The 57,671-nt window shown below is 42.1% G+C and carries 54 protein-coding genes and 2 pseudogenes (1 of these 56 running past the window's edge); 37 read left to right on the top strand and 19 right to left on the bottom strand.

The features are described from left to right. Window positions 1–672: pseudogene (locus MHO82_RS22405) on the bottom strand (IS110 family transposase); the annotation flags it as partial. A gap of 938 nt (window positions 673–1,610) precedes the next feature. Between MHO82_RS22405 and MHO82_RS22410 the strand changes: the two are divergent. From MHO82_RS22410 to secF, 3 genes are all read left to right on the top strand, one after another. Beyond that, entirely contained in the window at window positions 1,611–2,105 is a 495-nt protein-coding gene (locus MHO82_RS22410; RefSeq protein ID WP_239188113.1) for a hypothetical protein, read from the top strand. Window positions 2,106–2,195: 90 nt separating this feature from the next. After that, the gene (secD, locus tag MHO82_RS22415; protein ID WP_239188115.1) at window positions 2,196–4,034 is read left to right on the top strand and encodes a protein translocase subunit SecD; all 1,839 of its coding nucleotides are present in this window, start codon (window positions 2,196–2,198) and stop codon (window positions 4,032–4,034) included. Next, window positions 4,031–4,933: a protein translocase subunit SecF gene (gene secF, locus MHO82_RS22420; protein WP_239188227.1), complete on the top strand. Its 903-nt coding sequence runs from the start codon at window positions 4,031–4,033 to the stop codon at window positions 4,931–4,933. The genes secD and secF overlap by 4 nt, the downstream gene beginning before the upstream one ends. 131 nt (window positions 4,934–5,064) lie before the next feature. Here the strand turns inward: secF and MHO82_RS22425 are convergent, their stop codons facing one another. The 7 genes from MHO82_RS22425 to MHO82_RS22455 all read right to left on the bottom strand — a co-directional run bounded on the left by MHO82_RS22425 (window position 5,065) and on the right by MHO82_RS22455 (window position 12,956). Further along, window positions 5,065–6,018, bottom strand: coding sequence for a TerC family protein (locus MHO82_RS22425; protein ID WP_239188117.1), 954 nt, complete (start codon window positions 6,016–6,018; stop codon window positions 5,065–5,067). Window positions 6,019–6,447: 429 nt separating this feature from the next. Further along, window positions 6,448–7,206: a DNA/RNA non-specific endonuclease gene (locus MHO82_RS22430; protein ID WP_239188120.1), complete on the bottom strand. Its 759-nt coding sequence runs from the start codon at window positions 7,204–7,206 to the stop codon at window positions 6,448–6,450. Window positions 7,207–7,420: 214 nt separating this feature from the next. Further along, window positions 7,421–9,352, bottom strand: coding sequence for a S8 family serine peptidase (locus MHO82_RS22435; protein WP_239188122.1), 1,932 nt, complete (start codon window positions 9,350–9,352; stop codon window positions 7,421–7,423). Window positions 9,353–9,485: 133 nt separating this feature from the next. Then, the gene (locus MHO82_RS22440) at window positions 9,486–10,301 is read right to left on the bottom strand and encodes a substrate-binding domain-containing protein (protein WP_239188124.1); all 816 of its coding nucleotides are present in this window, start codon (window positions 10,299–10,301) and stop codon (window positions 9,486–9,488) included. A gap of 519 nt (window positions 10,302–10,820) precedes the next feature. Beyond that, window positions 10,821–11,144, bottom strand: coding sequence for a YceK/YidQ family lipoprotein (locus tag MHO82_RS22445; protein ID WP_239188127.1), 324 nt, complete (start codon window positions 11,142–11,144; stop codon window positions 10,821–10,823). Between the two features lie 314 nt (window positions 11,145–11,458). Continuing rightward, window positions 11,459–12,049, bottom strand: coding sequence for a hypothetical protein (locus tag MHO82_RS22450; RefSeq protein ID WP_239188129.1), 591 nt, complete (start codon window positions 12,047–12,049; stop codon window positions 11,459–11,461). Between the two features lie 316 nt (window positions 12,050–12,365). Continuing rightward, window positions 12,366–12,956 (bottom strand): hypothetical protein, encoded by a 591-nt coding sequence (locus tag MHO82_RS22455; RefSeq protein WP_239188131.1) that lies wholly within the window; start codon window positions 12,954–12,956, stop codon window positions 12,366–12,368. A 373-nt stretch (window positions 12,957–13,329) separates the two neighbouring features. On the opposite strand from MHO82_RS22455, the gene MHO82_RS22460 reads away from it, so the two are divergent. From MHO82_RS22460 to MHO82_RS22470, 3 genes are read left to right on the top strand one after another with little or no spacing between them, the layout of a single operon-like run. Next, window positions 13,330–14,091: a hypothetical protein gene (locus MHO82_RS22460; RefSeq protein ID WP_239188133.1), complete on the top strand. Its 762-nt coding sequence runs from the start codon at window positions 13,330–13,332 to the stop codon at window positions 14,089–14,091. Beyond that, window positions 14,061–14,447, top strand: a complete 387-nt coding sequence (locus MHO82_RS22465; protein WP_239188135.1) for a VOC family protein — start codon at window positions 14,061–14,063, stop codon at window positions 14,445–14,447. Before MHO82_RS22460 ends, MHO82_RS22465 begins: the two co-directional genes overlap by 31 nt. A gap of 3 nt (window positions 14,448–14,450) precedes the next feature. Next, entirely contained in the window at window positions 14,451–15,650 is a 1,200-nt protein-coding gene (locus MHO82_RS22470; protein WP_239188137.1) for an MFS transporter, read from the top strand. 169 nt (window positions 15,651–15,819) lie between these two features. Here the strand turns inward: MHO82_RS22470 and MHO82_RS22475 are convergent, their stop codons facing one another. Beyond that, window positions 15,820–16,101: a hypothetical protein gene (locus tag MHO82_RS22475; protein ID WP_239188139.1), complete on the bottom strand. Its 282-nt coding sequence runs from the start codon at window positions 16,099–16,101 to the stop codon at window positions 15,820–15,822. A gap of 415 nt (window positions 16,102–16,516) precedes the next feature. On the opposite strand from MHO82_RS22475, the gene MHO82_RS22480 reads away from it, so the two are divergent. Next, on the top strand, window positions 16,517–18,094 hold the full coding sequence (locus MHO82_RS22480) for a BCCT family transporter (RefSeq protein ID WP_239188141.1): 1,578 nt from the start codon (window positions 16,517–16,519) through the stop codon (window positions 18,092–18,094). Window positions 18,095–18,178: 84 nt separating this feature from the next. Here the strand turns inward: MHO82_RS22480 and MHO82_RS22485 are convergent, their stop codons facing one another. From MHO82_RS22485 to MHO82_RS22495, 3 genes are all read right to left on the bottom strand, one after another. Then, window positions 18,179–19,750, bottom strand: coding sequence for a BCCT family transporter (locus MHO82_RS22485; protein ID WP_239188143.1), 1,572 nt, complete (start codon window positions 19,748–19,750; stop codon window positions 18,179–18,181). A 309-nt stretch (window positions 19,751–20,059) separates the two neighbouring features. Further along, window positions 20,060–20,779: a 3'-5' exonuclease gene (locus MHO82_RS22490; protein WP_239188145.1), complete on the bottom strand. Its 720-nt coding sequence runs from the start codon at window positions 20,777–20,779 to the stop codon at window positions 20,060–20,062. An 8-nt stretch (window positions 20,780–20,787) separates the two neighbouring features. Next, on the bottom strand, window positions 20,788–22,680 hold the full coding sequence (locus MHO82_RS22495; RefSeq protein WP_239188147.1) for a DUF294 nucleotidyltransferase-like domain-containing protein: 1,893 nt from the start codon (window positions 22,678–22,680) through the stop codon (window positions 20,788–20,790). A gap of 445 nt (window positions 22,681–23,125) precedes the next feature. Between MHO82_RS22495 and MHO82_RS22500 the strand changes: the two genes are divergently transcribed. The 6 genes from MHO82_RS22500 to MHO82_RS22525 all read left to right on the top strand — a co-directional run bounded on the left by MHO82_RS22500 (window position 23,126) and on the right by MHO82_RS22525 (window position 28,387). Further along, entirely contained in the window at window positions 23,126–24,136 is a 1,011-nt protein-coding gene (locus tag MHO82_RS22500) for a polysaccharide deacetylase family protein (RefSeq protein WP_239188149.1), read from the top strand. Window positions 24,137–24,158: 22 nt separating this feature from the next. Beyond that, window positions 24,159–25,970 carry an HAD-IIIC family phosphatase gene (locus MHO82_RS22505; protein ID WP_239188151.1) on the top strand — a complete coding sequence of 604 codons (1,812 nt, stop codon included), beginning with the start codon at window positions 24,159–24,161 and terminating at the stop codon, window positions 25,968–25,970. 67 nt (window positions 25,971–26,037) lie between these two features. Further along, window positions 26,038–26,283 (top strand): acyl carrier protein, encoded by a 246-nt coding sequence (locus MHO82_RS22510; protein ID WP_239188153.1) that lies wholly within the window; start codon window positions 26,038–26,040, stop codon window positions 26,281–26,283. A 10-nt stretch (window positions 26,284–26,293) separates the two neighbouring features. After that, entirely contained in the window at window positions 26,294–26,713 is a 420-nt protein-coding gene (locus tag MHO82_RS22515) for a MaoC family dehydratase (RefSeq protein WP_239188155.1), read from the top strand. Window positions 26,714–26,735: 22 nt separating this feature from the next. Beyond that, the gene (locus MHO82_RS22520; protein ID WP_239188157.1) at window positions 26,736–27,470 is read left to right on the top strand and encodes an SDR family oxidoreductase; all 735 of its coding nucleotides are present in this window, start codon (window positions 26,736–26,738) and stop codon (window positions 27,468–27,470) included. Next, window positions 27,467–28,387 (top strand): hypothetical protein, encoded by a 921-nt coding sequence (locus MHO82_RS22525; RefSeq protein ID WP_239188159.1) that lies wholly within the window; start codon window positions 27,467–27,469, stop codon window positions 28,385–28,387. The genes MHO82_RS22520 and MHO82_RS22525 overlap by 4 nt, the downstream gene beginning before the upstream one ends. A 423-nt stretch (window positions 28,388–28,810) precedes the next feature. Here the strand turns inward: MHO82_RS22525 and MHO82_RS22530 are convergent, their stop codons facing one another. Then, complete coding sequence (locus MHO82_RS22530) at window positions 28,811–29,458, bottom strand: carbohydrate-binding protein (RefSeq protein WP_239188161.1); 648 nt, start codon at window positions 29,456–29,458, stop codon at window positions 28,811–28,813. 485 nt (window positions 29,459–29,943) lie between these two features. Here MHO82_RS22530 and MHO82_RS22535 point away from each other — a divergent pair, with 485 nt between their 5' ends. The 7 genes and pseudogenes from MHO82_RS22535 (at window position 29,944) to MHO82_RS22565 (ending at window position 33,937) form a co-directional block, all read left to right on the top strand. Continuing rightward, window positions 29,944–30,507, top strand: coding sequence for a hypothetical protein (locus tag MHO82_RS22535; protein ID WP_239188164.1), 564 nt, complete (start codon window positions 29,944–29,946; stop codon window positions 30,505–30,507). A 100-nt stretch (window positions 30,508–30,607) separates the two neighbouring features. Beyond that, complete coding sequence (locus MHO82_RS22540; RefSeq protein WP_239188167.1) at window positions 30,608–31,132, top strand: hypothetical protein; 525 nt, start codon at window positions 30,608–30,610, stop codon at window positions 31,130–31,132. Window positions 31,133–31,294: 162 nt separating this feature from the next. Next, window positions 31,295–31,774 carry an RDD family protein gene (locus MHO82_RS22545; protein ID WP_239188170.1) on the top strand — a complete coding sequence of 160 codons (480 nt, stop codon included), beginning with the start codon at window positions 31,295–31,297 and terminating at the stop codon, window positions 31,772–31,774. Between the two features lie 103 nt (window positions 31,775–31,877). After that, a pseudogene (locus MHO82_RS22550) lies at window positions 31,878–32,165 on the top strand (hypothetical protein); the annotation flags it as partial. A gap of 241 nt (window positions 32,166–32,406) precedes the next feature. Next, complete coding sequence (locus tag MHO82_RS22555) at window positions 32,407–32,796, top strand: DUF2784 domain-containing protein (protein ID WP_239188172.1); 390 nt, start codon at window positions 32,407–32,409, stop codon at window positions 32,794–32,796. A 185-nt stretch (window positions 32,797–32,981) separates the two neighbouring features. Beyond that, window positions 32,982–33,227 (top strand): Rho-binding antiterminator, encoded by a 246-nt coding sequence (locus tag MHO82_RS22560; protein WP_239188174.1) that lies wholly within the window; start codon window positions 32,982–32,984, stop codon window positions 33,225–33,227. Window positions 33,228–33,322: 95 nt separating this feature from the next. Then, the gene (locus MHO82_RS22565; RefSeq protein WP_239188176.1) at window positions 33,323–33,937 is read left to right on the top strand and encodes a LysE family translocator; all 615 of its coding nucleotides are present in this window, start codon (window positions 33,323–33,325) and stop codon (window positions 33,935–33,937) included. 74 nt (window positions 33,938–34,011) lie between these two features. On the opposite strand, the gene pcp is transcribed toward MHO82_RS22565, so the two are convergent. Beyond that, entirely contained in the window at window positions 34,012–34,656 is a 645-nt protein-coding gene (gene pcp, locus MHO82_RS22570; RefSeq protein WP_239188178.1) for a pyroglutamyl-peptidase I, read from the bottom strand. Window positions 34,657–34,799: 143 nt separating this feature from the next. Between pcp and MHO82_RS22575 the strand changes: the two genes are divergently transcribed. After that, complete coding sequence (locus MHO82_RS22575; protein WP_239188180.1) at window positions 34,800–35,252, top strand: phosphate-starvation-inducible PsiE family protein; 453 nt, start codon at window positions 34,800–34,802, stop codon at window positions 35,250–35,252. Window positions 35,253–35,291: 39 nt separating this feature from the next. Here the strand turns inward: MHO82_RS22575 and MHO82_RS22580 are convergent, their stop codons facing one another. Next, window positions 35,292–35,729 (bottom strand): bifunctional diaminohydroxyphosphoribosylaminopyrimidine deaminase/5-amino-6-(5-phosphoribosylamino)uracil reductase RibD, encoded by a 438-nt coding sequence (locus MHO82_RS22580; protein WP_239188182.1) that lies wholly within the window; start codon window positions 35,727–35,729, stop codon window positions 35,292–35,294. A 365-nt stretch (window positions 35,730–36,094) separates the two neighbouring features. Between MHO82_RS22580 and MHO82_RS22585 the strand changes: the two genes are divergently transcribed. Continuing rightward, window positions 36,095–37,342: an SGNH/GDSL hydrolase family protein gene (locus MHO82_RS22585; RefSeq protein WP_239188184.1), complete on the top strand. Its 1,248-nt coding sequence runs from the start codon at window positions 36,095–36,097 to the stop codon at window positions 37,340–37,342. A gap of 156 nt (window positions 37,343–37,498) precedes the next feature. Next, a complete protein-coding gene (locus MHO82_RS22590) occupies window positions 37,499–38,581 on the top strand; it encodes a PQQ-dependent sugar dehydrogenase (protein ID WP_239188186.1) in 1,083 nt (360 codons plus the stop codon). Window positions 38,582–38,637: 56 nt separating this feature from the next. Here MHO82_RS22590 and MHO82_RS22595 read toward each other — a convergent pair whose 3' ends face one another. Next, the gene (locus MHO82_RS22595; protein ID WP_239188188.1) at window positions 38,638–39,189 is read right to left on the bottom strand and encodes an adenylate kinase; all 552 of its coding nucleotides are present in this window, start codon (window positions 39,187–39,189) and stop codon (window positions 38,638–38,640) included. Between the two features lie 288 nt (window positions 39,190–39,477). On the opposite strand from MHO82_RS22595, the gene MHO82_RS22600 reads away from it, so the two are divergent. The 3 genes from MHO82_RS22600 (at window position 39,478) to MHO82_RS22610 (ending at window position 44,159) form a co-directional block, all read left to right on the top strand. Further along, entirely contained in the window at window positions 39,478–39,996 is a 519-nt protein-coding gene (locus tag MHO82_RS22600) for a sigma-70 family RNA polymerase sigma factor (protein ID WP_239188190.1), read from the top strand. A gap of 2 nt (window positions 39,997–39,998) precedes the next feature. Continuing rightward, window positions 39,999–40,940 (top strand): FecR domain-containing protein, encoded by a 942-nt coding sequence (locus tag MHO82_RS22605; protein ID WP_239188192.1) that lies wholly within the window; start codon window positions 39,999–40,001, stop codon window positions 40,938–40,940. 96 nt (window positions 40,941–41,036) lie between these two features. After that, complete coding sequence (locus MHO82_RS22610) at window positions 41,037–44,159, top strand: TonB-dependent receptor (RefSeq protein ID WP_239188194.1); 3,123 nt, start codon at window positions 41,037–41,039, stop codon at window positions 44,157–44,159. A 69-nt stretch (window positions 44,160–44,228) separates the two neighbouring features. Here the strand turns inward: MHO82_RS22610 and MHO82_RS22615 are convergent, their stop codons facing one another. After that, window positions 44,229–44,597 (bottom strand): VOC family protein, encoded by a 369-nt coding sequence (locus tag MHO82_RS22615; protein WP_239188196.1) that lies wholly within the window; start codon window positions 44,595–44,597, stop codon window positions 44,229–44,231. A gap of 403 nt (window positions 44,598–45,000) precedes the next feature. On the opposite strand from MHO82_RS22615, the gene MHO82_RS22620 reads away from it, so the two are divergent. From MHO82_RS22620 to MHO82_RS22650, 7 genes are all read left to right on the top strand, one after another. After that, window positions 45,001–46,341 carry a PKD domain-containing protein gene (locus MHO82_RS22620; RefSeq protein WP_239188198.1) on the top strand — a complete coding sequence of 447 codons (1,341 nt, stop codon included), beginning with the start codon at window positions 45,001–45,003 and terminating at the stop codon, window positions 46,339–46,341. 213 nt (window positions 46,342–46,554) lie between these two features. After that, entirely contained in the window at window positions 46,555–47,919 is a 1,365-nt protein-coding gene (locus tag MHO82_RS22625; RefSeq protein WP_239188200.1) for a PKD domain-containing protein, read from the top strand. A 260-nt stretch (window positions 47,920–48,179) separates the two neighbouring features. Next, the gene (locus MHO82_RS22630) at window positions 48,180–48,908 is read left to right on the top strand and encodes a Slam-dependent surface lipoprotein (protein ID WP_239188202.1); all 729 of its coding nucleotides are present in this window, start codon (window positions 48,180–48,182) and stop codon (window positions 48,906–48,908) included. Window positions 48,909–48,986: 78 nt separating this feature from the next. Beyond that, window positions 48,987–50,468: a surface lipoprotein assembly modifier gene (locus MHO82_RS22635; protein WP_239188204.1), complete on the top strand. Its 1,482-nt coding sequence runs from the start codon at window positions 48,987–48,989 to the stop codon at window positions 50,466–50,468. A gap of 342 nt (window positions 50,469–50,810) precedes the next feature. Further along, window positions 50,811–51,560: a tonB-system energizer ExbB gene (gene exbB, locus MHO82_RS22640; RefSeq protein WP_239188230.1), complete on the top strand. Its 750-nt coding sequence runs from the start codon at window positions 50,811–50,813 to the stop codon at window positions 51,558–51,560. A 2-nt stretch (window positions 51,561–51,562) separates the two neighbouring features. After that, window positions 51,563–52,009, top strand: coding sequence for a TonB system transport protein ExbD (gene exbD, locus MHO82_RS22645; protein ID WP_239188206.1), 447 nt, complete (start codon window positions 51,563–51,565; stop codon window positions 52,007–52,009). 20 nt (window positions 52,010–52,029) lie between these two features. Beyond that, window positions 52,030–52,881, top strand: coding sequence for an energy transducer TonB (locus tag MHO82_RS22650; RefSeq protein ID WP_239188208.1), 852 nt, complete (start codon window positions 52,030–52,032; stop codon window positions 52,879–52,881). Between the two features lie 53 nt (window positions 52,882–52,934). Here the strand turns inward: MHO82_RS22650 and pyrF are convergent, their stop codons facing one another. Then, a complete protein-coding gene (gene pyrF, locus MHO82_RS22655) occupies window positions 52,935–53,756 on the bottom strand; it encodes an orotidine-5'-phosphate decarboxylase (RefSeq protein WP_239188210.1) in 822 nt (273 codons plus the stop codon). A gap of 255 nt (window positions 53,757–54,011) precedes the next feature. On the opposite strand from pyrF, the gene MHO82_RS22660 reads away from it, so the two are divergent. Together MHO82_RS22660 and def are read left to right on the top strand one after the other, a co-directional pair. Then, entirely contained in the window at window positions 54,012–54,425 is a 414-nt protein-coding gene (locus tag MHO82_RS22660) for a GNAT family N-acetyltransferase (RefSeq protein ID WP_239188212.1), read from the top strand. A 167-nt stretch (window positions 54,426–54,592) separates the two neighbouring features. Further along, window positions 54,593–55,096: a peptide deformylase gene (gene def, locus MHO82_RS22665; RefSeq protein WP_239188214.1), complete on the top strand. Its 504-nt coding sequence runs from the start codon at window positions 54,593–54,595 to the stop codon at window positions 55,094–55,096. Here def and MHO82_RS22670 read toward each other — a convergent pair. Further along, window positions 55,093–55,554 carry a DUF3429 domain-containing protein gene (locus MHO82_RS22670; protein ID WP_239188216.1) on the bottom strand — a complete coding sequence of 154 codons (462 nt, stop codon included), beginning with the start codon at window positions 55,552–55,554 and terminating at the stop codon, window positions 55,093–55,095. The genes def and MHO82_RS22670 overlap by 4 nt on opposite strands. Before the next feature lie 229 nt (window positions 55,555–55,783). Here MHO82_RS22670 and MHO82_RS22675 point away from each other — a divergent pair, with 229 nt between their 5' ends. Then, a complete protein-coding gene (locus tag MHO82_RS22675; RefSeq protein WP_239188218.1) occupies window positions 55,784–56,404 on the top strand; it encodes a heme-binding beta-barrel domain-containing protein in 621 nt (206 codons plus the stop codon). 211 nt (window positions 56,405–56,615) lie between these two features. Continuing rightward, window positions 56,616–57,671: the 5' portion of an AlkA N-terminal domain-containing protein gene (locus MHO82_RS22680; protein ID WP_239188220.1), read on the top strand. 321 nt of this gene lie beyond the right edge of the window; only the first 1,056 of its 1,377 coding nucleotides appear in the window; it begins with the start codon at window positions 56,616–56,618; its stop codon lies off the right edge, out of view.

A 57,671-nucleotide genomic window follows, 5' to 3' on the forward strand; every position in this document is an offset into this window, starting at 1 on the left:
ATGAACCAAGAGTGAGCGGATATACGTATTGCCATTTTTGGTGATACCAAGAAGAAGCGTTTTATCACCCGTTGTTTCTTGTTTGGGAACAAGCCCCATTGCAGCGGAAGCATCTCTGCCAGTTTTGAACTGTTGCCCAGAGCCAAGCCATATTGCAACAGCTTGGCTGGTCAGTGGACCAAAGCCGGGAATAGACATGAGTCGCTTGGCATTATCAAATTGTTTAATGGTGTGATTGAGCTTGTCGTCGAACCACTTAATTTGTTCATCGATATATAGGTAGCGTTGATACTGATTAGCCAGTGGTTCTCTCAAGATTGATGAGAGTGGGTTGTCATTATCTTCGAGTATGTCAGGTATCGCTTTTGTGAAAGCTGCTTTGCCTTTAGGCATGATGATACCGTATTCTGAGATAAGTCCACGGACTTGATTGACGATACGAGCTCTTTCAGTGACAGGCAGTCGTCTCATGCGGATGAGGGATTGAATGTCTTGTTGTTCGACTGACTTATGAGGAACAGGATGAGGCCTCCAGAACAAAGCAACTTCGGCGATGGCTTCCGCATCTTTATCGTTATTTTTTTGTTTACGTCTTTGGCTTTTGACATGTTGAGGAGCATAAAGTAGGACTTGGTGTCCGAATTGAGAGAATTCCCGAGCACAATAATGGGCACCAGAGCATGCTTGGCTAGGTAGCTGAGTAGTTTACTTCGTTGAAGTTTTTTACGAGAAAGGTTCTTTCCTTTATGGTTGATTTCAAAAAGAAAATATTGTTGCTAAATCGATGCCGATGATTTTATGCTGAGTCATGGTCTTCTCCTTTCGCTTAAGGGCTTTAACATTCCAAGCATGGCTCATGGCCATGTGAAGTGGTGGGGGGGAGACCATCTTATCACCTGAATGCGGTGTGAGTTTGAATTTAAATTTTATGGGACAGGAAAACCAGATGACATCAGTTAGTCAATCCATTCGGGGGGATTTTTTGAACTTAATTTGAATACATTACTTTCATGGAAAGCGAAAGCAAAGTGGCACTATATTAGCAAGAGTGCATATGTTCGTGAAAAATTAATGTCAGAGTCAGATGTTGTAGAACAAGAAAATAAATTGTCTTTTTTTCCGATCAAGTTAAAAAAGCGCTGGTTGAATTGTGCGAGTGTAATATCAACAACGACATTACCTATCGGGCAAATACCTGCGCGATACCGCGACCAATTCCTTTACTGCCACCCGTGACGATGACGGTTTTCCCTGCGATTGAGCGAAACATGTTTTACCTCATATATACATTGTTCGAAGATATTGAAATGAATGGTGAGATACGACATGTTACCCACTTATGCTTTGTTGTTCATATTAATTTTCTGGGAAAGAGCACTAGAAATGTAAGAGAGTTTGTACCAATAACTGGATTTAATTTTCGACTGGAAAGGCATTGTTACACTGAATTGGAGGAGAAAAGAGGGCGGGAAATGACTGGCAGTGGGAATAACTCTGGCAGTAAGCCTGATCTAACTCATTGAGGAGACAGACATTAGCAACATTTAGGTTTTTTTAGTTGTTCATTCACATCAGCAAGCCTATGATGCAGCCTGGTAGTGAGGTTTTTTATGTTTGTTGGTCTAATACGATTTTTAGGGTTGATACTTCTTGTGATGGCGTTGCCGTTGCAAGCGTCGTCACACGTCAAAATTAGTACTGACTCACCATTCTCTACTACGTCATTACTTTCAACAACATCAGCGCTTGCAAAAAAAGCAATACAATGGGATACGAATTTCTCGTTTTCATCTCTTGCTGATGATGCTGAACTTCCTTTACACGCTCCCGTAAAACCTGTTACTCAAACCTTTGATAACACTCAAGCTCTGGGTATTCTTTCTTCATTACGGTGGAATCATTTTCAACGCCATCTTGATGAATACGAACCTTCTGAGCCATTTTCTACGCTAGAACAAATTTTAGCGCAGCACACCGCTTTGGCTCGTGTGTTGTCTTCTGGAGAGTTATACAGCTGGTTATGCTGTGACTGCACTGCAAAGTACCGCTTGTCTGGCTGGAAAGAGAGTAACGCCATGTACGTTGCGCTCAATGGTCATTATTAAACCTTCATATACACCTAGTGACATTGTCACTTAATGAGTTCCTTTTATTTCTAATTTTTACTTGGCTACGTGCTGAGGGTACTTGTATATATGAAGAAAATGACCGTAAATCGCGCTCAACAGCGGCGCATGAACCACTATCCTGCTTGGAAATACCTTGTTTTATTGGTGGCCGTAGTCTTATTGGGAGTGAGTGCGCTTCCTACTTGGTATGGCGATCAACCCGCCATACAAATAAAAACCTCATCAAAGTCTGAGGCATTACCCACTCTGACTGCAGTGAATGACTATTTGCAGCAGCATGATATTTCAGTGGAGAAAATCACTCAGCATGATCAGCAAACTGTGATTGTTTTATCTGATGAAACGGAGCAGAGCAAAGCGCGCAAGGCACTGAATGAGTTCATCGGCGATGATGACACTATCACGTACTCTTATGTTTCCATGGCCCCTGATTGGCTGACAGAACTTGGCTTTCAGCCGATGAAATTTGGTTTGGATTTACGTGGTGGGGTGCAGTTTTTATTGAATGTGGATGTGGACCAAGCGTTTGCAGAGCAACGGGAAGCCATGGTTGATAACATTCGTCAAACAGTCAGAGAAGAGCGTCTGCGTGGTGTTCGGATCAGCGAAACAGGTCAGTTTGGTGTTCAGGTAAAAGCGACGAAAGCAGAAAACTTAGCCCCTATTACTCAGTTCATTCAGCAAAGTTACCCTAACTGGAAAGTGACTCACCATTCTGATCGTATTGATATGCTGCCATCGGAGCAGGCAAAAGCCGATTTTCAGCGTCAAACCGTCCAACAAAACCTGAAAATAATGCGAGGTCGTATTGAAGAGTTGGGCATTACAGAAGCGTTAGTGCAAAGACAAGGGGAGCACGGTATCCGTATTGAGCTGCCTGGAGTACAAGATCCGTCTCAAGCCAAAAATGTGATTGGTGCAACAGCCAGTTTGGCGTTTTATGAGGTGAAAACAGGCTCAGGGCCAAGTGTTGGTCGCGATCTTACTTTGTTAGATGAGCAGGGCAAGCCTGTTGTGTTAGTGAATAAGCCTATTCTATCGGGTGAGCACATCACGAACGCCAGAGCAGAGCTGGGCGAAATGGGCCGGGCACAAGTGAGTATTTCACTGGATCTGGCTGCCGGGAAAATCATGAGTGACTTCTCTGGCAAACACATCGGCAAGCCAATGGCGACGGTTTACCGTGAATATCACGCCAATGAAGAGGGTAAAGCGCAGCGTAGTGAAAAAGTGATCAGCGTTGCGACCATTCAATCTCAACTAGGTACACAATTTCGAATTACCGGTGCTGGCACCATTGATGAAGCACAACAACTCGCACTATTACTGCGCGCAGGCTCGTTAACCGCCCCGGTCACCATTGTGGAAGAGCGTACTATTGGTGCTTCTCTAGGGGCTGAAAACATTCAAAATGGCTTTGCCGCGTTGGTATTGGGCATGGGGCTCACACTGACGTTCATGGCCATGTGGTATCGCCGTTTGGGCTGGGTCGCGAACGTGGCACTGCTGAGCAACATGATCTGTTTGTTAGGGGCGATGTCTTTGATCCCTGGGGCTGTGCTGACTTTGCCAGGTATAGCTGGGTTAGTGCTTACTGTTGGCATGGCCGTTGACACCAATGTGCTTATCTTCGAGCGCATTCGAGATAAGCTCGCAGAAGGGCGCAGTTTTGCTCAATCTATCGATCTGGGTTTTAACAGTGCGCTAAGCACCATTCTTGATGCCAATATCACCACAATGATCACCGCTGTTATTCTGTACTCCATCGGTAACGGACCCATTCAAGGCTTTGCATTAACACTTGGGCTCGGTCTGGTGACCAGCATGTTTACCGGTATTTTTATTTCAAGAGCCATTATTAATCTTATTTGGGGCCGAGATGCTCGCTGTGGTGTAAGAGTATAACAATGAACATAAAACAACATATTCGTACAATTCGTTATTTCACCAGTGGTCTGTCTGTGGCTCTGATGCTGGTTTCTGTTATTTTCCTCGGCTGGAAAGGTTTGAACTTTGGTTTGGATTTTACTGGTGGCATGGTTACCGAGGTGAAGGTCGATCAGAATTTAACAAGACCAGATTTAGCTCAAGTATTAAGCCAAGAGCTCGGTGATGAAATCAGCATCACCCAATCGAGTGAGCAGGGGCGCTGGGTAATACGTTATGCCTTGCCTGAACAAGGTGATTCTGTGGTGGATATTGCCACCCTTTTACATGGTGTTTCTGAGCAAGTGACTGTAGTGAGTAACAGCATGGTGGGAGCGCAAGTAGGCCAAGAATTGGTAGACCAAGGAGGATTGGCCCTTTTGATGTGTATGCTGACCATTCTGGGGTATTTGTGTTTTCGTTTTGAATGGCGTTTGGCGAGTGGCTCGCTGTTAGCGTTGATCCATGATGTTGTGCTGGTGCTGGGCTTTTTTGCCGCTACGCAGTTGGAATTTAATTTAACGGTGTTTGCCGCTATTTTGGCAATACTGGGCTATTCGCTAAATGATTCGATTATCATTGCTGATAGGATCCGTGAGTTGCTGGTGGCCAAACCGACGGCTTACATCAAAGACATTAACGATCAGGCCATTATGGCGACATTTTCTCGCACTATGGTGACATCTGGAACAACCTTGATCACGGTTGGTGCATTGTGGCTAATGGGCGGTGATGCCTTACTGGGCTTCTCCACGGCCATGTTTATTGGCATTTTATCGGGCACTTGGTCATCGATCTCGGTGGGAACCGTATTACCAGAGTGGCTGCAATTAGAGCCGAAGCATTATTTGCCAGTAGAAGTGGATAGTGCGCCTTGAGTTAAGTGTTGATTTTAAACATTAACTTTAAAAAGTACCGCCTAACCGTGAATGTCGTGGTTAGGCGGTATTATTTATAAGCTACTGTTTGTAAGCTAATTTTAATTAGAGATAGGTTAAGAAAATCAGCTTTATGCTGGTTGATTATTTTGTTGGCGGGTTTTCCACAGCGAAGCCACAATGGCACTGGTAATGGAAATCGCGATCACCAACAACGAAACCGAAGTCGGGATGGCCCACGGTGTTTCCATTATCAGCATTTTGATGCCGATAAAGCTTAATATGAATGCCAAGGCAATGCGTAGATAGCAAAAACGAGCCAGCATGCCTTCTAGCACAAAGTACAGTGATCGTAGCCCTAACAGAGCAAACACATTAGCGGTTAAGACTAAGAAGGGCTCTTGGGTTACGGCAAAAATCGCGGGGATCGAATCGAGAGCAAACATCACATCGGTGAGTGCTATGACCACCACGACCACCATGAGTGGAGTGACTAACCAGCCGATATTGTCTTTGATCAGCATTTTATGACCGTGATATTGATCGCTGACGCGAAAGTACCTTTTTACCAAACGAACAGGACGCATGTTCGAAAAGTCTTCATCTTCTTCATCCGCTTCCTTCCAAAGCTTATAACCCGTATAGAGTAAAAACAGAGCAAACAGATACAAAATCCAATGAAATTCAGCCAGTAGGGCAGCACCAAGCGCGATCATGATCCCGCGTAAAATCAAGGCTCCGACCACTCCTAGCATTAATACACGTGGGCGTATAGCTTGGGGAACGGAAAATTGGCTGAAAATCAGAGCGAACACAAACAGGTTATCGACACTGAGTGATTTTTCTAATAAATAGCCAGTGAGAAAGGCCGTAGCCGCTTGGCTGTTAGTGTAATCGCTGGCCGGAGCCATCAGTGGCCAGTAAAAATAAATAACCAAGTTAAAAAGCAATGCTAGCGCAACCCAGAATAGGCTCCAGACGGCGGCTTTTTTGATGGTAACGCTATTACCACGAGTTTGATAAAGATCCAGTGCCAACATGCACAGGGTGAGAATGGCAAAACCTTCATAACTGAAGAGACTCATAATGTATCCTTTCCGACGAACGCGGAAGGTGAGCATAGGGAATGTGAGTTGCTGACCTTCCGCGCATTAATAACAGCATGAAACATGCAATCGATAATGGCGTTGGTCTCGTCAAAGTCAGTTAATGAAAACGTGACTTACGGCTGCCGGAAACCTATGGTTTCGAGATGACGACAGGCGAACAAGGTGACTACTCCCCAAACAGTTTTATCTTATGCCTGTTTCAGCGAATATGCGAGCAGTTTTATTAAGGAAAATGAGTTTATGTTTATTAGGTTTTGTAAGCATCTCACTTGTTATTTTCAATCGGAGTAATGATAAATAATTTGGCTAGCAGGCACCGCTTTTGTGCCTGCTAATTGGGGCTTATTCACTTGTGTTTACTAAATACAGCTAATTGATAAAGCCTTGTGAATAAGTGGAAGAGTGTTACTGTGGATCAACTGGCCACATATCCCAAAGTTGCTTTTCCATATCGTCTTCCACGCTATCTCTGATGGTGGAGAAAAAGTCTAACCCGGTTTGTTGCTCTACATCGTCGACGGTTGTTACAAAGTTGCTGAGTTCGCTGCCACTGAGATCACGGTGGGGCACCACAAACGCAATGGCCTCATCGTAATTAGGATCAAGAATGACTTTGTAAAACGCACTTGGGATCACCACACCATCACCAATGCTCTCTTCGTTGCCGTTGTAAATCGGCCCTGTCACGACATAAAGATCGTGATAAGTATTGGCTAAGTCGCGCACGTGTTCTTCTAAGATGCGCCAACCTACACGGTTAAAACCAGGCAACTGTGGAGACATGTTGCTCAGTAAGAAGCTCTGTTGCATGGAATTCTGAGAAAAGTCCATGGCAGCGGAAGGGGCAAGGTGGCCACGATCATAACCAGATCCTTTGTAATCCGTTAAGGTGGATTGAGCGTATTCCGGTAATTCACTGTCAGCTTGAAATTTATCACTGCGTTTGTACTTTAGGTTCACGCTCTCTTTGGTGACATGATAAGCCACCCAATCGGCGTTTTTGGTTTGGTAGTTATAACCAACGGCATAGCCATCCCGGCACAGTTGTTGATCAGAGATGTTTGATGGTACCCCTTTTAATAAATGACCATTACATTCTGTAGTATTGGCGGTGGCTGTAAGCGAAAAGCAAAGTGTAAGAGAAAGTGCGATTATTTTTTTCATTAGTTTCCTCCTGGGTAAGAGCTTGAGGAATATAATGAAAACTATCACTAAGTATGTGATGTGCGTCGATATATAATGAGTATTGTAATTGGTAAGAATAATAAATGTGCGAAGTATGTGAAAAAGATATCAATTTCAACATGTTTGGTTTTTGAGCGATGGATTGTCGAAAGAGGAGCCTCTCCCCGGCAGAGTGGAGAGAGGCAAATTACCTTTATGGGTTAATTTGGCAAGAAGAAACTTGGGTTAATGCGTAGTTCGATGCCAAAGACACTTGCTGTGATAGAGCAAAGCCCGGAGTATCGATCGCCACCTCAATACAGGTTTCTTGTCCTTGATCGCTTTGCACTTGAAGCACATTGTGTAAGGTGGATTGGGAGCGGCTCATGTCCGTGTCCACTTGCTGACCATTCACATACATTGTCAGTATCATGGGAGTGAGTGAGGATACTTGATCAAATTGGGTGTGCTCCCAGACTAATGTTGCTTTGGCATTCTCAGCATTGTTTTGTACTTTAAACGCTTTTACATCATGAGTGGTTACGTTAAATTGCTGCGCATACGTATGCTCTTCGTAAGCCTGAGTGAGATCCATGTAACCCCAGCCGACAGAAGGACACCAATGGCCACTGCACAGTTCGGGTAAGTCTTCATTTAATGATGTGCTGCTATTATCAGCACTGTTAATTAGGATTGCTTTAATGAGCGGTGAATAACGAGTCTCGCTTGAAAGGTTTTGTTGCTCAAGTGTTTGTCGTACTAGAATAATGGCACCAGCCACATGCGGAGAAGCCAAACTGGTTCCTGTCGCTAAACGGGTAATTGAAGCGCCATCGTACTCTTTGTACTCGTCGGCATCGAATCTGTCTTTGTATGGACCATAATACTCATAGTTGTCAGGATCTGGCGCTGCAGTGCGGGTATTGTGGCCTGGTGCGGCAATATCTGGCTTACGACGTCCTGTTGTGGTTGGCCCACGGCTACTGGTACCTCGAATGGCATGATCAGCGCGATTCACCGTTTTTTCAATGGTGTTATTGACGGTGGTATCCACATTAGCCACCGTTAAGCCATTAAAGTTGTCGCCTGGTTTGGATAAGCTGTAAGGCTGAGGTGATGGCGCTGAAGAGCCATCTGGGTATTTTGAACCATCGTTCCCCGCCGATTTTGCGTAAAGAAAGTCTTGCTCATAGCTGACGGCATCAAAGTATCGAGCCCAGAAAGACCAGTCATCCCATTGATTATTTGCTTGCAGAGGACGAAGGATTCGACCGTTGCCATAGCTGTAGTTTAACGAAATAATGTCTGTTTCGGCCATGTAAGACAGCGTCGACATAGTCAGGTTTGCCGATTTTAGTTCACGAAATAGAGCGGCTAGCTCGGAATCACCAGCAGGGTAGAGGGTATCAGAGGCAGAGCCAGCGTAACCAGTGACGAGCGCGGCATCTTTTGCTATGCCGTTATGCGAGCTGGTGGTTGAGTTAGCGACAATAGCTCCGGCAACGGCGGTGCCATGTGCGCTTCTTAAATGTCGGCTTCCCGCTGTTTTTAGCCATTCTGTTTTCATCAGACGGTTGTAGTCCTCGGGATCTTCATCAGAGCTACCGAGCACGGTAACGTCTTTTTGAGAAAAGGCTGGGTGAAGTATATCCACGCCGCTGTCCATGATACCGCCTGAAAAGCCTGCCCCCGTAATACCATGCTCCCAGAAGCTGTTTATGTCAGCATCGCCGGGCTGAGTTTCAGAGTGCGACAGAAGTAAAGATTCGATATTGAGATCCAACTCTTCTTTGCCTGAGCTTAACGGTTCAAATAAGCTGATCTCATTAAATTGGTTTTTTAGTGAATATGATCGTGCGTTGCCAGTTGGAAAAGGACCGATAAGAAAAGTGTAACCTGCCGCATTATACCGGGTGTATAAGCTAACTCCTGACATAGAATTAATATATTCAGGCGAGTGTTTTAGTGTACTTATGTCTTTCTCTAGGGCTTGTTGAATGTGCTTTATTTTTTGCTCAGGTGTACCCGCTTTAAAGACAAAGCCAGTAACAGACCATGATTCTTTTTCTAAAGGTTGTATTTGTGCTGTTGCAGTGGTGCTGGTGATTGCCCCTAGTAAACTAAGAGAGAGAAGGGTTTTATTCATAAGCTAGTGTCCTTTGAGCGGTTAACTTATTACAGAAATTTATATTTGACAGGCAAGAAATAAGAAACGATAAATAACGGTGTAGATAATAGATTCACCCACCTTTTTTATTGGTAGGTGAATATGGTTGTTATTAGCTTTGAGTGACTAATAATGATGGAATATAAAAATTAGATTGTTCGTTTTTATGTCCAGACCAGTTATGTTCAATTTGGTTAATGACTTTTTCAATAATGCCATTAAAATTTTGCACCACTGTAGCATTAAGGCCAGAGCCATTTTCGATTTGCGCTAATGCTTTCTTAGTGCCATCAATACCAACCACTAAAATACCATCTCCAACCCTGTTGGCTTCTTTTATTGCTTCGACTGCCGCTAGAGCTGGTTGATCCCAAGCAGCCCAAATTGCCGATATTTCCCCTGGTTTAGTCTGTCTAAGTAGCTCACTAACTTGCTGCTTTGTTGAGATAAAAGCATTATTTCCGACATTGGGTGTAATGGTTCCAGCTAGCTGAATACCTGGTGCATTATCGAAAATGGCTTTGGCGATAACACCACGCTTTTGAACTGGTGGATAGAGGCCAAACTCAATAGTGACCACTCTGCCTTTGCCAGACAGTTGATCAACAAGGTATGTCGCACTTTCCGCGGCCATGGTATAAGAGTTACTCATGACATTGCTGACTAAGTGTGGAGAGGAAAGCGAATCCATACCAAATACAGGAATATTAAGTTTTTCTGTTAGGTCTAAGACTTCAGGGATCGTATTGGGGTCTAAATTGATGACAATGGCATCAGGCAGTGTTTTTGATTTTTCTTTGTTTTTTAGAATATTTAAAAAATCATGTTGTTCAGTAATGACTTCTGTTTTCCATCCTTTATTATCTGCTTTATTTTTAAATGTTTCTACCATAACTTGGGTGCCGGGCTCTACGATCCATGGAGCCATAATTAATACTTTAGGCGGTTCTGAAGCATTAGAAGTAAAACTGAATAAAGAGAATAGAATGGATAAAGAAATGAATATTAATTTACGAATAAACATGGTTAACCTTTATTAATTAGCATTTATTGGCTTTATGGTTACAAGCTGTAAAATGCTAACTTAGTTTCATATTGGTTTTCAATGTTTTATTTAAGTGTATTTTTGTTTTATGGAGTAAGGTAAATAAATAGAATATATTAACCTTCATAATCTGAATATTATTTCATTAACAGATATTTAAGATCAATTTTTGATTGTATTTTCATATCTGGATTTAAAACTATTAGCATCATTGTATTCGTCATTGTGTAGAATCAGACTTTGCTCTGGAAGTTGAAAAATCGCCAACTACTATGCTTCAGCATAGAGTCAAAAAAAAAGCTTAGCGTCGGATAATTGATATAACTGCATCGTGTTTTTTTATATAGGTGAAGATTAGAAGCCAAAGAAAAAGGGCTCTTTGGCTTACATACTTTTTCTAAATTAAGCGCCGAATGCGCATTGCTTTAATGGGTAATAATGGACATTACTATAAGCAGGACCAGCAGAGGACATCATAATTAAGTCCGCAGGAAGTAATATAATATCAGCGGCCAAAGAGATTGGTATATCAGCTAAAAATATAGGGTATGGCCAAAACCAAAAGATGGCTGAGTTAGCAAGACCACATGGTTGAAACAATACAGCTTGTGCTGTTCCTGAAAAGGGATGACCAAATTCTCCTCCATTGGTTCTCGCGACAATAGCTGAACAGCCAGTCATGCTTAGAATGAGTGCCACTAAAATGAGTTTCTTTATTTTTTTCATTGAATTGCATTTATCAATAACTTCGGTGAATGGCACTATCTTAACTATTACCTGTCAATAAAACAATGTTTTATTTTTATGGAGAAGTTACAATTAAAGAGGAATATCAGAGTGAGAGTAACTGAATCAATACATTAAAAAGTAACGGAGGCTTTTGATAAGGTTAGGTGTGTATTTCGCTTTAGCTTGAGTAATTGTTAGGTTTTGCTGAAATGTTTTTATGGTTAAAAATATATACAAAAGAGAGAGAAGAATGACTCTCCATTTTGAAGAGCCATTGAGTATTAATTGAGGGAATGCATTAAGCGGAGTTATTAGAAGAGAAATCCAAGGGTAACGCCAGCACCACCGCTATCTACAGTGGCACCTGTGGCTTTCACTGTATATTCAATGTTTGTATATTTTGCGCCTAAAACGACTTGTGTGTTGTTGCCAAAATCAAATGCGTATTCATATTGAAAGACGAGGCCAAAACTATCGTCGAAAGAAGCCGTTCCGTTACAAGAGCCTGGTATAACACACTCGAGTTCAACGGCAGTATGATATGTTCCGCCAATACCAAAACTATGTCGGCCTAGGTTATTAAAAATAACCAAATCAAAAGGAACTCGACTAAAGCTTACTTCTCCGTTTGATGCTGAAGTTGTTGTAAATTTGTAGCCCACTGTTCCGCGTGCTTTAAATGAACCACCGAAATACATGTCAGCCCCCCCATAGAGAGAGAGGCCTTCATGCGATTTTATATCTTGACTGTCACCGTTTGCATAGACGGCAGTAACTAACGTATCACCACCAAAGTCGTAACCAATGCCAATAACGCCTTCTACTGGACTAGAGCTGGCATAACCAGAAAATCCCATCAACATTAGGGCGGTAAGTGTTTTGATAGAGGGCTTTTTACGCATATTTATTCCATTACTAGTTATTCGTATTTATTTTTTGTACTGCGTACTTAGTGCACACAATCATCACTATTGGTTATAGTTCGACGGAAGCTATCATTGAATTCATATAATGAAAAGGATAATTATGTATTTTATATATTAAAGAAGAAGGGATTATTAACATTGATACATATAGCCTGAGTTATTTTTACTGGCTTGCTCGTGGGTTAATAATATTGCGTACTTTATACATTGGTATAGAAGAGTAAAATGCAACGGTAGTATGATGAAGCTACTACCGAGGAGTTTGGGCTATTTGGGCGGTATTTTATTGAGATCAAAAACGATAGTTGTAGTTCATGTACCAGTTACCATGTATGTCTGGGTAAATTAATAGGTTTTCACTGAAGTTAGGAAATACCATTTCAGTGGCTATTACAGATAACATAACCAAGTTCAAACCAATCATATTGTTTAAAAAAATGTCACTTTTAGGGGTTTCTTCTTCATCAAGAGATATATTATAAGTCCCTAACGCTGCGAGGGTGGCAAAGCTTGTAGCACCAACAGCTCGATTTTCTAAGTTGAGCATAAACACACTGGAACCAGTTAAAAACCATCCAGCTGCTTCAGGGTTTTCCGATGCCCAAAAGGAAACACCAGCGGCTGCTAGCTGCATAATGCCAAATACTTGGGCATCTTGGGCTGTAAACCAATTTGCATGTGGTAATTCAGGCTGTGGTATATGATGAATGTCATTGTCTGATGATATAAAAGAAAAAGCCGACTCCGGGTAATTTTTTGTATACAAATAATGGGTTTTATACGAGGTGTCTTTGTTATGACTGTGGGGTGAGTCATGTGGTTCAGCAATCAATGCATTTACTTTAAAGGAAGTGATTAATAGCAATAACAGCAATATTCTCAAAATATTATCCTTAAATTTGGTTCTTTAATATGACACATTCATTTCCTTGATGTTTGAATGATTGTACAGCTAAAAAAGTAAAGTGAAACGATTCTTTTTAATTGGTTATTTCTCCCTCATTAAAAAGTAGCGCTTAAGTAAGCACTCACTATGCTGCTCGTCACTTATATTGATAATTTCAATATTATAGAGTGACTTAGGTCAATTTATTGTGGTTTGCTGAAAAATTGAGCTTAAATGGGCTTAGCGATTCCATTTTTTATTTAAATTAAACCAGTTGCGTAAAATTATGTTCAATCAATTGCTCATATACGTTAGACTCCTCGCCCGGACATGATAGGACGTTGTTACTTGTTTAATTGAGAGAGAAATTATGGATGTACACAATACGGATATGGAAGCTGTTTGCCATGTATTTAAACGACATGTTGAATATATGGGAATGGATGATCTGTCAGTCTCATTTTCACGTGTTGATGTCCAAGATAAAACAGTAAACACTATTTCGACTAATTACCCTTGGCATATTGCTTATTGGGAAAGTGGTTTACATAAAGTACTTCATCGTCGTTTATGCCCAGGGTTGCACCTATGGGAAAGCTTGGATAATAAACATTTAGATACCCTTCGTGCTTCCACGAGCGACATTACTAAGATTGATTTTGTGACGCAGCATGGCTCAAAGTATGACTTACTTTCGGTGTCTGCTGTCAGTCCTATTTCTTTCGGCTTTGTACAAGAAATTTCACATCTAAAAACGCAAATTGAAGATTTATCAGAGCAGTGCTGGGGGAAACATAAAGAAGCATTAATATTGCCTTATGTTGGTCAAACTTCGGTGCAACGTTCTCTTGAAATGGATGAGCTCAGGGTTAGAAGGAACGAAGGGTATCAATTTGGGCGCATTAAGCTCAGCCAAGATGAATTAGATACGATTCGCCATATGTTGCAATGGAAATCGGTAAAGGAAATTTCCATTATTAATCGCAGCTCTGAATTTGATGAAGCTCGGCGGATAAACGGCATAAAGCAAAAATTTGGCTGCTTGAACAAACCAGATTCCGAGTTATTTAAGCAGCTAGTTAAACAAGGAGTGACGTTAGCATGTCTGGACAGCTACACCATGTCTCGTTAACGGTGGAAAATATAGAGGTCAGTACGTGTTTTTACTCGCAGTTTGGCTATGAAGTTTCAGCAACACATCAAGACGATAGTGTCGAGATCAGAATGCTAAAGAATCAAAGTTCTCGGATAGAGTTGTTTCATTTTAAAGAAGAGGTTGAACCTAGTAGTAAAGAATCACTTATCCACCTTAGAGAAATCGGAATTCGTCATTTTGCGCTTTGTTCAGATAATTTGGACTCTTTATACACAAGCCTGAAAGACTCAACAGTAACAACTGAAATTCGCCATGCGAGGCTTGGCGAGTTTCGATATTTTTTTTGTTTAGATCCTGATAGCAATCAGGTAGAAATTATTGAGGAATTATAATTCATGTCACTCACTTGGAAACAACGCTCCAGTGCCGTATTAGGTAATGCTATGGAGTTTTACGATATTGCTGTGTTTGCATCAATATCCATCTATATTTCCGATCTCTTTGCTTCTCAGGGCGTCGATGGCGCAGTGACTGTTGTGTGGGCGATATTCGCCTTACGTTTTTTGGTTCGTCCTTTAGGTGGCGTACTGATTGGGCGTTATGCTGATAAAGTAGGTCGTAAGAAAGCGCTTATCTTTTGTAATGCATTAACAGGTGTCGCTACGGTAGCCATGGCGTTTGTACCTGTCAGTATTGTGGGCGAATACGTTGTTTTGGTTTTCTTGTTGTTCCAAATGGTACAGGCGTTCAGTTTTGGCGGTGAATACCCAACTTTGATCAGTTACCTTCTTCATGATGCTAAGCCTTCTGAACGCTCGAAAATCAGCAGCTTAATCGTAGCGAGCTCTATTATTGGTGTTATTTTATCATTGCTTATCGTAGCTGGCTTAAAAATGACGTTAACGGATGCTCAAATGCATGACTGGGGATGGCGTATTCCACTGTTAGTCGGTGTTGTAAATATTCTTATTAGCCTTTACTTCCGCTTATCATTACCTGAGCTACCTAGAAATACTTCGAATGAAACAAGTTCTAAATCAATGGAAGGTATTGTTCGTGTTTTCTGTATCTCGATTTTGGGAGCCGTTGTCTTTTATGTTCAAAATTTAGCAAGTGGGATTTTAGGTAAATCGCTCAATATTGAAAACCTGCCTCTGATCAATTCTACCATGTTGGTATTGTTACTTGGCGTAGTTGCTTATCTAACCGATCGAGGTCCTGGCCCAGAAAAAACATTCAAGATGGGCTCTATGATGATCTTACTTTGTGCAGTACCACTGTTCATGATGCTCGGATCTGGCGTGACTGTATTACAATTTATTGCTGTATTGGGAATAAGTTTACTATCAGCCATGATTTTAGGTAATTTAGCGGCGCTATTATGGCTGCAGGTGCCTAACCAAACTGCCAGTCTTGGTATTGGTTATAATATTGCCTTGTCCATTTTTGGTGGATTAACGCCATTAATCGTAACGAAAGTGATGGATTTTGGCTCTATGTATGTCGGTGTGTATATCGCTGTTGCGACGCTTCCGGCTCTGTTTATTCTGACGCAAAAAACAAAAAGTCAGTTACACCAAAATTTATCGTCTTAATAATAAATCTTTTTCGGGTAAACGTTGATTAAAGCGTTTGCCCGAAGAGGTAACCTACCGAACCTTGCTCACTAAAAGTCGTTTTCAATAGTTTGTCACCTTCTTGATGACCCGTTGGTTATCCATTCAACACTTTGAGATCCAACAATCTGACACATCATCAGCTCTTTTAGGATGAAATAAGGTTGTTACGCACCAATCCCCGTTTTATGTTTTTACATAACTTTCCAAACCGAGCTATTTCATCAAACTGTGGGGTGATTCCACGTGACAGTGCATGCTCCCAATAGGTCAATTCTGAATCAACCAATTCCATCAGTTTTTTAGGGCAACCAATGCAGTTATTGTCAGGCCCACAATAAAAGGTGTCAGATTCATAGATAGGAAGCTCTTGTTTCGCTTGTTCTATGATGTTCTTCATTGCGGTAAGGCGATCTGGTTTCTGGCTCATGTGTGATAGCTGGTGGTTTTACACGGAGCAATTGTAGCATCTGAAACTATAAAACCTATTTACCCAATGTGGGTATTTTGCATGTTCGGTGTTAAGAAACAGGTAGGTACCTTTGGATTATATGATAGGTTTTTAAGACTTGTTTGGATGAAGAGTAACCAAATTCTCGTTACTAAATTAATACTATCGGGTTGTAAACAGGTAAGTATATGGAGTTATTTTGTTCACTTGATGCGGTTTATAGTAAGAAAGTGCTTGATTAATCGTCATTTGCTGGTGCTGTGGACTAACTTTAGTACAATGTGTTGGTTTCACAGATGTAATTGCGACGAGTACAGATTTTATTGGGTGATCACTTAACAGTGTCTGTTCTCGTCGTAATTTAAGCTAATAGGGAAGTTTCAAGAGAGGATGAATGACTAAAGGTATTGATAAGTACAGTATCGACAGCACTGACTATACGGTCGGTCAAGATAATGTGCAAAAGTGGGGGTTTGATGTACATAACCCTGTATTTGGTGTCAGCGCAGGATTAATTGCGCTGTTCTTAATTGCTACGCTTTTGATGGATGCAGCATCCGCTAAAGCAGCATTAGATGGGCTAAAATGGCAAATCATAGGTGCATTTGATTGGCTGTTCATCTGGTCGGGTAATATTTTTGTTCTTTTCTGCTTGGCTCTTATTATTACACCGTTTGGTAAGATCCGTTTAGGCGGCCAAGATGCAGCAGCAGATTATTCTTTTATTTCCTGGTTGTCGATGTTATTTGCGGCGGGTATGGGTATCGGCCTTATGTTTTGGAGCGTAGCTGAGCCCGTGGCCTATTTTACTGGGTGGTATGAAACGCCACTAGGTGTGGAAGCAAATACTCCAGAAGCAGCGAAATTGGCTCTTGGTGCGACTATGTATCACTGGGGCTTACACCCTTGGGCTATTTACGGTGTTGTGGCGCTGTCGTTGGCATTTTTCGCTTATAATAAAGGGTTACCACTCTCTATTCGTTCTATCTTTTATCCATTACTGGGTGATCGTGCGTGGGGCTGGGCTGGTCATATTGTTGATATCTTAGCGGTATTGGCGACGTTGTTTGGCCTTGCTACTTCTCTAGGGCTAGGAGCTCAACAGGCGGCAAGTGGTATACATCATGTCTTTGGCATTGAAGCGGGTATGGGGCTTCAAATTACGGTGATCACCGTGGTGACCTTATTGGCAGTTGTGTCTGTGGTACGTGGTATTGATGGTGGTGTAAAAGTCATCAGTAACATCAACATGATCGTTGCATTTGCACTGCTGATCTTAGTCGCTTTGATTGGCTATGCGGTGACCTTAGGCACAATTCCGACGACACTAATGGCGTACGTTGAGAATATTATTCCATTAAGTAACCCGCATGGTCGTGAAGATGAAGCCTGGTTCCAAGGCTGGACAGTATTCTACTGGGCATGGTGGATTTCTTGGTCCCCATTTGTTGGTATGTTCATCGCTCGTATCTCAAAAGGTCGTACTGTACGCGAATTTATGACCGCCGTTTTGATCGTACCGACTGTTGTTACGGTAATTTGGATGTCTGTATTTGGCGGTATGGCCATTGATCAGGTGATTAATAACGTTGGTGAACTGGGTGAGAAAGGCTTAACTGATGTACCACTGGCGATGTTCCAAATGTTTGATACATTACCAATGGGTACCATGTTGTCTGTGATTGCAGTGGTTCTGGTTTTGGTTTTCTTCATAACTTCCTCTGATTCTGGTTCGCTGGTTATTGATAGTATTACCGCGGGCGGTAAAGTGGATGCACCTGTCTTGCAACGTGTATTTTGGGCCTTCATGGAAGGTGCGATTGCTGTAGCCTTATTGTGGATTGGTGGTGCGGAAGCGATTCAGGCTCTTCAAGCAGGAGCGATTTCAACAGCCCTACCATTTACAATTGTCTTACTGCTGATGTGTGTGAGCTTATTAATGGGTATGCGCACTGAGCGTTTTGAAAGGTAAATTGAAGAAATAAAAAAGGGAGCGTAATCGCTCCCTTTTTTGATCATCACTTTTGGATAAAGTTTTTCTACATTTCCTAGATGCCTAGAGTGTTGTTCTAGCAACTTCCGGTGTGGTAGCTAAGTGTTTGTTGCTTTTTTCTTGTTGTTTGTTGACCTGCATACGCAAGACCGCCATTGGTCCTGTAATGAGCGTTGCTGCGAGGAGCAAAGAAACCGGTACGGCTGTGATGACGATGAATGATTGTAATGCATTAAGTCCGCCATCTCCCGCGACTAATAACACCGCAGCCACACACCCCATTACAATAGCCCAGAATAGACGCTGTAATTTGGTTGGTTCATTATTGCCAGACACCACCATCGAAATGGAATAGGCCATTGAATCACCCGTTGTGACTACAAACGTGGTGGTGAGCACCAGAAAGGCCGGAACCAACAGCTCATTAAATGGCAGCTGGGCCAGTGTGGCTAACAGTACCGCAGGTAATCCGGCATTATTTAATGGTTCTGAGATACTGCCTGGAGATTGCAGTTCAAAGAAAATGCCAGTGCCACCTAGAACCGTAAACCAAAAGTTAGTGACAATAGGCGCGCCAATCGCCACCGTAAGGATCAGTTCACGAATGCTACGGCCTTCAGAAATTCGAGCAATAAAAATGGCCATCATGGGTGCAAAGCCAATGAACCAGCCCCAGAAAAACCATGTCCACCATGAATTCCAGGCAGGAGCCTGAGTATTTAAGCTCATTGCTGGTAATTGTTGTAGATACAGTCCAAACGCTGAACCGAAATGCTCAAAAATAAACTGAGTCGGTCCAAACACCAGCATGACCATGAGCAGCGCAAAAGCGCCCACGACGTTTAAGCGGCTAAGCCATTGCAGGCCTTTGTCCATTCCTGTGAACGCAGATACCGAATACACAGCCACTACGACCGCTAGAATGGTCAGTTGGCTGCTAACCGAGTTCTCAATGCCTAAGACTACCTCAAGGCTATAGCCAAGCTGTGACGCTAAGAAACCAATTGGGCCAATGGTGCCCGCGGCGACAGCAATAATAGAGCAGGCATCGATCACTGAACCAAACCAGTGGTTCTCTAATCGCTTACCAAGCAATGGGTACAGCAATGCGCGAGGGCGAAGCTTTACACCGCCTTGATGGTGAGCATGCATAAGCACAATGGTTGCTAACGTGCCTAAAGCTGCCCAAGCTAAAAAGCCCCAGTGAAGGAAACTTTGACTTAATGCGGGAGCAGCAGCTTGTGCTGAAGACCCTACAATGTGCTCGAAAGTCGGTGGTGGGGTGATAAAGTGATAAATTGGCTCAGCGGCCGACCAGAAAACACCACCGCCCGCAAGCAGGGTACACATGATCATCGCTAACCAGCGAAACGTACCGATGGTTGGCTTTTGTTGTTGCCCCAGCCGGATCTTTCCGTAACGGGTAACCGCAATGACTACTGCGATAGCAAAATTGATCACCATCAACCATTGCCAGAAGTAACCAAATTGTGATGTCGCTGAACTAAACATGGACTGAATCACACTGGTGACGAGTGACAGGTCGATGAGAGAAGAAAGTAGGAAAAAACTGATGAAACCAATGGCGATAATTGGAACTCGTTTATCATCCACTTTATTTGAATTGCGTTGCATAATATTCTCACGGTTAATGTGAGGGGCGGCACATTATCAGCTTAAAAGAGAGATAACCAGAAAAATATGCCTTTTATTTTTGGGTGAATACTGAGAATTACGTCGAAAAATAGAAAGTCGTCGGCATTCATAGTGCTTTAGATTTGAGCAAATGTCATAGTTGTTAATAGGTTATCATCCGCATAAATTGGCGAGGATTTAGACAAAAATAAAATTGAAATTTATTTTTACTAAGTTGTGGTGAAAAGAAATTTTAGAAGTGGAGGAGCAGGTTTGCATACTCCTCTATATGGGGACAGTAATGAAGAATTATTGCCAAAAATCGCGTATTGGTAACTTTGCATCAAAGTGGTGGGCGATTTGTGCTTGCAGTAACTCTGCGGTGGCAATGGCATCGGTTAGGGCGTGGTGTGGTGTGTAGGCAGGAAGCCCGTAACGAGTTCGGGTTTTACCTAACCGTACCGATTCGGATTTTTTCCCTTTCAGTTTATTCCAAAGCCCTCCTGCTTCCTTTTGTTGGATTTTGCTTTCGAGGTGCATAGTATCGATGACTGGAAATTCAATGCCTTCCTGTATTCTTGTTTTTAATGCTCGATCAAAAAACTCACGTTCGATGCGTTTGTAGTGCACAACCGTTATATGTCCCGACATGGCTTTTAAGATATGCTCAAACACGTCTGACAAATCGGGGGCATCTAAAATGTCACTGTGAGTAATGCCATGTATCACCACAGAGTCTTCCGCCAGTTGTTGCCTTGGCCTTACTGTCCAGTGTTGAGCTCGATTGATAAAAATACGGTTGAGCGTAAAAGGTACGACCCCAATAGTAATGATGTCGTCTTTTTTAGGATCGAGGCCGGTTGTTTCAAAGTCCATCGCTAAAAACTCAATCTCCTCTAGTGGCGTATCCGCTGTGGGAATGGGCGTGGCGTAAAATTCTTGCAAACAAGCATGTGAGGCCAGGGCTTGCTTTTTTTCATATTTGGTTTCCCAGTCAATACTTGGGGCTTGCATCAGTCGCTTCAGCATTCCTTGCCTCACTTAAAGTTATTACTAGCTTGGTATCGGAACTTCAAAAAGTTTTGAGCATTACTCAAGATTTGGAACGCATCTTTTAGATTGCGGCGTTCAAAATCTGATAGGTTTTCGGGCTCAATATTATTATCAGGTTCAATTCCTTGCTCTACATCTAATGCTTGGTGTCGAATTCGTACCATGGAGATGAATTCCATGGCATCACGCAAATCTTGAGCGCGTCCTTTAGGTAAAATGCCTGCATCTATGATGTCGTCAAGGCGTTCAAAGGAGTTTTGTGAACGTGAACCAACGGCTAGCGCATGAACACGGATCAAATCGGCCAGAGGGGCGGTTCCTCTTCGTTTTAGGTTAATGGAATTATTGTGACGGCCATCTTTTTCCATCACAAAGTCTTTGAAGAACCCAAGAGGAGGCGTGCGATTTAAGGCGTTACGGGCTAAACAAGCCAAAAATCGGTTGTTTTTACGGGCGCGTCTGACAATAAACCCATTTAACTGCTCTGCCCATTTTAGGCGGCCATGCACACCATCTAAATCAAAGAAAATGGACGCATTGAGTAAGGCTTTTGGGTTAGGATCGTCTATCCAGTCGGCAAAGCAGGCTTCCCATTCGCGGCGTGTCATTCGCCAATCTGGATTGGTAGCCATGATATCGCCAGTGCAGTAAGTGTAACCGCATTTATCAAGGGCATCACACACGTAGGTGGCCAATTGCTCAAAGTACTTACCGTGCTTTTCGGATTGATAGCTGTCATCAAGAATAATGGCGTTATCTTGATCGGTGACGATCAGTTGTTCATCTCGCCCCATAGAACCAAGGGCTAAGAAGCAATATGGCACGGGAGGAGGACCAAGTTCTTCCTCGGCCAGCTCAATTAGGCGTTGCTTTACACTGCGACCAATTACCGACATGGCACTGCCGACCATATGGGAGTTGGCGTCTTCATTGACTAAGCGAACGAAGCTGTCTTTTACTTGTTCACACAGTACGGCCAGTTCTTCAATATTTTGTTGCTGGAAAATACTGCTTACCAATAAAAGCGAGTTTTGTGATTCGTAACGAACAATGTCGGTGGTTTCGATAATACCTATAGGTTGTTTGTCTTTCAGCACGGGAAGGTGATGCACGTTATAACGTAGCATGGTGAGCATGGCTTCATAGACATAAGCATTGTGATCCAGTGAGATCACATCCACGGTCATGACGCTAGAAACTTCATCATTAGGATCGAGGCCTTCCGCAAGTACGCGCGTACACAAATCACGATCGGTGATGATGCCGATCACGGGGTTGAGATCCTCTTCATCGTCATCGTCGCCAACATCAGGATCGATGATGAGCAGGGAAGAGACATTTTCTTCTGCCATTTTAATGGCGGCACTCTGGATGGTTTCGGTTTTCGTGACGGAGGGGGCATCACGAGTCAGCAACGTACGCACCTTTGATGTCGTGAGGTCATTTTGTTCGTTGCTGTTCGACACTGCTTGTCTTAGGCGAGCGTTGTCTTCTACTTCAACAAAATCTGCGAAGCTGTCATGATTATCGTACAGCTCTTGGAAAACGGCTTCAGGAATGCAATACACCAGGGTATCTTCGATGGCCTTAACTGGGAAGCGAACCTTATTATTCGTGAGAAGTCCCATTTGGCCAAATAGATCGCCCTCATCCAGTCGGTTATAGAGTTCACCCTTACGGCGATACACTTCAACGACGCCACTTCGTACCATGTACAAATCGTTGATCTGATCGCCGAAATGAATGATAGGGGTATCTTGGCGATAATATGAAATCTCAATGTGCCGGGTTATGTGTTCAAGAACCTCGTCACTGAGCTCATTAAATGGCGGATATTGTGCTAGGAAGTTTTGTATTTCAATTAGTTCTGCTTCCATGTTTTTACCTTTCGTCAGCAGTGAACCTCACTGATTGCTTATGGCGTTATTGTGAGGGATATGTCGGTATAGTACATCAAGCGTCTTCATAGATCAGTCTATTAGCTAGAAAAGCGACGATGCCTGTCATTCATTCGGTTAAGTAGACGGTAAACCTTCACAATGAATTAAAAAGTAGGCAGCCTGCATTGCAAAATGCGACGTTCATTGCTGAGAGGTTGATGGTGAACTTCCCCATGTTGGGGCGTTAGTTTACGTTTTTTATTGTTTTTAACTCTCAAATTTATTTCTTTTTTTATTTATATTTCAGTTTCTTATTTTGTTTTCTTGGCTTTTTCTTCATGGGCTGGCAATTTTGGCGTCAATTATGCTCTCTATAACAATATGTGGCGGTTTTTCTAGTGATGTAAATAGGTACATCACAGAGTTTAGGGGTTAACCGAATATGAGAGCACTTAAACATTTTATTTATCACACGCTTTATTACACAGGTATTCAGCGGTTATGTAGCTATATAAATCGTCATAAAGTGTCTATTTTGTGTTTTCATTCGGTGGCGCAGCAAGGAGAAAATGAATTTTGGCCGGGTGTGTTTATTTCAAAACCTAAGCTGCATGAAATTTTAAATTATTTGCAGGACTCAAGATATCAGGTGATCAGCCTGCAAGAAGCAAAGCGGCATTTAAAGGGGGAAGTGAAGTACAAATACCCCGTAGTCCTAACGATTGATGATGGTTGGTATGCCAGTGTGGTGGATATGCTGCCTATATTAGAACGTTATCGGTTTCCGTCGACGTTATACGTTACGACCTATTATGTTTCACACCAGATCCCGGTGGTGAATGTATTGGTGCAATATTTGATATGGAAGACGGGGGCTCACCATTTTACGGTAACAGAAGCGGGAGAAACGTATTCTTTTTCGGGTCAGCCGCAAGAGATCGTGGCTCAAGTTGAAGCTCACCTGAACGGAAAATCGGATCCAGATAAGTTGGCTTTTTTAGAAAGCATGGTGTTGGGTGCTGGGTTAGATAAGAGTTTAATCAATAACAAATTATTTCAGAATGCCAGTTTTGAAGAGCTACGCCAAGCTGACTTAGCTAATCAATTCGCTAATTTTCAATTACACACTCATGGTCACCAATTACCATTGGATGCGCCTCAATTACGTCACCAGATAGAAAAAAACAAAGCCTTGTTAGAAGCCGAACTCGATTGTCAGGGAGCATTGAATGATTTTTGCTATCCCAGCGGCATTTGGGAGCCGGGGCAGATACCACACATTGATGCACTAGGTATTGAATCGGCGACAACCTTGGATGAAGGGTTAAATGCGATTGGCGATCACCCTTTGACATTAAAACGCAACTTGGTGATGGACAGCCGATCGTTACTGCACCTGAAATTGGCGCTTTCAGGCACCTTTGATGTTTTTAGGCAATGTAAACCAAGCTGATTTTTGATAAGGAGCTCTTGCTATGACACAGGCAAATAATAACTCCATTTTGTACCCTTTGGATGTAGGGCATTTACAACGTAAAAATCGTAAGATGAGACGCACCCTTCGAGAAAATGAAACATTAACACCAGTAAAGGTGGCGGTGTTAGGGGGATCTACTACCGCAGAGATGGTGAAATTTATTGATTTGTTTTTATTGCAACAAGGTTTTAACCCTGAATTTTATCAATCTGAATTTAACCAATTTTTTGAAGAGGCGGTATTTGAAAATTCAGATTTAGCGCAATTTTCGCCTCAGTTTATATATGTGCATACATCGAGTATGAATATTACGAAGTGGCCTGATGCTTTTGCCAGTGAAGAAGAGGTGTCGCTTTTGGTAGAGCAAACTTATCAGCATTTTGAACAGGTTTGGCAAAGTTTAGCGGCTAAGTTTGAAGGGGCCACGATCATCCAGAATAATTTTGAAGCGCCATTTAGTCGCCCATTAGGTAATTTTGATGCGACAGCATATTCAGGAAAGTCCGTTTTTGTCTCACGTTTAAACGATAAATTTGCCCAATACGCCAGAAACAACCGAGCCATGATGGTGCACGATATTCATTATCAAGCGGCTTGGTTTGGCCTTGAGCGATGGTATGATCGAAGGCAATGGCATGCTTATAAATACGCAATGAGTACGGATGCGTTCCCCTTACTGGGACGTAGTGTGGCTGCACAAATCAATGCGGTATTAGGTCGGAGTAAAAAATGTTTGGTGTGTGATTTGGATAATACACTGTGGGGAGGAGTGGTTGGTGATGATGGCGTAGACGGGCTTAAATTGGGTCATGAAACACCTCAAGCAGCCGCATTCAGTGAAATGCAACAGTACGTTCACTCTCTTAAGCAGAGGGGGGTTTTACTCGCCATTTCAAGTAAGAATGATATTCACAACGCTAAACTGGGGTTAGCACACCCTGACAGCCAATTAGCGGTATCAGACTTTACTCAGATCTGTGCCAATTGGCAGTGTAAAGACACACACCTAAAAAGCATTGCGGCAGACATTAATATTGGTCTGGACAGTTTGGTGTTTATCGATGATAACCCCGCTGAGAGACAACTCGTGAGTGAGCAGTTACCCTCAGTATCAGTGCCGAATATAGGTCATGATATTAGTCAGTACATCAGTGTATTAGACAAAGCGGGCTATTTTGAAATCACGTCACTGAATAAAGAAGATGCCACTCGCGGGCAAATGTACTTGCAAAATAACCAACGGGCTCAGCAGCAGGCGCAGTTTTCGGATTATCGTCAATTTTTATATTCTTTAGAGATGAAAGCGGACATCGGGCCGTTTGAAGGGGTGTATTTATCTCGCATTGCGCAGTTAACCAATAAAACGAATCAGTTTAATTTAACGACCCAGCGTTACACCGAGCAAGAAATTAGCGCCTTATCAGAGTCCGATCAACACGTGACTCTTTATGGCAGGTTGTCTGATTGTTATGGTGATAATGGCTTAGTGTCGGTGATTGTTGGGCGTATTGTAGGTAAAGCGTTACACGTTGAGCTGTGGCTCATGAGTTGTCGGGTGATTAAACGCGAGTTTGAATTAGCGATGTTTACGGCATTAAAGACATTTGCGGTCAAAGCTGATTGCGAGGAAATCATCGGGACTTACATACCCACAACAAAAAACGCGTTAGTGGCTGAGCATTATCCATCGCTAGGGTTTGATTTTGTCCAGCAGCACGATAACGGTCACACAATATGGAAGTTGGCATTAACAAACTCCCCTCAGCACCAAGAAATACCCATTACCATCAACTATGCTGTTGAAGTATAGGTAATTACGCGATAGTGGTATGAAGGTGAAAGTTAGTCATTAAGTTTTCGAATGCAAGGAGCATAAGATGAATATACTCGATCGATTAAGTGACATTATTCAAGATGTACTGGATGATGATGAATTGGAAATTACTCGCAATACCACCGCAGATGATGCGGAAGATTGGGATTCGTTGGCGCAAATTCAGATCATAGATGCGCTGGAAAAAGAGTTTCACATTAAGTTATCCATGGCTGAAATCGAGCAGATGAATCAAGCCGGTCATGTTGGCGCTACGGTTGATTTAATTGCACAAAAGCTTACGGCATAAGGGGCATAGTATGGAAAATTATACTTTAGCGACAATCCATGTCGGGTTGAGTCATGATTTTTCACGCTTGATTACTGCCGATTTGGTTGATGCGTTTACAAAGATAAGTGGTGATACCAATCCGCTGCATGTGGACCCTAGCTTTGCAAAAGAGCGGGGTTATGCCGAACGGGTGGTGTATGGCATGTTAACAGCTTCTTTGTATTCCACGCTGGTGGGCGTTTACTTACCAGGGAGAAATGCGCTATTGCAAGAAGTGGAAACCAGTTTTCGACGTCCGGTGTACATTGGTGACGAACTTACGATTTCTGGTGAAGTAGTAGAGGTTAATGAAGGCTTAAAACGTATCTCAATTAAGGCATACATTGTGAATCAGCATGGTCAGAAAGTGTCAAAGGCAACCATAAAAGCGGGTGTTTTTGAAGGCTGATAATAGGGATGGGAGAAAGATCATGGCAATGAAACACGTCTTAATTTTAGGAGCAAGCTCCGACATTGGTATAGAAATCATCAAACAGCTTGAGTGTGATGACGTTCAGGTTTTGGCTCATTGCTTTCAGCATCCAGAAAAGTTGGTTGCGTTAAATCGGCAATATTGCGGTGATATTATTCCTATGCCAGCGGATCTTAATACCGAAGTCGGTACACAATCTTTGATAAAGCAAGTGAGTGAAGTGTGCGATATGCCAGATCAGATTGTAATTTTGCAAGCCCCTCCTTTACAGATGAAGCGTTTTAAGTCGTTAACCCGAGATGATTTTCAGCAAGATTTTCATCTGCAAACTTTGGCGGCATTTGATGTTTTGAAGTATTTTGCTCCTAGAATGGCTAAGCGGGGATCTGGACATATTGTTTTCTTATTGAGCAGTGTCACGCTAGGGTTGCCCCCTTCGGCCATGGCACATTATACCACAGGAAAATACGCGTTAATGGGGCTCATGCGTGCGGTTGCAGCAGAGTATGGACACAAAGGGTTAAAAGTGAATGCGGTGTCGCCCTCTATGATGGAAACCTCCTTTTTGCACCACGTACCGGATAAACTGGTTGAGCTGCATGCTGAAAAGCACCCACTGGGCCGTAATGCCTCAACAAAAGACGTTGCGCCTGTTGTGGCCTTTTTACTCTCCGAAGGAGCAGAGTACATGAATGGGGCAAATTTACCCATTTCAGGAGGAGAGGTGATATGAGTCTAGAGCAGCGTATTCTAGCTAATGTATGTGACATTGAAGCCGATTCGGAAAATCAATTCTTATCGCGTTTTCCTGTCTCACATTACTTGTCTTTTTTTTCAGGTGCTCGCAATACCAGCCCGTATACCCAGTTTCCTGGTTTTTTAGCACCATGGTTTGAGAAAATAGTCCAAACGGAAGGTGCAGAGGCTCTTTATACTATGCATCGATTGGCTTTATTAATGTTGATGCAACGAAGTTTAGCGACATTGAATAAACATAATGCCTCATCTTCAGCAATAGCGCCAACAACCAAAATGGCGATCACCGATTGGTTTAGTGATATTTGTCAGTATATAGAAAGTGGTGGCACCATGTATTTGGATGCTCACCATGATTATTTTAAAAAAGACATTCATATCGCCGCGTTAAAAATGTTGCCTACGTCTTCGATTTGTCACTTAGAGGTAAGCGGTCTTCCCCGTCGCTTTTTGCTTTGTGGAGGGATCTCTCAGGCGTGTTATGGTCTGAAGACCTTGTATTTGGATCTGAGAGGTAATTATAAACGGCTCTTTGAACTTCATATGGATGATCGCAGAATTCAGCCCCATTTCTTAGAAGAAGGTTGGATCCGGCTTTATAAGGAAGTGGCGAAAGAAGTGCTTTGTCAGCCCAACATTTCAGGGGTTTTTGCTCAAAGCTGGTTTTGGGATAAGGCGGTTGGTGATATTAGTAAAAATACTCAATATTTACGAAGTATTCCTGAACAAGGCGGTGCCAAGTTTTTTAAATTAAGCGAAAGCGATGCCGATAAAAGTGCAGCGTTGAATAATAAAAAGCGTAAACGTTTGTATGTGGAAGGTCAGTATAAACCAACGGGGTATTTAATGATCTGGCCTCGGAAAGCACTGTTAGAGTGGTATCGACAATTTTAGTTATTATTATGGACTTATTTGTAAAACTAATACTGTGAGTGGTCATGTTTATTTAAGAAAGACTAATATTAGTAATATGAAGAATAGCAGTTATAAAAAGGCGTTTGCTTTAGTATTTGCTTCTTTAAGCAGTACTCAGCTCAAAGTCTCTATTTACTTCCATTGAGTTGTACACTGACCACAAACTTAATGTTCATTAAATGTTTTTCTGTTACAAATGCAGCACTCTCTAGCAATAGCTAGTGTATTTATAAGTGATGGTATAGTAAATTTTAGTACCTAGTGAGATAGGATTAAGTTTATTTTTAACTCCACCAATCGTGGAGTTAAAAATAAGTACAGTGCCTAAAAACATTAAAGTTATCTATGTGTAAATATACAGAGTAATTTAAAGTCAGGCACAAATTTGAATAGGTAATTAAATTAAAACTTCAATGCTGTCCAAGGTCCACTTTGACTGTCTTTTGGCTCTTGAGATAATGTCCAGTGTCTCGCGTAGTAATAAACGTTATTGTGTTTAACTACTTCGCCACCTTTATATTCTTTTGTTGCAGACCAAGTTGGCACTTTGGTCAAATCAGGAGTCTCAGGGTTGTTGTCACCATCACCGTTACATGTGGAGTTAAAGATGCCTAATGGTTTATCTGTGTTAACAAACCACTTAACTGCAATTGTGTCAGAGTTATAACCACGATTGACGTGCTCTCCTACGTTCCATCTTGCAGCGTGTCGGTAGCCGCTGGTGTCTACAGTCGAGAAGTAGTGATAAGCGTTGTCATGAATGTGTAGTTTGTCGCCAACAAAACCACTACTAATATTTGATGTCAACTCAGCGTAAACCTTGCCATCTTTAGTGTATACATATTCAGCGGTAGATAATGCTTTTGAAGTACCTGCATCTTGCAGAATTCTAACTTCTTGCCCTGCTTCCACCGCATCGATGAGTTGACATAGCTGTCCTTCTATTACATTACCGTTTTTATCGTGGTGATACGCTAATGTCCAATTTGCTGAGGCTCCAAAAGATGTGGCTAATCCTAAAAAGCTTAGGCCCAATAGATGCTTTTTCATTATAAATCTTTACCTTATTCTTTAAATGAGTGGTGATTTTATGAAGGTGATTATTATCTTATTGGTTCTGGGAATGGGAGTTCTTTTATATATTTTCGATGCATATCACTTAAGTTAAGCTTAGGTGTTTAATACTTAATCGTAGAAGAGCAGATTTTCTACAGTTGGGTTCTTCGTGAATTTTTATGTCACTCTATTTTTCTGTTGAATTTCTTTTTCGTTACATCAAAACTTTCGGGAAATTTTTATAGAAAATACAGGGTAAACTCAAACAAAAAATAAATTAAAAAATTGAGGTAGTGGCTTTTTATATTTAATGTATATTTTTTCTTGATTGGTAATAAAAGTGGTGAGAATTTCTAAGGCTTTCCTGAGGCCAGTGATATAGAAGAAGCAATTTGGAATGGTTTAATCAAGCGTTGTGAATTTATAACGGGAAACAACGTTAAAAGATGTTTAGTGTAAGGTTGAGTAGGTTATTTTATATGAAGCTAGTATGGATACATGGCGGGCCTGCCGCAGGCAAGCTTACGGTGGCGACATGTTTGAATGAGCAGTTTGGCTATAAGTTGTTTCACAATCATTTAGCTGTTGATCTGAGTCTTTCCATTTATGATGAATTTGGGGATAAGGATTTTCTTTCTTTCACTAATCGCATTCGTCGATTGGTTCTTTCAAAGGCAAGGGAAATCGGAGTCAGTCACCTTGTGCTAACCTCGATGACCTGTAATGACAGTGATTCAGAAGAAGTTGAGAAATACTTAAGCTTTTTTATACGTGAAGGGATTGATGTGTACCCCATACACTTGAATCCTCGGTTAAGCGTTTTACTTGAACGTTGTGTGTCGGAAAGCCGTCAGAGTACAAATAAACTGTCAAATGCTGAATCTGTGTCGGATTTGGCTAAAAGGACCAAGTTTTTGAAAATTGAACATGAAAATACCCTTTCAATAGATAATTCTAATTTAACGCCGTTGGAAGTCTCAAAAATAATAATGAGCCATGTTGACAACGGTGGTAATAAAATCATTAAAAAAAACATAGTTTAATTTTTGAGTATACACACTTTATGTTACTTTTTTCAGGGTTTGATGACTATATCAATAGCGTGGTAATATTCTATCGGTTTATAGTTGGAAGGAAGCTACATTGATTGAGCTTGTTTTAGTTTTTACTCTACCATTAGGCATAGTGTTCGCATTTTTGCTTGCTCCCATTTGGATCCCCTACTTTACCAATAAAGAGAATAAATACTTTAGGTTCGATCGTTTGCATAAACTTGAAGGTGTAAAAAATAGAACTAGTGGTAGGCAGCTATTTTGGATGCATCAGCGTGCTGCTGGCCTCTATCTTTCTCCAGTGATTTTTTCAATATTTTTATGCTATTGTGTTGATAGTCAAGAGGTAGCATTTTTGATTATTGGCTTAATTCATTTGATATCGACAGTTTATATCTGTTTCCATGAGCCGTATTCTATGTACCTGCAATTCAAAGGGTTTCGCAAAGTAACCCATTTATTTTGGGGTGTAAATATGTTGCTAGCCGTCATTAACTTTGTTCTAGATGTTAGTCTACTCATTTTTCTTATCAGTTTAATGCTAATGATGTTATGGACAAAAAAGGTGGAAAGAGCGCTGGTTTATAGTCAAAAACTAAGTATTACCGTTTTTTAAAATAGAGAATAAATATTTGTTATTTTTATGTTCATGTAGTTGATACTGAAAATATCTAGTATCAGTAACCGATTTAATTTATTCTTGTTATCAATTTTGTAGATTAAATTATATAAATATGCAGGCCTAATATTTTAGGCATGTTTGCTTAAGGAGATTAAAGTGGCGACAGAAGTAGACCACACATCAAAATATAAATTGGCCTCTAGATGGTCACGTTTTTGGGCTGGAGTTATTGATTTTATCGTGTTTATTACTTTCATTATCCCCATATTTTTTTATACAGATGTTGGTGAGCGTATGACTAGTTCTGGTCAAGTTTCTCCAATGGAAACGGCGTTATTTGTCGTGTATAGCTGGCTTACATACCTACTTTGTAATGGATACTTACTGCATAAAAAAGGCCAAACTATTGGTAAAAATGTGTTTGAAATTGCAATTGTTGATTTAGATGAAAGGTTACTAGGTTTACCTAAATTATTAGTTAAACGTTCACTGCCTATGGTTATTTTAGGGTACATACCATTTATTGGGAGTTTTATGTCATTGATTAATATTTTGTTTATTTTTCGCAAAGACAAGCGCTGCCTACATGATTTAATTGCAGGAACAAAAGTCATAGATGTAACTGCTACGAAATAAGTGGAATTCAATATTGGCAGCAATATACGAAAACGGCACATGACCACATTCCTACAAACGGAGGTAAGTTTGAATCAAGAAGAGTTAAACTTAATGCATTTGCCACTTCAAAAAATACGTTTTCAATGATCTGACGAGTGCAGAGGTTCATTGTTTAGATCTTAATGAGCCATTTAAGATTTCGAAACCGTTTAAAGTGTTGTTTGATAAAAGCGGTATTATGGCAAGCAGGTTAACGGACGAACCTGTACCCCAACATGAAAATTTTCCAGTGTATACCAGTGGCGACAAAGGCTTAATTTGGGAACTGTTTGATTGTATTAAGTGGTTAAGCCGTGATGATACGGAATTGGCGAAGTCTTACATCAAAAAGTTGGCAGACAAGCTCTAAGTTATTTTAACTAATCATAAGGGGGCTAGCTGTTAGTCCATTTGTTAAACTTCCGTATTTTTTCATTGTTTTGATTGAAAATGGCATCTACGATGATACCAAGATAATTACGGAACATAACCTAGTGCAACGTTAGTTAGCCTATATTTGATCGTATAGACAATCGGTGAGGTCGTAGCTGCATGTAATGGATAGTTATGCTGGGTTGCCTATGTGTTAGGTGTTTTTCGGAGCCGTAAGCATGACGAAATTCTATCAATATCTCGCAGATGCTATTTTGTTTCTACACTTTTCGTTTGTCTTCTTTATCATTGTTTCTTTGATATTAATCTTACTCGGTGGGTGCCTTAAATGGGCTTGGATCAGAAACTGGTGGTTTCGAGTTGTTCATCTGGTGGGGATCAGTTTTGTTGTTGTTCAATCTTGGTTGGGGTTAATATGCCCACTCACAACACTGGAAATGTGGTTACGCGCGCAAGTTAATGAAGCGCACTATACCGGAAGCTTCATTCAATATTGGCTACAACGTATTTTGTATTATCAAGCCTCTGATTGGGTGTTTATATTGATTTATACCTTATTCGGTTTACTTGTTATCGTGTCATGGGTCCGACTTCCGCCACATAAATGAGTGAGTAATTATTTCCTAAACTGTGTCACTACGGGTTCTTTGTAGGGGAAGTTGGTTCTTTAGATGGGGCTATATTGAACGGTTTATCTATAGAAAAGTGAATTTTGACGTATAGGGCAGCGAAGATATTGCATTGTGCAATTATCCGTCTTACGTTGAGCAATAAACCTTAAAAGGTGAATGAAATGATCAGTTGTAATGAATATGACTATATAGAAATAGTGTGTATGTGTCGTTATCCTATTCAGTTAACTCTGAGGTCAGGAGCAATAATAGAATGCATAGCACTTGATACTCAGCGTAATGAAGACCGTGAAGAATGCATTAAAGTTGATGTAAATGGCGTTGAAGAGTTAGTCGTGTTAGATGGGATCTCTAAGCTTGTCGTTTGTATTGAAAATAAACACTTTCAAGAAGTCACTTTTCGATAATCATTAAATCAAAATAAACAGACTGTTATTCTTATGTGATGAGCTTAAGCTTTGTCTGGGGCTTATCTAAAGTATTCGTTTTCTAAGGAAAGAGTATGGAAATTTGGGCGTTATTTTTCTTTATACCAGCATGTTTTGCGCTCAACATGACGCCAGGGCCTAATAATCTTTTGTCCATGAATAATGCGCGATGTTATGGCTTTAAGTCTGCTGTTGCTGCTGGGCTTGGTCGAATTGCTGCATTTTCAGTTATGATTGCACTGGCGGCGTCTGGTTTAGCGGTTGTTTTATACACATCAGAAGTACTGTTTTTTCTAATAAAATTATTTGGTGCTGCTTATTTGCTCTGGATTGCGTTTAAACTTTGGCGCTCAGAATCGACCCCATTATCTGACATTGAGCGTAATAAAAAATTGATGGGGCTTGTAAAACAAGAGTTTGTATTGGCTGCGGGCAATCCGAAAGCAATTCTTATTTTTACTGCATTTCTTCCCCAATTTGTAGATGTTTCGGCAAATGCTGAGGCGCAATTTCTTGTATTAGGGGGAGTATTTCTCGTATTAGAAATACTCGCAATCTCTATTTATGCAGTGTTTGGCTTGTATTTAAGGAGCTGGTTTTCAAAGCCCCAAATGACAAGGCGCTTTAATAAAGCATGTGCTGCATTTTTGGCTTTGTCAGGGGCGAATTTGTTGTTCAGTCGGCAATAATTCACTCACTAAATGATTTGAGGCGGACACTCGCGGCATTTGCCTTTTCCGCCTAGGTATTTGGTTATTAAAAATTAACAAGTCGGAGAGGTAGTGCTCTTCGATACTATATCTTGCTTGTGGTGAACTACTGCCTGTGCTGCTACTTTAAGCCCTTTTATAATGGTTTCTAAATCCATTGAAGGGTGGTTTGTGTTCGTTGTTTGCTCTGGTATTAAGGGAATGTGAATAAAGCCATGAGTAATAGTACTACTTCTTAGATAGTGCTGAATACCATAAAAAAGATGGTTACACACAAAAGTGCCAGCAGAGTTTGATATCTGAGCTGCGATACCGTGTTCGGTTAGGCGATGGACAATAGCTTTAATGGGGAGTGTACTAAAATAAGCCGTTGGGCCATTAGGGATAATGGCAGAGTCGATAGGTTGATTGCCTTCGTTATCTTCTATTCGATAATCATCGATGTTGATAGCGACGCGCTCTGGTGTTATTGCATCTCTTCCAGCAGCTTGACCTATTGTTATCACATGATCTGGTTGGTATTTTTCAATAGTCGATGCGACAGTAGCAATAGCTTTGTCATGCACAACCGGAACTTGGCATGTCACGATAATGCCACCATCTAATAAGCAGCCATCAAGCTGTTTCACCGCCTCTAAAGACGGGTTGATCGTATCATTCCCAAAGGGCTCAAACCCCGTCATTAATACTGTTTTCATTCGGTTACCTTTTTAAATTATACCTTGTACTGCGATGGTACCGGGCTTTGACTTTCTTTTATAGAGGGAGCCTAATTCCACTTGGTTCATATCAGTGTCACGTTTTTTGGCAATACTGATGTTTTATTTCATCGAGTAAGACAATGACTGAGAAAAGTGAAAATTGTATTCCTGCTTACCAAACCTTTCTAATTAATCACGAATGGCATTCACGTATTGTGGGCTTTTTCATTGGAATTTTAATGATTGCCATTTATTTGTGGTTAGCTTCTGGGTTTATTAATCTATTAGTTAATTTGTACCATGCTTACCCTGACAATTGGTCACATGGCGCGGAAATCATGATTAAAGATATTGTGGTTATTTTGGCGTCTTTAGAGCTGATACGAGTGTTTCAAACTTATTTAGTAAAAGGGCGGGTGAAAGTCACATTCATTCTAGATGTGGCGTTAGTCGTGCTGATTGGCGAGCTGATCAGCTTATGGTATCGCGAATACAGTATGGATGAGGTGGTGATGAGCATCTTCGTGATTTCTATTTTGGTGTTGTTGCGTATTGTTACCACCAAATTTTCACCAGATGCTGCAGAAGTGTGATCGCCATAAGGCCAGTCGGTCGCTGGCCTTTTTGAATGACTATTTATTGATCAAATACGGCGTAATAAAGTCGGCGACTTCTTGCTGTAGAATCCCCGTACTTATTTCTACCCCAGCTTCCGTTAATATATTCAGTCCTGCTCCATTGTTTCTAGGATCACTGTCGATCAAAGCGACAACCACTCGTTTTACACCCAGTTGAGCCAATGTGTTTGCACAAGAGGGCGTACGCCCAACAAATGAGCACGGCTCTAGAGTGACATAAGCCGTTACCCCTTCAAAGCTGCCCTGATAGTTGGCAATGGCATGGGCTTCGGCGTGGTGTTCTCCAGGTGGTTGTGTGAACCCTTCACTGATGATGTTGCCATTTTTGACTAACACACAGCCAACAGGAGGGTTGGGGCGACAATGAGGCAGCGCACGTTTAGAAAGAGTGAGCGCTTGACGCATAAACATCTCGTCAGTAATTACAGTCATTGTTGATCTCTGAGCATGAACGAGAGCATAGCCTAGCTCATTCATTTCGTGATTGCACTTTAAAAGCTTGCTCTCATCCGTATCGCAAGGAGTAGCCTCTTATCAGTAGATATAAATAGTCAACAGCCAGTCGGGGATAAAGCAATCAGAAGAAGGGGTGTATGAAAGCGATAAATCAGGAAAAAGAAAGTTAGTATTGTTACTCTAGAGTAAATAGTTAGAAACCATGAAGATAATTCGCGTTAGATTCTTAATTTGGGTGAATTATTGCTGGCACTAACCTCTCAAAATCAAGCAAAGTTGATATATTAATATTTAATTTATAAATAAGATTTATTCTCACTTTCAATGGAATATGGTTTGAGATGAAAATAAAATTATTATCGACATTGGTCATGTTGTCACTTGCTGCACCTGCGTTTGCAGAGTCTCCTGTTACTCCTGAAAGCCTTTCATTAAGCGATGTTCAAAATGTTCAGGCAGATGAAACCTATACTTATGTTAGGTGTTGGTATCGCCCACATTTTACTCATGATGATGCGGCGACAGACTGGGAGTGGGCACGTAATTCAGATGGTAGTTACTATACGGTTCCAGGATACTGGTATTCGTCGATCTCTTTTAAAAACATGTTTTTTACTGATGTTGCACAAGATGCAATTAAAACAAAATGTGACAGTACGTTAGGGGTAGATCATGCTACCGCAGACATGACTTATTTTGCGTCGGATAATCGTTTTTCTTACAACCATTCTATTTGGACGAATGATAAGCCTAATCAACCCGCTGCAATTAATAAAATAATCAGCTTCGGTGACAGTATTTCTGATACTGGTAACCTGTTTAATGGTTCTCAGTGGATTTTTCCAAACAGCAATACGTGGTTCTTAGGTCACTTCTCTAACGGTTTTGTGTGGACTGAGTACCTTGCTAACATGAAAGACTTACCGCTTTATACGTGGGCTGTGGGTGGTGCTGCAGGTGAAACTAAGTATGTCGTGTTATCGGGTATTCATGATCAGGTAAACTCTTACTTAACCTACATGAAAATGGCGAAAAACTACCAGCCTAAAAACAGTTTATTCACCATTGAATTTGGTTTAAATGACTTTGTTAATTACGATCGCTCGGTGGCCGATGTAAGTAATGATTTCAAAAAAGCACTTAAAAAGCTAACTGAAAACGGAGCTGATAACATTCTGGTATTGAACCTACCAGATGCGACTAAAGCACCGCAATTTAAATACACATCTGTCGCTGAAGCGGAAAAAGTAAAAGCAAAAATTGATGCGTTTAATGTCTTCATTCAGCAGGAAGTGGCCGAGTACGCAAGTCAAGGGGTGAATATTGTCTTGCACGATACCAATACGCTCTTTACCAATATCACTCAAACCCCAGAGCGTTATGGTTTCCGTAATGCCACCGATGCGTGTCTTGATATTAATCGCAGTTCGTCAAAAGATTATTTAATGAGTCATTCTTTAACTAATGACTGTGCATCTTACGGTTCAGACAGTTACGTATTCTGGGGTGTGACTCACCCAACGACCAAAGCGCATGAAGTGATTGCAAATGAAGTTGTAGGCTCATCATTAAGCAGCTTCTCTTTTTAAAACAAAATAAGCCGACGATTGTCTTTGCATTAATACTGACAATGTTTAGCGCATAAATAAAAGCATAATGAGTGGTGAATCACTTGTTATGCTTTTTTATTTTCTGCTTTTGGTCTTATTATTATCAACATACTTCATGGAAAGAGAAGGTGTTCAATGCGTATATGGCTGGCGTTATGTTTGGTTTTGTTATCATCGGTAGGAGCGGCTAACCCCTTAGGTGAGCATCAAGTTAAGAGGGTTGCTTCTGTGCCTGGTGTGATCTGGGGGCTGACATTTCTTGATTCTAATCGGGCTTTTATTACCTTGCGATCTGGGAAAGCCTATATTGTTCATTTAGCGTCAGGAAAGAGTACTTTGATTAAAGGCGTGCCTTCGGTGCGTGCTTCTGGTCAGGGGGGCTTGTTAGATGTGGTTTTATCACCAGATAAGAAATGGCTGTATTTTACGTACAGTAAACCTGTTAAGGAAGGAGGAGCAACAACCCTAGCCAGAGCCAAACTTAATCAAAATCAGCTTATTGATTGGCAAGATCTTTTAGTGACTCAATCGAAAAACAGCTCAAGCCGTCATTATGGCAGTCGGATCACCTTTGATGATAAAGGCCATGTTTATTTTGGCGTCGGAGATCGAGGTGACAGAGATAATGGTCAAAATACCCTGACTCATGCAGCAACCATTTTGCGCTTAAACCTTGATGGCAGTGTGCCTAAAAGCAATCCGTTTGTGGGAGATGAAAAAGTACTTAATGAGATCTACAGTTACGGACATCGAAATCCACAAGGGCTATTTTACGATCATGTTACTCAGCAATTATGGGAGATTGAACATGGCCCTCGTGGCGGCGATGAAATTAATATGATCAAAGCGGGCGCAAATTATGGCTGGCCCGTAACCTCACACGGTAAAGAATACTGGGGACCAATTAAAGTTGGTAAAGCCGAGGAGATGGAGGGTATTGAGTCTCCAGTAAAAGTGTATGTGCCTTCTATCGCACCAGGGAGTTTAGTCGTGTACCGTGGTTCTGCTTTTCCTGAGCTAAATGGTCATTTATTGGCAGGGGCATTAAAGTTGACTCATTTGAATGTCATTAAAGTAAACGAGCAATTACAAGCGGTAGAAGAACACCGTTTGTTTGAAGAATTAAAAGAGCGTATTCGTGATGTGGATATTGACGATAATGGTTGGATCTATTTTTCGACAGACAGTGGCAATATTTATCAGGTCAGCCCGAAATAGCAAGAAGAGGGAAGGCTAATACAGAGAGCAGAAGGGAGCTGCTCTCTGGGGTTCACTTATTGTGTTTGTGCTAAAAATTGTTTTGCTTGTTTAGGTGATTGAATATGAATGAAATGAATATGCGAGTAGCGATCAGATGCCATGATCCGTAAATATTTCTTTCTATTACTATGGTAGCGTTTTATTGTCCATAAGATGATGGAATCTCGACTAAAAAATGATTTCTTAAACGTTTCAATATTCCCCGTGTTTGGCCACAGTTCTTCTTTGTTCCAAGATCGGATAAAAGCCCGTTTTAATGCTTGATACAGAGTGCGAGGAAACGAATAATCGATCCAAATAACGTGCGTCGCTTTTTGCCATTTTAGTGGAATTGTGCGGGTATAATTACCATCTAATACCCATGAATTAGGCGATAGCTCCTTTTCTAATTTTTCAAAAAACTCGTCATCATTGGGCTCTTGCCAGTCTACTTTCCAGTAAATTTTATCCATTTCTACATAAGGGACATTCAGTACTTGCGCTAACTGCTGGCTAAAAGTGGATTTTCCACTACCGCTGGTGCCAACCACATTAATTTTTGCATGAGTGTCTGTTGATATACCCATTAAATAATTCTCCTTGCCGAATGAGAAGGAGGCGTATTGTCTGGATGCAATTTAAAAATGCCAACTAAAAATAAAGGAAATGTGGTGGAGTTAACAATGTTTCCGAAAGAAAGAAGTTGAGGTTAGAAAAGTAATAGGTATAACCTTTTGTTTATAAGGCTATTAATCATTGGTGATTAATCGGAGGCTGCCTTTTTTATAAATATATACATTATTCTTATTTATCACAATAATGATAACTGTTATCATTCGCGTCTTTCTGGCGGTGGTAATTAAGGAGAACCCGTGATGATGGCAATCAATCCAGCGAATATGGAATATGTTGATAGTATGTATCAAGAGCATCGCAGCTGGCTGTCGTTATATATTCAACGTCGATTGAGCTGCCCAGAGGTAACAGCAGATTTGGTGCAAGACACCTATTTGCGCTTGTTAGTTCGAGGTAAACTGCCAGAGAAAAAAGACTCACGTCGTTATTTGACGCATATTGCGAAAGGATTGGTGATTGATCTATATCGCCGTCGTAATATCGAAACGGCGTATTTGGATTTACTTGAGCAAGAGCCTGAAGTGGTTGCGCCTTCTCCCGAATCGCAGGCCATTATTGTTGAAGCATTGGTGGAAATTGATGTTTTGTTACATCGTTTGCCTCATAAAGCACGTCAAGCGTTGCTGATGCGTCAATTGGAGGGCATGAGTTACAAGCAAATTGCTCTAGAGCTTGATGTTTCTGTTTCTTCTGTTGAAAAGTACGTCGCTAAAGCTTTGCAAAGTTGTTTGATGGCAGTGCTTGAGGAGCAAAATTAAGCATGGAAAACATTTCCAGAGAAGCCATCAGGCAAGCCTCTTTGTGGATGGCACGATTATGGGCAGATGACGTAACAGAGCAAGACAAGCAGGCATTTCAAAGTTGGTTAACGGCAAACCCGGAAAATGAGTTTGCTTGGCAGCAGTTAGAGTTTTTACAGAAAAAGTTCAGCAATGTGCCTCAAACTCCAATGAGCCGCAAGGTACTCACAAAATCACGCCGTGGTCTTTCTCGTCGTCAGGTATTGCTGCTTGGTGGTATTTCACTCGGCACTTTAGGTTTGGTTCTATCGAGCCGTGCTGAGATCCCAAATGGCGCAGAATACGTGACAGCGACAGGGGAAGTTCGAACACTTACGTTATCGGATGGCACGACGTTAGCGATGAACACTGGTACGCGTGTTTATGTGGACTTTAATCAGCAAGAGCGAAAACTGCATTTGATGGAAGGAGAGATTATGGTGACCTCTTCTCACCATCTGACCCCATTTTATGTGTCGACTCAACAAGGCAGGGTGGTGCCGATTGGGACGCGATTTACGGTTCGCCAACAAAGGGGTAGCACACAAGTGAGTGTGTACGAAGGGGAAGTAGCATTGCATCCAATGGGCGCTGCACTGACGGAGCATTTATTGGCCGGAGAGCAAACCCAATTTAACGCTGATCATATTGAGCAAAAAACTCATAATATGTCAGAAGAAGCCTTGTGGTTGGAGCAGAAAATCTTAGCTCAGAGCACTCCCTTAACAGAATTTATTACTGATTTAGCCAGATATCGTCGGGGGATCATTAAGGTCGATCCAAGTTTAGCGTCACTGCGCCTAACAGGGGTTTTTTCTACTCAAGATACGGATAAAACCCTTTATAACATTAGCCAAGTGTTGCCGATAGAAGTTCACTACCGCACCGCATTATGGGTAAACATTACGCCTAAGATCCAGTAAAGCATTAATTATTTCACTTATTTTTCCTATGGCATTGAGGATTTTCTCTTTTCATTCGGTGTAGTTGCTAGTTAGTAAATCGAAAAGGAAATCAACGTGTCATTCCCTTCCCATCCTTCGTTGCTCGCCGTACTGGTGAGTGCGAAGCTGAGCCTCGTTAGTGTGTTGGCTCCGGCTTCTGCATGGTCTGCCGAAGCCCTTGATTATAATATCCCTGCTGGAAAACTGGATATTGTGCTCAACCAATTTGCGTTAGAAGCGGGGATTGAGTTTCATCTTAATGCTGCGTTGTCTGATGGTATGTACAGCATGGGGTTGAGTGGAAATTATCAACCTGAAGATGCATTAACGCTTATTCTTGCTAATACTGGGCTGACTGCCGAGCCACAAGCCGATGGTGTCTTTCGTCTGACAGGGCAAGATAATGCTTTTTTGCTTGATCCTATTCAGGTGAGCACCAGCTTTGATGATGGGATAAGCCGCGACGACGCGGGGGAAATGGCCATTTATGATGCCGATGTGTCTACTGCTTATGTAGGTAAAGAAGAAATAGAGCGTTTTAAAGGGACCAATGCGGCGGATTTATTTACGGGAATGGCTAATACATTCAGTGGGGAGGCGCGTAATGGCGGTGGCAGTATTGATCCTAATATTCGTGGGGTTCAGGGGCCAGGCCGTGTTCCTGTGATCATTGATGGTACTGAGCAAAGTATTTCGGTTTACAATGGCTATCGGGGCGCTTCTAACCGTAATTACATTGATCCTAACTTAATTGGGGGAATGAAAGTCCACAAAGGTGCACAGATCAATGCCGATGTGAACACCTCGGTTGGTGGTGCGGTCGAAGTGACCACGCTTTCTCCACAAGATATTGTTCCAGAAGGCGACACTTTTGGGATGGAGTTTGTAGTCGAAAGCAGCAGCAACTCCGTCAAGCCCAATAAAGCGAGACTTCATACCGGAAAAAATTGGCAAGATGTGCCCGCCTATCAAGACATCGGTGGGGTGCCTTTGTACGATGATCCTGAATTGCGGTTTGAAACACGCAGCAGTGATCGTAATAACCCCGTTAACGGGGAAGATGTCGCTTATCGATTGGCTGTGTCTGGGATCAGCCCAAAATTTGAATGGTTGGGCGCTTATGCTTATCGAAAGCGTGGCAACTATTTCTCAGGTTCAAACAAGGCTGAGTTTTATCAACAACAGGGTAAAACGGAGCAAGGCGACATGGTGGCTGGTCGTAATCCCTTTTTGCAACCAGAACAAGTGGCACTGAATCACTATCCGGGCCACGAAGTGCCTAATACATCCTCAGAAATGGAATCGTTTTTGTTAAAGGGCACGATTAACTTTTCTGATTTTTATAAGCTCCAATTGAATGCACGTTATACACTAAGCACCCATGGCGAGATTTTGGCCAGTCGCTCTGATTATCGTAACCAAGACGGACTGCCTCAATGGCCATTGGCTACTGCCGATATGCAGGCGTACAGCATTAAATTTCGCGCCAATCCAGACAGTCGTTTTTTCGATCTAAGCACTAACCTTTGGATGACGCTAACCGATTCGAAAACCAATACCGGTTACGGTTTTCCAAATTTTTTGAACCCTCAAAGTGACACGCCAAATACCATTGTTAATACATCGACCGTGAACCGCGAAGAGTCACGTTTTGGCTTCAACTTTAAAAATAAAATGTTGCTGGCTGATAGTGTCGATATGACTTTCTCTGGCAGTTATCAAAAGCATGAATTGGCCCCGAAAGAAGGGCTGCAATACATGATTGATTACTATGGTGGTGCAGTGCGTGCCGGGGAACGTGAAGAATACAATGGTGCCCTGACGATGGAGTGGCGTCCATTAGACTTTATGATTGTTAATGCGGGTGTTCGTTATGTGTATTATAAATCGATTGATAATTACATCAAAAATCGTGTAGATGCAGGTGACATGCAAAGCTTACGTGAATACAGAGATTTGGGATACAGCCTAAGTTATCAAACTCAAGAAAGGTATGCCGATGAAGAGATTGCTCAGAACGTAGCGAACGCAGAGCATGCGGTTCGCTCAACGTTTACACGCGAAGCCTTGGCTGAAGACATAAATCGATTACAGAATCTGATTGTGATGATGCCGGATAAGGCCGATGAATACCGGGCACAAATAGATGAACGTCAAAACGAGTTGGCGAACTTTGATGCCTTATTGGCTGAAAAAGTGGAGCAGAAAGTGACAGAAGCGCAGAATGAAACGACGTATGTGCAGGATCACAGCTCCGATTGGATGGGGGACAGCAAAAATGATTATACATTGGCTAATAACGCTTGTGCGGCAGCGTTGAATAACCCAAATTACATTGAAGGCAGCTGTAAAGCACAACGCATCGAAGCAGAGCCAACCCCCAATACCCGTTATAAGTCCAGTGATGGTGGGTGGATGCCTTCGCTAAGCACAACGGTGTTATTTAACGATAACAGCCGTGCTTATGTTCGTTATGCAGAGACATTGCGTTTTCCGAGTTTATTTGAAAGCACCAGCGGTTTTTCGGCCACACCGAGTTATTCAGCTCCCCTTGAGCCAGAGCGCGCTAAGTTGTGGGAAACCGCCTATATTCATTATTTCGACGCAGCCAGTGTGAAAGTCACTTATTTTGATCAGACCATTGATGATGTAATGGATCGAGATCGTAATAACATGAGCTTTACGAATTTGGACAGCCAGCGAACCAGTGGTATTGAACTACAAGGAATGTACGACAATGGCCATTATTTTAGCGATGCTTCAATGGCTTATAATTTTAGAAATGAAGTGTGTGATGAAACCTCAGCCAGTCAGAAATTCATGAGTGATATTCTGGAAGGAAACGCAACTTCAACAGAAACTTGTGTCAGAGCCGGATTTAGCCAAGGGAGTTATTTAGCCGCCCATGCCGCTCCTGAGTGGTCTGCCAGTTTGCTTCTTGGGGCTCGTTTTTTCAATCAGCAGCTTGAAACAGGTGTAAGAACAAATTATGTTTCTGGCAGTCATAAAGATGAAGTGATCAAACGCACGGACGTTACTACCGTCGATGCTTATGTGAAATACGTGATTAACGATCATTTAGAAACCGAACTGACAGGAATGAATCTTACTGATATTTATTACTTGGAAGCGGGCTCTGTTTCGGGCATGCCATCACCGGGAAGAACCGTTGGTTTGAAGCTAAGAGGACGTTTTTAGAGTGTAATGTATGGCGTTGCTTTTTCTCTTGGGAAGCAACGCCAGTTTATTTACATGATTCTTAGGCCATTACATCGAAACGGCTTCAATCTTGTTGCCGTCTACATCGCGTACAAACGCCGCATAGTAGCTTTCGCTGTATTCAGGTCTGAGCCCTGGTTTACCTTCACATGAACCGCCTAGCTCAAGAGCAACACGGTAAAATTCATCAACGGCATTTTGATCCGGTGCATTAAACGCGACGTGTGATCCGTGCCCTATTGTTGCCTTGTTTTCACATGGGCATCCAACCCAAAACTCGAAATTATCACCATACGCTGCGGCAACATTTTCGATGTAGTGAGAACGCTTGATGGCTAGTGTAGACAATACGGCGTCATAAAAACTCACGGCTTTAGCCATATCCGACGTGCCCACAGACACATGGTTTAAGATCATTCAACATTCCTTCTTTTTGTTTATTGGCTTAACGTATTGATTCTTTGATGATGTAGACTTTGATATTTATCAATATGGCTATTTTAGTGCCGCAGAGAGAGTGAGGAAGTGTAAATTTCTTCATCCTTCACATTTAAATTAAATTGTTAGATTTGTCTCACAACTATAAATAAAAACAGGTGGTTAGTGCTTTGTGAATTTTTTCGGCTTGAGCTTTATTTGCCTTTATTCACTTTTCTATAAAAATAAATGTCCTGCAACATTACGGTTTATTTGGTTTCGTTCGGTGTAGTGGGTGAGACATTAATTCCACATCATAGCTGACCGAGCAAAGAGGTGAATTCCGCGAAAGGTGCGATTTTCGTGTTGGCTGTGATAACACCAGTAAATTAGGACGAAACAAATGAAATCAAGATTGAAATGGATGCTTTTTTCTTTGGCTGTGCCAATGCTGGTTGCCTGTAACAGCGATGATGCAGACACTTCTGCATCAGATAACGCTGATCAAAATCAGGCTCCTATTGCAGCAGCGGGAGATAACCAAAATGTGTCTGTTGGCGATGTGGTGAAACTAGATGGAAAGAATAGCTCAGACAAAGATGGAGACTTGATCACTTATCGCTGGTCCATTAAAACAAAGCCAGAAGGCAGTCAAGCCAGCCTAAAGAAGAGCGACACGGTAACACCTGAATTTACGGCAGATTTAGCGGGAACTTATGTGATTGAGTTGGTGGTTAACGATGGTAAATCAGACAGTAAAACCGTGAGTGTGAATGTTTTGGTGACACCAGTAGCAGTGAATTCGCCGCCAGTGGTGAATGCTGGAGAAGATAAAACTTATGCCATTGGTGAAGCTGTTCAACTGGTTGGTAGTGCCACCGATGCCGATGGTGAACAACTGACGTATCAGTGGACAATCATACAGTTACCAGAGAACAGCACCCCAACACTGACGAACAGCGATCAAATTACTGCAACGCTGAATGCGAACGCTCAAGGTAATTATGTATTAAAGTTGACGGTGTCTGACAAGGAAGTGAGCGTGGAAGATACGGTTACTATTACTCTTGAACCTGCTAATGTCGCACCTGTGGCCGTCGCTGGAGCGGATGTTGATGTTGTTATAGGCTCGACAGCTCGGTTAGATGGTCGTGCAAGCAGTGATGGTAACAATGATGCTTTATTGTATGAATGGGCATTTGTTTCTAAGCCTGAAAACAGCATGGCCGATTTGGATAATGTCACTTCTGAAACCCCAAGCTTTATTCCAGATCTTGTGGGTGAGTATGTGTTGTCTTTAACGGTTAGCGATGGTGAGTTAAAAAGTGCGCCATCGAATGTGAAAGTTACGGTAGTGGAAGCAAATAGCGGTGAGCTTAAGCTTGTGTTTGATGGTGAAACAACACCTAAATCATGGCCATTTGCTTTAGAGCCAGCTCAAGTTCAAGTGACGATCAATGAAGATCCATTGCCAGCTGCTTATAAGGTAGGTAGTTTTACATTAGAAGCTGTTGGAATGGATTATACGGTGAAAGAAGTGATTGCAATGGATGTAATGGACAGTGTGACGCCGTATGTGGTTGGTGTACAAGTTGGGCAAGTTATTAAAGCTGGTGAAAGTGTGACCGTGGAGCTAATGTCGCCATTAACTGGCGGTACACAAGTGATGCTGTCTTTCGGCGTTACCATTGCTGAAAATAGCGATTACTACATGAGTGCTTCGTATTTCTTTACCAGTAATTAATACTTTTAGAGAGCTTTATTTGGCGCGGCATACCGCGCCTTTTTTATTGGCAGATTATATTGAATTATTTTTTGCTTATTATTACGGATTTTACGATTTGGTACGGTATAGACGGTGAAACGTTAATTTTGAAACACGGTAAACCGAATTAAATCTACGCTAACGAGGCGATCGGTCTATTGCGCGTGTTCTGCGTAGATCAGGATGATAGAAATGAAATCAAAAGTGCATGGGGTATTGTTAAGTGTGCTGATGCCATTACTGGTTGCATGTAATGGAGGCAGTGACAACAGTGCGAATGATGAAAACTCGAATAATCAAGCTCCGATAGCCATTTCTGGCATTAATCAAAATGTGAAAACTGGGGATGTTGTCAAATTGGATGGCAGTAATAGCGTTGATAAAGATCAAGACCTAATTACGTATCAATGGGTTATCCAGTCTAAGCCGGATAACAGCGAAGCCACGTTAAAAAATGCCCAAACTGTATTACCAGAATTTACCGCAGATAAAAGTGGCACTTATATTATTGAATTGGTGGTGCATGATGGCAAGGTTGCCAGTCGTCCTAATCAAGTAAAAATCGTGGCGATTTCACAATCGGAAAATTCAGCTCCGGTTGCGAATGCTGGAGCTGACTCCAGTGCAAGTTTAGTACGTATGGCTCTGCTTTTGGGTACCCAAACAACCGATGCGGATGGCGATGAACTTTATTACTATTGGGAATTGATCGGCCAGCCAGAAAATAGCGCTCCAGAGCTTTCTTTTCAAACCAGCAGTAATATCGCCTCAATGACAACGGATGTGGCTGGTGATTATGTCGTTAAGTTAACGGTCTCTGACGGGAAAGCGTTTTCCAGCGATACCGTAAAAGTGACTTTTTATTATGAAAATGTGCCACCGGTGTCTGGCGTCAATAACAGCATGATCGCTCTTGTCGGTGCTTCTGTTCCTTTAGATGGATCGTCGAGCTTTGATGCCAATGACGACCCATTAATGTATCAGTGGTCTGTGACTTCAAAGCCCAATAATTCAAATGTGACCATTGATAACCCTATGATTGAAAAAACCTCTTTTACTGGTGATGTACCAGGGGTTTATCAGTTTTCTTTAATTGTTGATGACGGAGAGCTACAAAGCACGCCAAACAGTTTGGCCGTCAGGGTAGTTTCGCCACAAGCGCCTCATACTCGATTGCTGGTGGGTGACGAGAGCGAGCCACAAATTTTGCCTTATCGACAACAGTTTGTGGTTGATAAAACAAGTGAAACAGGCGAGATATCTGAGAGTTATATTCTAGGCCGTTATGCTATTGAGGCAGTAGGGAAAGACGTGACTATCAGTGGTATTCGTGCCGAAGACGCTTCGGGCAATATTGTCCCCTATTTTCAGGGTTTATCTGCTGGGAATACTCAGGTGGTGAGAAAAGGAGATCGCTTAACGTTTGATTTAGTGGCTCCGGCGACGGGCGGCAAGCAAAGTGAATTGCATTTTTCATTTGTGTGGAGCTTAAATGGCCCTAATGATTTTAGTATGCAAGAAAGATTCACGGTGAGTTACCAGTTTATTAGCCGTTAAAATATAGGCGCTTCATTCTAGCGTTGTAATTTGTTCTTATTAATAAAAGCGCGTGTATCGCGCTTTTTTTGTTTGTATCAATGTTTCTCGGGAATATTGTAATTTATATGTTTTTTGTCAATTAGATAAAATTTCTTCAAAAAAATATTACGGTTTTGGGCAATTCACTCGGTGTAGTAAGTGAGATTGAGATGACGTATCAGATGCGTATTTCAGCTCCAACTTATTATTTTTAAATTGCCCAAATAAAGGAAGAAACAATGAAACCACTTCAACTTTCATGGATCACAGCTGCAATGTTAGGCCTAAGCTCATTTGCTCATGCAGGCTTTGATGGTGCGATCAGTGACAATACGCTACGCCAAGTGGGTGAGTCGGAAGTTTATGTGCCATTTTTCCATGCAAAAGGTAAGGCTGGCATTGGCAGCGCTACGGGTAAACGTGTTGATTTTCAAGGCTTATCAAATAATATTTTCTCAAGTAAACAACGCGGTGATGTGTATACATCGGGCAGCAAACACTTTAGCAACTCCCACTATAACTTTGTGCAAGTCGCGAATCAGGACGTCTGGTTTGGTGAGTGGTATGAAGGCAGCCAAGATGTAAGCTTTAATAACCGTGCGGTTTATTATGTGGGTAACGATGCTGGCACGACAGTACCAACAAGCGGTACAGCAACGTACAACATTGCTGGTATTAACAAGTTCTCTGGTGGCAACCAGCTAGCGGGCACATTCAATGCAGATTTTGGTGCACAGACTCTAAATGGCACGATTTCAAATGCTTCACTGGCAGTGACAGTGAATGCCCAAATTAACTCAGCAACGGCTGCTTTTAATGGTTCGGCAATGGCAACGCAAGGCGGAATTAATACCTCTGGTGTTTCTCAAGGTCACTTTTTTGGTGCGGATGCTGCTTCATTAGCAGGTATTGCGACCTTTGACAGCAATAGCCAGCTAGACACGGCGTTTGGTGGTTCTAAGCAGTAATTAATTTTGTATGTATTCGAACGAACAGGAGCAGTTTCGGCTGCTTCTGCTTTTTTGTACCTGCAGTTTGAGTCAAATATGAAAGTGACTATTTTTTCTCGTGTATGTTGTGTGCTGCTGATGAGCAGCTTTTTTCCTTTCGCCGTGTTTGCCAATCAAGACACGAACCTTCGTCTTCAACAGCGGGATGATTTGAGCGCCCGTCAAACAGAGCGTGCTTTTATTGAAGAGGAACTCAATAAAGAAGAAGAGGCAGCGTCGATCACGGTGAATGGTCAAACGTATGATGTGGGTAATACGCTTCATGAGCTTGGGCAAGCTTTACATTTGGCTGTGCAATCACGTCAGTGGTTTTTGGCGCAAGATTTCCTTACACGCTACCAAGCCATTCCGGGGCACGATATGTTATTGGTGCATTATGCTAAAGGGGCAATCTTTAGGCAGGACGGGCAGCTCACCGACGCTGAGTTAGAATATCACGCATTATTAGAGAGCCAACCTAACTTTTTGCCTGGCCAATTAGAGTTAGCGCGGGTACTGTTCGATAATCAGAAAAACAGTGACTCATTGGAATTGTTTCAGCGTGTTGATTCAGCGTTGCCTGCTGATAACCCTCGGGCTCAAGGGGTGCGCAACACGGTTGAAAGTTTTGTGAATGCCTTAAACCATCGTGACACTTGGCAGGGGGCGTTCAGTTTTGGCCCGAGTTTTAACGATAATCTTAACCAATCATCAGAAAGTTATACGTGCTTATTACGCCATGCAACTGGCCTTTGCTTGATGGACAGGGTAACCCCAGAAGCAGAGTCTGCCACGGGGATTGATTTTGATGCCAGTTTGAATAAACGCTTTTCTCTAGAAGGCCATCATGGGATCAGTTTTCGGGGCTTAAGTTATGGCTCAGTTTATAACAATCATACTCAATTTAATGAACATACTTTAATCGCCAGTCTAGGTTATAGCTTTCATAGTGCAAAAAACCGTTTTTCTTTCTCACCTCAAGTGGAGTATAACGCGTCGGGTAACCATGCTTTGTATGTGTCCGCAGGTTTAAAGGCCGATTGGGTAAAAAATATCTCGGCGAAAAGTGCATTTAAGTTTGAAGGTGAGGTGGAACGCCAAACCTATCGGCCAAAGGCGTTAGATTACCAATCGGATTGGCAATGGTCATCTAGCATGACGTACTGGCATCAAGTTGCAAAAGGGTGGCTATTATTCGGTGGTGTGGATTGGACCAAAAAAGAAAACGATCAAAACGTGCATGAATATCAGTTGATTGGTGGGCGCTTTGGAGTGAACAAAAGCTGGGATTCAGGTTTTGATATTAGCCTATTTAGCTCATTACGAGAGCGAAAATATGGTGGGTTCAGTGCTTTATTGGATGCGAAAAGAGAAGACAAAGAGCAAAACCACACGCTAGTCGTGGCAGCAAAGAAATGGTCGGTGTACGGATTTTCGCCGTTATTAACATGGCAGCACACACAAGTGAGCAGTAATGTGGATTGGCTGTACAGCTATCAAAAGAATCAATACAGCATTAAGCTTGAGAAGCGCTTTTAGTCGTGAGCAATCAATAGCCGAAAATTTTTTAAATTATTTTTACGGTTTTGTTAGGCTCATTCGGTATAGAAGGTAAGAACAAGGCACATGTCTGATCAAGGCTGTGTCTTTTTGCGTTTTTTACTGGATGAGTTTAATTGAATGATCGCCAAATTTTCTAAAATATATCTGCTCTTTGTGTTGCTTTTTAGCACCACTCAGGTATTTGCACAAAAATCGGTAACACCGATGGAAACGGACACTGGCTCTGCCATGAGTGAGAATGTGACGTCTCCAGTTAGCTCTACTGCTGTTGTTTCAGCTTCAATCTCGGCTTCAACTTCAACTGTGCCTGCGCCGATTATGGATCTTCCTCAACAGACTTTATCAGCACCGAAAGTGACGCAGCATGATATGTCACCGATGGGCATGTATCAGGCGGCAGATTGGGTGGTAAAGTCAGTCATGATCAGTCTACTGTTCGCATCGGTACTGACATGGGCCGTGTTGATTGCAAAACAAGCTCAGCTCACCATTGCATGCCGTCGTAGCCAGTCAGTGCTTGGTGAGTTGGTTGAATCTGAAAGTTTTTCAGAAGCCGAGCAACGCTGCGATGAGCTTAAAGGTGGTGGTTTAGCGCTCATCTCATCCACTCGTCACGAATTAATATTGTCCTCTATGGGAGAAGCCAGCGACGACGGTATTAAAGAGCGAGTGCAAATTCGTTTGCAGCGAGTAGAAGCGTCTTTAAATACTAAGATGACCGTTGGCACAGGCGTACTGGCGACAATTGGCTCTGTGGGCCCATTTGTCGGTTTGTTTGGCACCGTATGGGGGATCATGAATGCATTTATTGGTATTGCTGAATCACAAAGTACCACATTAGTGGTGGTGGCTCCGGGGATCGCTGAAGCATTATTAGCGACAGCGATTGGTTTAGTGGCGGCGATCCCAGCCGTGGTGATTTATAACCACTTTACTCGTGCTATTGGTCGTTATCGTGCTTCGCTTGCCGATATTACGGCGGCACTGTTGGTTTTGGTTAGTCGTGATTTGGATCGTAAACTCACCGCATTAAAAACAGCGCCACAACCAGTGAAAAATGCGGGGTAATTATGGCCTTTAAACCTTCCTCAAGTTCTAATGAAATGGTCGAAAATCACGATATTAATGTCACCCCTTTAGTGGATGTGATGTTGGTGTTATTGATCATCGTGATGGTGGCTGCTCCACTGGCAACGGTGAATGTTCCAGTCGATTTACCGTCATCGTCTGCTAAGCCTCAGCCACAACCCAATGAGCCTTTTTATCTAACCGTCCAAGAAGATATGGTATTAACATTAGGTGAAGAACAAGTGGTAACGCTGGATAAACTCTCATACGCACTGAACAATGCATTACCCAGTAAGGAAGAACGAATTTATTTAAGAGCAGATAAAGAGCTGGTATACCAAGACTTAATGAATGTGATGAATACCTTGGTAAATAGTGGATACACTCAAATTGCCTTAGTGGGGGAAGAAGTAACGCCACAAAGGCGAGAAGTTGAGTCGGGATCATGAGTGCTTTCTCAGGTCAGGGCATGAAAACTGCCCATTTAGAGGGCTTTATAGGGTGGATTGTTGCGGGCATTTTTTTTAGCTTACTGCTTCATGTTGCCGCCGCTGTAGCGTATTTTTGGACGCCTCGTCATTTATATACACCGCCTCCTGCTGCCGCACCTATTGCCGTGAGTTTGGTCGCGCCTTTATCTTCACCTAAAGTAAATCATGTGGATGTTGGCGAGGCTCAGCAGGAATCCATGCAAAGCCGTAAAGCCGAACCTCAAGAAACAACAGAGCCTAAGAAAACAGCAGCGATTGCTTCGGAAGAACCACCTATAGTGAATGAAAAAGCAAAAGTAAAACAACCTGTGCTAGACGCATCGCCGAAACCTGCTAAGCCTCTTACCAAGATAGTGAAAAAGCAGGATAAGACGCCGAAGAAAACCGAGCTGCCTCCTAAGCCTAAGCAAGATCCTCAAAAGGATGATGCACCGATAGATTCACTGGCGAAAAAAGCAGCAGCTCAACCGACCGTTCAAGCTCCGAAGCAAAGTGAGCAAGTATCAGCGCCATTTCAGGGGCAATTGAGCCATGCTGAAAAGACTGCACGTATCCGGTGGCAACAAGCGTTACATGCTCATTTAGAAAAGGAAAAACGGTATCCTCGCATGGCAAAGAGGATGAGAAAGCAAGGGATGCCCGTGATCGATTTTGTGATGACCCGTGATGGGAAAGTATTGAATGTACGTTTAGTGAGAAGTTCAGGTGTCCCATCCTTGGACAATGAAGCTCTTGATTTGGCGTATCGTGCACAACCATTGCCCAAGCCTCCGGAGATGGTTATTGGAGAAAAGTTGACCATGACGCTTCCGATCAACTTCTCTCTTTAAGGAAAAAGCAGAGCTATCTGTGCCTCTTAATGAGCGAATAAAGCCTCAGTACTTTAGTCAGGGTGGCGGTGTTGATTTATCTCATCGCGCAGCCGTAGTGCTTCGGCTCTTGCTGCGTGAGCAAAATTCTCACTGGCGTCGGCGTACAATATGGCTCTGGATGAACTGATAATTAGCCCAGTGCCATCAGAAGTTTGGCCTGCTTTGATGATAGCCTCCACATCACCGCCCTGAGCACCAACGCCGGGGACTAAAAAGGGCATATTTCCCACTAACGAGCGTATTCTCGCCATTTGGGATGGCCATGTTGCTCCAACCACTAATAAGCAATTGCGGTTTGTGTTCCACTCATTAGCGATTAGGCTGGCTACTTTTTCATACAATGGCTGGCCAGATACCTCAAGATCTTGAATGTCTTTTGCTCCTGAATTTGAGGTTCGGCACAGAAAGATCACCCCGCGTTCTTGGTATTGCAGAAAGGGTTGAGCAGAATCTGATCCCATGTAGGGATTAATGGTGACTGCATCCGCATCATAACGCTCAAAGGCTTCGCGAGCATACATAGTAGCAGTACTGCCAATGTCGCCTCTTTTGGCATCTAGAATCACAGGAATGTGTGGGTACGCTGTCTTAATATAGTGAATAGTTTGCTCTAATTGCTGCTCAGCAGATTCAGAAGAGAAATAGGCCATTTGAGGTTTAAACGCGCACACGAGATCATGAGTGCTATCGATTATGGCTTTGTTAAAGTTGAAAAATGCGTTGTGCTGATGTTTAAAGCGTTCAGGCATTTTATTGATATCGGGATCTAAGCCAATGCAGAGTAGTGAATTACTCTTTTTCCACGACTGCTCTAATTTTTTGATAAAACTCACGCAGTAATACTCCTCTTGTTACTCGATTTACGCTTTTATTGAATAATGAATTGTGATGAAAGCCATGTTCTTTAACGGACCTGAATGTTGTGTGGACATGGCCTAAGGCACAATAGGTAATCGTGTAAAATGAGGTCATTATTTAGTAAGTGAGATAAACAGCGTATTATTGTGTAATTAAGTTGTTTGATATAAGTGAGTTTTTACAGGTTAGTTTTATATTAATAAATACAACAGAATAGAGTAGGTATTGAAATGGATTTTGTAATAAAAGAAAACCCAGAAGAGAAAGAGATTGAGGAAGTTCGTGCCGGTTTGATTGAGCATAACTCACCTTTTTTAAGTGGGGTAGAAGAGCAAGAAGTGGCGTGTTTTTTATATCATGATGATGGCGCTAAAATAGGTGGGATCACTGGTCGTATTTGGGGGAGTTGGTTATTAATTAAATTTTTATGGGTTGATGCTAACCATAAAAACAGTGGGCTTGGCTCGATATTATTATCTAAATTTGAGCAGTATGCGGTGGAAAAGGGGTGCACATCGGCACTGGTGGATACCTTTAGCTTTCAGGCTCGTCCATTTTATGAGAAACAGGGATACCAGTGTCAGATGACGCTAAATGATTACCCTGTCAAAGATCAATTGCATTTCCTAACTAAGCAGTTGTAAAGGCTATTGAGGTGGTTTTTCCTTATTGTTACTTAAGTTATTAACTTTGAAGGCTTGTTTTTGCTATTAGTATCACAAATGGCTAGGTTTGTTTTGTAATTAAGTCGAAATTAGTTTTGTGACGGGTATATTGCTTTGTTAATTCAATTTGAGTGTACGAGGGCAACATGGCCATTTTAAATGTACTTACCATTCCTGATCCTAAATTAAAAATTCCAGCCACTGATGTACAGGATGTGAGTTCTGTACAAGGCTTAATTGACGATATGTTAGAAACGATGTACAGCACCGAAGATGGCATCGGTTTAGCGTCCACCCAGGTTGGTCGTCAGGAAGCGATTATTGTTATTGATATCTCGCCAAACCGCAATGATCCCCTGATCCTAATTAACCCGCAAGTGACTGAAGGTAGCAATAAAGTTTCAGGGCAGGAAGGCTGCCTGTCTGTGCCGGGTTATTATGCCGATGTAGAAAGATACACCAAAGTGACGGTATCGGCATTGAATCGTCATGGCGAACCAGTGACGGTGGAAAGTGATGATTTTCTGGCTATTGTGATGCAGCACGAAATCGACCACCTTAAGGGGATCCTGTTTATCGATTATTTATCCCCTTTGAAGCGAAAAATGGCGCTGAAAAAAGTGAAAAAGCGCAATAAAATATTTGCTTAAACGAGTATTAGATACAGAGCCACCAACAAATGCATACTGACTACGATCATCGTTAACCTTTTTCGTAAAGGCCGGTATATCGCTGGCTTTTCTTCGTGTTCACTTTCTCTTATTTTCATTTCAGTTAGCCAGACAGTAATGAAGCCAAATAAGAGCACGAGCAGTGAAACCATGTTGCTGTCTGTTGATTGCAACATCACCCCCCACGCTATAAATGCCAATAAATTACTGAGGATAAGCGCGTTTCTACTTAACGCATGCTGAATGTGGTCAATGGCGTTGCCCCATAAAGCCCCAGAAAGAAAACTGAGAATAACGGCACTATAGGTAATAAAAACGTTTACAGCGGACAAACCGAATAACTCTTTTTCGATCCCGATGGCCACCATACAAAGAGCAAAGGGCAGTAATCCAAGATAGCCTAATCGGCGGACGATGATGTCAGGTGATGTTGTCATATTTTGCCTTGTCATGAAATAAACACAGATTAAGTGTGAACCAAGTTTGAGAATATGGGTAATTAATTGAATATCTTTTCGGGCTATTTGAAGCTATCTCATTCATTCTGTGAAATAAAATGTTACACATAAATGCCGCAAATGAGTTTTTTTATCATGTGAAATAAGTATAGTCCGTATTCCGAACGTTATATTTATATGATAATTAAATCAATAAGTTGGAAGTAAAATGAAAAAAATCCTTTCCCTGAGTGTGGCCGCAGCACTGTCCTTCCCTAGTTTTGCTGAAGAAACTGTAATTAATGGACTAGATTTTGGCCCATTGGCTCAATTGGTCGGTACGTGGAAATCGTCAGACGCGGGTGGTGTGGACGTTGCACCTGGTCAAGAAGGCTCAGCAGCGGGTGAGGGGGCTGCATCGGTTACGCCATTCTACGAAGTCATGACCTTTGAAGTGGCCGCAGACGCCAAAAATGCCAGTGAGCAATATCTGGTGGCCCTTTACTACAAACAAGAAGTATTCCGTAAAAAAGACGACTCTAAGTTTCATGATCAGCGAGGCTACTTCATCTACGATAAAGAGAACCAAGTAGTGTACAACTCTTTCTGTGTTCCTCGTACTACGTGTGTTACCGCTGAAGGAAAAGCGGGTAATAACATGACATTGGTCTCTTCTAATCAAGGCATTGCTGAGTCTAACTTCATGTCTGATAACGCTTCGACAGAAGATTTTATTATGAACCTAAACATCACGAAAGATCGTTTGGTTTATTCGCAAACGACCTCAGTAGAAGTATATGGTGAAGATTTCTCTCATACTGATGCCAGCACCCTATATAAAGTGAAGTAATCTACTTCTTTAAGGCTGCGGTCATGATTTTATGAGCATAATGTCAATCATGGCCGGAGTCTTGTTTCTTTTCTCTTCTTTCTTTCCACTAGGTTTTATTTTCCGTCGATTGACTCTATCTTTTTGCTTACATTCAGTTCCGAAAGTGGCGAGTATCAAATCTTAAACCACGTATACTCTCGGTATGAATGGTAAGAGGTGATGTAGGGTAATGGAAATAAGCACATTTTCTGATTTATCTATCGAGCAGTGCCAGCGTGCGCGTCAGTCACGTGATGCTCGGTTTGATGGTCGTTTTTATATTGCAGTGAAAACGACGGGTATTTTCTGTCGCCCGATTTGCCCTGCAACCACACCCAAAGAAAAGAACGTTGAGTATTTTCCAAATCCAGTGCAGGCGCTGCAAGCGGGTTATCGGCCCTGTTTGCGTTGTCGCCCCGACAGTGCGCCGGGTTCGTGGGCATGGAAGGGAACCGAAACCACCTTTCAAAGGGCTGTAGGGCTGATTGAATCTGGTGCTTTACAACAAAGCAGCTTAGTGGTGCTGGCAGAACGTTTGGGAATTAGTGATCGATATTTACGAAAGCTATTTCAACAATATTTAGGGATGTCACCCAAACAATATGCCCAGTATCATCAATTGATGTTTGCTAAGCAGCTACTTCACGGCAGTCAGCTAGGTATCAGCGATATTGCTTTAGCATGTGGTTTTCAAAGTGTACGCCGATTTAATGATGCGTTTAAAAAACAGTTGAAGTTAACGCCGAGTCAAGTGCGCAAAACTTTAAACGTGCCAGCGACCTATAACCGATTAACCCTGGCATTTCGGCCGCCATTTAATTGGGAGCATACACTGAACTTTTATCGTTTAAGAGTCGTCGAGGGGGCAGAACTGGTTGAGGAGCAAAGCTATCAGCGAACTTTTCGGTTAGGGCAAGGAAAAGGGTGGTTCAAAGTGTGGCCCGCCAGTGCAAATACCCTCACAATGGAGTTTGAGATTGAAGACATTACCCAGCTAAAACAACTGGTTTCTCATGTTCGGCGGATGCTCGATTTAGATGCGGATATGGCAGTCATAGAGCAACATTTAGAAAAAACGGCTTCAGGTGTATTAAGTGGCAGTGGCATACGCATCCCCGGGGTATGGGATACATGGGAAGCGGGGGTGAGAGCCATTTTAGGGCAGCAAGTGTCGGTAAAGGCGGCGATCACACAACTAAATCGTTTTGTGGAGCACTTAGGTTATCAAGATGCAGGGAAGACTTAT

Origin of the sequence: Vibrio sp. Of7-15, from assembly GCF_022347565.1 — a bacterium.
In the GTDB taxonomy this organism is placed as follows: domain Bacteria; phylum Pseudomonadota; class Gammaproteobacteria; order Enterobacterales; family Vibrionaceae; genus NORP241.

Excerpts from the sequence above, each read along its gene's own strand:
- MHO82_RS22410 (WP_239188113.1), top strand. The coding sequence starts at position 1,611 with ATGTTTGTTGGTCTAATACGATTTTTAGGGTTGATACTTCTTGTGATG.
- secD (WP_239188115.1), top strand. The coding sequence starts at position 2,196 with ATGAAGAAAATGACCGTAAATCGCGCTCAACAGCGGCGCATGAACCAC.
- MHO82_RS22425 (WP_239188117.1), bottom strand. The coding sequence starts at position 6,018 with ATGAGTCTCTTCAGTTATGAAGGTTTTGCCATTCTCACCCTGTGCATG.
- MHO82_RS22430 (WP_239188120.1), bottom strand. The coding sequence starts at position 7,206 with ATGAAAAAAATAATCGCACTTTCTCTTACACTTTGCTTTTCGCTTACA.
- MHO82_RS22435 (WP_239188122.1), bottom strand. The coding sequence starts at position 9,352 with ATGAATAAAACCCTTCTCTCTCTTAGTTTACTAGGGGCAATCACCAGC.
- MHO82_RS22440 (WP_239188124.1), bottom strand. The coding sequence starts at position 10,301 with ATGGCTCCATGGATCGTAGAGCCCGGCACCCAAGTTATGGTAGAAACA.
- MHO82_RS22445 (WP_239188127.1), bottom strand. The coding sequence starts at position 11,144 with ATGAAAAAAATAAAGAAACTCATTTTAGTGGCACTCATTCTAAGCATG.
- MHO82_RS22450 (WP_239188129.1), bottom strand. The coding sequence starts at position 12,049 with ATGCGTAAAAAGCCCTCTATCAAAACACTTACCGCCCTAATGTTGATG.
- MHO82_RS22460 (WP_239188133.1), top strand. The coding sequence starts at position 13,330 with ATGGATGTACACAATACGGATATGGAAGCTGTTTGCCATGTATTTAAA.
- MHO82_RS22465 (WP_239188135.1), top strand. The coding sequence starts at position 14,061 with ATGTCTGGACAGCTACACCATGTCTCGTTAACGGTGGAAAATATAGAG.
- MHO82_RS22470 (WP_239188137.1), top strand. The coding sequence starts at position 14,451 with ATGTCACTCACTTGGAAACAACGCTCCAGTGCCGTATTAGGTAATGCT.
- MHO82_RS22475 (WP_239188139.1), bottom strand. The coding sequence starts at position 16,101 with ATGAGCCAGAAACCAGATCGCCTTACCGCAATGAAGAACATCATAGAA.
- MHO82_RS22480 (WP_239188141.1), top strand. The coding sequence starts at position 16,517 with ATGACTAAAGGTATTGATAAGTACAGTATCGACAGCACTGACTATACG.
- MHO82_RS22485 (WP_239188143.1), bottom strand. The coding sequence starts at position 19,750 with ATGCAACGCAATTCAAATAAAGTGGATGATAAACGAGTTCCAATTATC.
- MHO82_RS22490 (WP_239188145.1), bottom strand. The coding sequence starts at position 20,779 with ATGCTGAAGCGACTGATGCAAGCCCCAAGTATTGACTGGGAAACCAAA.
- MHO82_RS22495 (WP_239188147.1), bottom strand. The coding sequence starts at position 22,680 with ATGGAAGCAGAACTAATTGAAATACAAAACTTCCTAGCACAATATCCG.
- MHO82_RS22500 (WP_239188149.1), top strand. The coding sequence starts at position 23,126 with ATGAGAGCACTTAAACATTTTATTTATCACACGCTTTATTACACAGGT.
- MHO82_RS22505 (WP_239188151.1), top strand. The coding sequence starts at position 24,159 with ATGACACAGGCAAATAATAACTCCATTTTGTACCCTTTGGATGTAGGG.
- MHO82_RS22510 (WP_239188153.1), top strand. The coding sequence starts at position 26,038 with ATGAATATACTCGATCGATTAAGTGACATTATTCAAGATGTACTGGAT.
- MHO82_RS22515 (WP_239188155.1), top strand. The coding sequence starts at position 26,294 with ATGGAAAATTATACTTTAGCGACAATCCATGTCGGGTTGAGTCATGAT.
- MHO82_RS22520 (WP_239188157.1), top strand. The coding sequence starts at position 26,736 with ATGGCAATGAAACACGTCTTAATTTTAGGAGCAAGCTCCGACATTGGT.
- MHO82_RS22525 (WP_239188159.1), top strand. The coding sequence starts at position 27,467 with ATGAGTCTAGAGCAGCGTATTCTAGCTAATGTATGTGACATTGAAGCC.
- MHO82_RS22530 (WP_239188161.1), bottom strand. The coding sequence starts at position 29,458 with ATGAAAAAGCATCTATTGGGCCTAAGCTTTTTAGGATTAGCCACATCT.
- MHO82_RS22535 (WP_239188164.1), top strand. The coding sequence starts at position 29,944 with ATGAAGCTAGTATGGATACATGGCGGGCCTGCCGCAGGCAAGCTTACG.
- MHO82_RS22555 (WP_239188172.1), top strand. The coding sequence starts at position 32,407 with ATGACGAAATTCTATCAATATCTCGCAGATGCTATTTTGTTTCTACAC.
- MHO82_RS22560 (WP_239188174.1), top strand. The coding sequence starts at position 32,982 with ATGATCAGTTGTAATGAATATGACTATATAGAAATAGTGTGTATGTGT.
- MHO82_RS22565 (WP_239188176.1), top strand. The coding sequence starts at position 33,323 with ATGGAAATTTGGGCGTTATTTTTCTTTATACCAGCATGTTTTGCGCTC.
- pcp (WP_239188178.1), bottom strand. The coding sequence starts at position 34,656 with ATGAAAACAGTATTAATGACGGGGTTTGAGCCCTTTGGGAATGATACG.
- MHO82_RS22575 (WP_239188180.1), top strand. The coding sequence starts at position 34,800 with ATGACTGAGAAAAGTGAAAATTGTATTCCTGCTTACCAAACCTTTCTA.
- MHO82_RS22580 (WP_239188182.1), bottom strand. The coding sequence starts at position 35,729 with ATGACTGTAATTACTGACGAGATGTTTATGCGTCAAGCGCTCACTCTT.
- MHO82_RS22585 (WP_239188184.1), top strand. The coding sequence starts at position 36,095 with ATGAAAATAAAATTATTATCGACATTGGTCATGTTGTCACTTGCTGCA.
- MHO82_RS22590 (WP_239188186.1), top strand. The coding sequence starts at position 37,499 with ATGCGTATATGGCTGGCGTTATGTTTGGTTTTGTTATCATCGGTAGGA.
- MHO82_RS22595 (WP_239188188.1), bottom strand. The coding sequence starts at position 39,189 with ATGGGTATATCAACAGACACTCATGCAAAAATTAATGTGGTTGGCACC.
- MHO82_RS22600 (WP_239188190.1), top strand. The coding sequence starts at position 39,478 with ATGATGGCAATCAATCCAGCGAATATGGAATATGTTGATAGTATGTAT.
- MHO82_RS22605 (WP_239188192.1), top strand. The coding sequence starts at position 39,999 with ATGGAAAACATTTCCAGAGAAGCCATCAGGCAAGCCTCTTTGTGGATG.
- MHO82_RS22615 (WP_239188196.1), bottom strand. The coding sequence starts at position 44,597 with ATGATCTTAAACCATGTGTCTGTGGGCACGTCGGATATGGCTAAAGCC.
- MHO82_RS22620 (WP_239188198.1), top strand. The coding sequence starts at position 45,001 with ATGAAATCAAGATTGAAATGGATGCTTTTTTCTTTGGCTGTGCCAATG.
- MHO82_RS22625 (WP_239188200.1), top strand. The coding sequence starts at position 46,555 with ATGAAATCAAAAGTGCATGGGGTATTGTTAAGTGTGCTGATGCCATTA.
- MHO82_RS22630 (WP_239188202.1), top strand. The coding sequence starts at position 48,180 with ATGAAACCACTTCAACTTTCATGGATCACAGCTGCAATGTTAGGCCTA.
- MHO82_RS22635 (WP_239188204.1), top strand. The coding sequence starts at position 48,987 with ATGAAAGTGACTATTTTTTCTCGTGTATGTTGTGTGCTGCTGATGAGC.
- exbB (WP_239188230.1), top strand. The coding sequence starts at position 50,811 with ATGGATCTTCCTCAACAGACTTTATCAGCACCGAAAGTGACGCAGCAT.
- exbD (WP_239188206.1), top strand. The coding sequence starts at position 51,563 with ATGGCCTTTAAACCTTCCTCAAGTTCTAATGAAATGGTCGAAAATCAC.
- MHO82_RS22650 (WP_239188208.1), top strand. The coding sequence starts at position 52,030 with ATGAAAACTGCCCATTTAGAGGGCTTTATAGGGTGGATTGTTGCGGGC.
- MHO82_RS22660 (WP_239188212.1), top strand. The coding sequence starts at position 54,012 with ATGGATTTTGTAATAAAAGAAAACCCAGAAGAGAAAGAGATTGAGGAA.
- def (WP_239188214.1), top strand. The coding sequence starts at position 54,593 with ATGGCCATTTTAAATGTACTTACCATTCCTGATCCTAAATTAAAAATT.
- MHO82_RS22670 (WP_239188216.1), bottom strand. The coding sequence starts at position 55,554 with ATGACAACATCACCTGACATCATCGTCCGCCGATTAGGCTATCTTGGA.
- MHO82_RS22675 (WP_239188218.1), top strand. The coding sequence starts at position 55,784 with ATGAAAAAAATCCTTTCCCTGAGTGTGGCCGCAGCACTGTCCTTCCCT.